Origin of the sequence: Acinetobacter wanghuae (assembly GCF_009557235.1) — a bacterium.
GTDB classification, from domain to species: Bacteria; Pseudomonadota; Gammaproteobacteria; order Pseudomonadales; family Moraxellaceae; genus Acinetobacter; species Acinetobacter wanghuae.
The window spans coordinates 1,095,756-1,153,426 of sequence record NZ_CP045650.1 but is presented as its reverse complement, the minus strand read 5'-3'; the positions used below and the strand labels follow the sequence as shown (position 1 = coordinate 1,153,426).

Sequence of the window (57,671 nt, the reverse complement as noted above, 5' to 3'; positions counted from 1 at the left end):
GTCTTCGAGCGAGTTTACTAGCATGCTTAGCGAAATAACCATTTCTAGCTCGATTACGATTGATTTCTCTAGAAATAGTGGAAGGTGAACGATTCAGTCTCCAAGCAATATAACGTTGAGAAAATCCTTCACGTAACAATGTAAAAATCTGATATCTTTCTTCTTGGGTAAGATGAGTATAGTTCATGATGCAACTTTGACTTTGGTCGGTCGGAAGCAAAATGCTAGCTCATCTTGCTTCTTTCCAAAATTTAATCTCTGTTGCACTTCATTTGAGAATCTAAGATTTTATTGATATATTTAACTTTATAAAACAGTTGCTCATATTTAGCAAAACGATTTTTTATTTTTATCTATGCTCGTTACTTTCCTACAGGCAATAAAAAAGCAAGGTCAATGCCTTGCTTCAATATGATGGTGGGGACGGAGAGACTCGAACTCTCACACCTCGCGGCGCTGGAACCTAAATCCAGTGCGTCTACCAATTTCGCCACGTCCCCATCAGGGTGCTAACCTCAGTTAGACTTCTTTAAAACTTGGCAGAGGATCAAGGACTCGAACCTTGACGAACGGTTTTGGAGACCGTCATGCTACCATTACACCAATCCTCTACTGACCTTTAAACACTTAATAAAAGTATTTATTGGTGGGGACGGAGAGACTCGAACTCTCACACCTCGCGGCGCTGGAACCTAAATCCAGTGCGTCTACCAATTTCGCCACGTCCCCAATGGCTGTGTATACTATAGAGATCATTTTCACCTGACAAGTGATTTTTAAGAAAAAGCCACCCAATTGATTAAATAAGGAACAAAGCCGGTTTTTTTGTATTTTTCTCATTCAATTTCAGTCATTAGCAGGCTTTTAACGGCACTAAAACTTGGCAGACGTTGGCTTTTGTGTTTACGTAACATCTGCTGTAAAACACCTTCAAAGCACCTGAATTCGCTTAAAAGCTCAACCTGTAAATACTGACAGTGCAAATATGCCCAATCTTGATAAGTGGTCGCCATTAAACGTTTTTGCGTAAGCCATTCCAAAAAGATAATCCCTAGAGCGTAAATATCACTTTGTACAGACTTCAATTGACCATGAAAAAGTTCTGGTGCCATATAACGTGGGGTGGCATTCATAGGTTGCTGGATCGGACTCATTAGCGATTGCACTTGTTCAAAATCAATCACGCCTACCCGACCCTGATTATCTAAAAAGTGCTCTTGCTTTAAATCTGCGTGGATATACCCCGATTGTTCAAGCTGAATGAATGGCTCAATCGCCCCAAGTAAATGCTGTTTGATTTGATGGGCTGATAAGGTCAAAGGAGATCGATCAAAATAGCCCGCATAATGTCGGCATAAAATCGCTTGTTGAAACAACGTTTGGTTGATTTGAAAAGTTTCATGGATCAACTGGTGCGACACGAAAAAATCGAGCGATTGGTCGTATGCATGGTCTAGATAAAAATTAAACTCTCGTTCAAAGCCTTGCTGCGCGTGCAATGAATCCAAGTCAGCTGCATGCGTCTGCGTTTTCAACCAATATCTTTGCCCATTGATGTTGATATCAAATAAATATCGCCCAAAACTCAGACTTTTGGCTTTGGTCTGAAGCTGTATGGGCGAATTGAGCAGATCTGCAAGTTTAACTGACAATATACTTTTGCGGCTTTTGATCGGGTGCATGGTGATATTTTAGCAGTTCCAAACAATGTTGAATGGTTTTACCGACACGCTCTTGCGTTTCCAACAAGGAAATCCGTGGCCATGTTGCCCGCTCGCCCTCTTTTTGCAAAATTTTAAATAGATGCGGTTTCGGATTTTGCAACATATAACTATAGTGGCGCAAACTGTGATTGCCCACAATATTCACATCACCATAATAACGCTGATCCACCACCCCATGACCGTGATCAAGCAAACGACGTACAGGCGCAACATTCCCGACGCGCTCACGCGTAAAGTCCATGACCCCTTTTGCAATCACTTGTGCTTGGCGACGTGCAATTCGCTGCGGCCAACTCAACATATTTTTATTAAAACGCGAAATATCATCCTGCATAAACGGCACAATATGCGGATTGACCTGACTGGCAATAGTGTAATTAATATTATACAAGCGTGCCATTTTCTCTTGTGGGAAATCACTACGCACACTGCCATCTACCCAACGTGTCGATGACATATAAGGCGTATATTTGCCATCATGGCGTTTACTGGTCAGTTGAATCGGTGGGAATAAAATCGGCACAGCACACGAAGCCAGTACAGCGCTCCATACCAATACATCGGGAGATGTGTAGGCATTCATAATCCGAGCGTCTTGCGAACCGTCATACGGGGCAATCGCAACATTAATATGTAAGCCCGACTTTTTAAAGGCTTCTTCAAAAGTGACATCACCTAAGTTTTCCACTAAGAATTTTTTCAAGTAGCGTACATCAGCGAGTCCGCCACCGCCCTTGATTAGATCGTTCAATTTACGAAAATGAAAGGCTTCACTAAAAAAGTTCTGACCTTTTAAAATTTGATGATATTCAGATGGATGCGATACACCTAACATAGCGGTCATAATCGCACCCGCACTCGAACCTGACATCACTTTCGGCATTAAGTCTTGTTCCATAAGCGCCTTACACACACCAGTATGAAACAGCCCTAACGTTGAACCACCTGAGAACATGAGCGCAGGTTGACCATAAGCACGTTGGCAATGCTGAAAATATTCAAGCTTTTCATCCAAACTTAAACAGGTACATTCATCAGAGGCAATAAATGCCAAACTTTGACTCACTTCATCCACATAATCTTCAATGATTTTTTTTGTTCCCACGTAAGCTTGGGAAAACAATAAAGGATGAGAAATATTGGCAATATCGTAACTTAAGCCTTCACGCAAAATATACATTAGGTCACGGGTACGTTTTTGCGTACGATATCGGGTTAACTTCCCCAACCGGTGTGCAATTACTTGCGCATCAAAATAAGGGGATGAATTATCTAACTTCCATTCTTGCGCACCAGATTCTTCATCAAGCTTTAATGCAATGCTTTTCCACTCTGCATAAGAGTCCGCTTTGGCGAGCTGCAACTTCAATTTCTTAATGCGATAGGCTTGGTGCGGATTTATATTTCGCGTGAAATCTTTAAATATCATATTTAGACCTTCCCTGTGCCTATCTTCGATCCATGTATCACACATGGTGGTTAAAATATGCAGAATGATGCACTTTCCTGCAATGACGTTATTTTGTTTATATCATGCAAATTATCACAATTAGTCTACTTTTACATCGAATTTTAGAGTATTAGTATCACGATAATCATTTTTAAAACTGAATACACAAAATCATGGCAACGATTGATTTACCTGAAAATATTATCAATTCACTTGCAACAGTATTGTTGCAATTACAACAAAGCCTTGCACCCATAAAGAAACCAACAGATTTCAGCGCTTATGCGTATAAATGGCAACATGGCGAACTGCATCCCATTCATCAGCTTAAAGCGATTCAGCTCGACGACCTCAAAGGCATTGAACGTCAAAAAGAAAAAGTGATTCAAAATACCCTACAATTTTTGCATGGCTTACCTGCCAATGACGTTTTGCTCACCGGCTCACGCGGTACAGGCAAGTCATCGATTGTACGTGCGCTATTAAATGATTATGCCGAACAAGGTTTACGCTTGATTGAAATTGAGCGAGACGATTTGTCTGAATTACCTCAAATCCAACAACTTATTCAAGATCGCCCTGAAAAATTCATTGTTTATTGTGATGATCTTGCTTTCAATGCTGAAGATGAAAATTATCGGAGTTTAAAAAGCGTATTGGATGGTTCATTACAATCCGGTTCAAGTAATTTTGTGATTTATGCGACCAGTAACCGTCGTCATTTATTGCCTGAATTTATGCATGAAAATACCCCCGTCACTAAAGTGGATGTTCCGCAATACACTGAATTACATCCACAAGAAGCGATTGAAGAGAAAATCTCGCTTTCGGATCGCTTTGGACTTTGGCTGTCTTTTTATCCAATGGATCAAAATTTATATTTAGAGATTGTCGAACATTATTTAAAGCAAGCGAATCTTGCACTTGATGCAGAGACGCGTGCAGAAGCATTACGTTGGTGTCAAAGTCGTGGACAACGTTCAGGTCGTGCTGCCTATCAGTTTTCTAAACATTGGATTGGTTCAAGTTCATTGCAGTTAATCAAACAAAAATAGCGCCCATATTGCTTTATTTTTGAAGCTTCAGAACTTTGAATATAGTAAATATCAGTAAACCTTTACAGAAAAGCACCTCAGTCATGCTGTGGTGCTTTTATAGAATCAATGTCTTACTGAGGACGAAATGCATCCTCAGCAAAAATCATGTGCGAATCCTATTGCACTTTGTCTTTAGAACATAAGATCAAGTTGTACTTTTAGACATACGATTCACATAGATCCAAAGCTGAAACAAAGGTTCTTAAAAATATACTAAGCTCTTTTTATAACAACAACTTTTCGACTTTGTCATATTAAAGTCAGACAAAATGCTTCAAACGCTGCGCAATCACGTATAATTTGCCATTATTTGAAAAATTTACCGCCTTTAAGGACTCCCAAAGATGAACAATGAACAAGAACTCGTGATATCTGAACAAGAAGATATAGCCGCTGAGCAAACTTTAGTTGCGGCTCAAGCACCAGCGAAAGTAAATCCTGAAGGTTTTTCACGTAGCTTTGACTTTTCACTTGATTTTGAAAACATTAATTTTAGAAAGCGCCCAAAACTATATCGCGTTGGTCGTGGTGAAGAAGGCGTATTATTGGTTGAACCTTATAAATCTGAAATTTTACCGCTTTGGAAAATTGATGATGAAGCAACAGCCACTGAAAGTAGCGATAAAATTTTTGCGCTATTTTTAGATTACTTGGAGAAAGGTGATTTTGTCGGTGCAGATATGGCACGCAAATTCTTATTGATGGGCTATACCCGCTCACGTCGTTATGCGCACCATAAAAAAGGTTCACTCAAAACAGGTCGCAAAAATAAAGGCGCAACCCCTAAAATTAAAGTGGTTGTAGATACAGCAGAAAAACCACAACGTACCCCTGAAGAATTGAGCAAAATTGCAGTTTCAAAAATCTTTAAAGAAAAAAGTGCTCAAGCTAAAGCCAATGAGAAATATGTTGAATTGAAAGAAAAATTCAATGAAATGATTCGCGAAGCTTAAAACCACGCTGAATTGAAATAAAAAAAGAGGCTTAACGCCTCTTTTTTATTCGCTTTAAATCTTAAACTTCAGTTGGGTTGGTCAACTCAGTCATCGGCCAACGAGGTGTTGTGGTCACCGCCAAACCATCATGTTGCCCTGCTTTCAAACGTTGATAGCCTGCAAAAGCGATCATGGCACCATTGTCGGTACAAAGCGCAGGTTCCGCATAATACACCTGAGATTTAATCTTCGCCAAATCTGCTTCTAAGCGTTCACGTAAACGTTTATTGGCACTCACACCACCGGCAATCACCAAACGCTTTAAGCCTGTTTGCTTCAGAGCTTTCACTGATTTTTTTACCAATGTATCAACAATGGCTTCTTGGAAACTCGCAGCAATATCAGCATCGCGATTTTCATCCGCTAGTTTCTTCATTTGTACAGAAACTGCAGTTTTCAAGCCACTAAATGAGAATTGCAAACCTTGGTGCAACATTGGACGTGGAAATGCAAATGCATTTGGATCACCATTTTCGGCAAGACGTGAAATATTTGGACCACCCGGATAAGGCAAGCCCATCATTTTCGCAACCTTATCGAAGGCTTCACCTGCTGCATCATCAATCGACTCACCAAGCAATTCATATTGCCCAATGCCATAGGCTGCCATCAATTGTGAGTGTCCGCCTGATACCAATAACGCCACAAAAGGAAATTCCGGTGGAGTTTTAGACAAAAGAGGCGCCAACATATGACCTTCCATATGATGCACGCCGATGGCAGGTTTATTTAATGCGAATGCCAAGGTTCGCCCAAATAATGCACCCGTCATCAGGGCACCCATTAAACCTGGACCACGAGTATAAGCAATGGCATCAATCTCAGATTTCTTGATCTTTGTCTCATCAAGCAACTGATTAATTAAAGGAATTAACTTGCGCACATGATCACGAGAAGCCAATTCAGGAACTACACCACCATACTCAGCGTGCAGTTTAATTTGACTATAAAGCACCTGTCCGCGCAAACCCAACTCGCTATCATAAAGCGCAAGCCCTGTTTCATCACACGATGTTTCTAAGCCTAAAACGATCATTAAACTGCCTATAACCTGTATCAAATCTATTGCAAGCACCATTATATGCTTGTGGTATGAGATGTAAATGAGTAAAATACTGACCTTCACTTGTGATCGTAGGCATTCCGCTTATGATCTTATCCATAACTTAATGAGGATTCTTCATGCCACAAGTTAAATTGAAAGAAGGCGAACCAGTAGACGTAGCTATCCGTCGTTTCAAACGTTCATGCGAAAAAGCTGGTGTTCTAGCTGACGTACGTAAACGTGAATTCTACGAAAAACCTACTCAAGAACGTAAACGTAAAAAAGCTGCTGCTGTTAAACGCTACCAAAAGAAATTGGCGCGTGAATCAGTACGTACAACTCGCCTTTACTAAGATTAATTTGTGATTGACTGCCTGGAATAAATAATGACGACTTTAAAGAACCAGATAACAGATGTTTTGAAAGCAACAATGCGTGCCAAAGAAATGTCGACGTTAACGGTAATTCGTGGTCTTCAGGCAGCAATTAAGCAAATCGAAGTCGATGAGCGCAAAGAACTTGACGACGCTCAAGTTCTTGCGGTCATTGAAAAGCAAATTAAACAACGTAAAGAATCGATTAAGGCGTTTTTGGGCGCTGGTCGAGAAGATTTAGCTAGTAAGGAACAAGCCGAACTTGAGGTTTTATCTCAATTTCTACCAGAAGCTATGACTGAGGAAGAACTTGATTCCATCATTGCGCAAACGATTGCAGCGCAAGAAGCTACTAGCATGAAAGATATGGGTAAGGTGATGAATTCTCTGCGTCCGCTCATAGCCGGGCGCGCCGATCCTTCTGAAGTATCTGCCAAAATTAAAGCAAAACTTGCTTAATACCCCACTCTAAATCTCTATTTTGCGTTGAACTGTCTTAAATAAGTCAGTTCTTAGCAGCCTATTTTATTCACATATTTAAATTTTTCTCGTCACTCATTTCGTCATTCAACGACTGTTATCTATAAATCATAAAAAACTTAAAAGCACTTTAACACTCATCTAAACATCTTTTTCTGTCTTCAAAAAACCATCTTAAATTTTATATTGTCGTTCTTGTTGCATCTGTTTTAAACGCGCCTTAATCGTTACAGATAAAGACGAATTAGACTGACTGATTCTTTGTGCGTGGAGTAATGTTTTAATTGCCGCTTCGTCACTTCCTGACCAATATTCAACTTCCGCTCGGTGACGCAATACATTGATGGTCTTGGTCGCTGATGCCGGTTCTGCATTGGTCAGCTGGAGCATTAAATTCCAACCGCTTAAATCACGATGATTGCTACGTAAAAAACGCTGAATAATGGCTTTTGCGCGGTCTAATTGTTTTGCTCGAATCAAGCTTTCAGCATATTTATAATTTAACGCACGATGTTCAGGCATCGTTGCTGCAGCAGATTGAACACTTTTTAATGCTAAATCTGTTTGATTCTGCCCCAAGTACACGTCTGTTTGCAAAATGACAAGCAATGGATGCAAGCTATTGCTACGTTTGGCTTGGTCAAGCGCTGCCTGTGCTGCTTTATAATCATGCTTATCTGTATAATAAGCGGCTAAACCGACTTGAGCTGCAAAATTATTTTGCTGTGCAACTGACAGCAGTTCCTGTTCCGTGGTTTGCCCTGACAAGACACGGCTATACCATTTAATGATATCAAAATCTTGATTGAACAATTTAGGCTTGACCACAGGCAGTTGATTGGCACGAAGACGCGCCTCACTCATACGCTCACTGGTCAACGGATGGGTATACCAAAAGTCGGGCATAAAACTTAAACGACTTGTTGCGCGATGCATTACCTCAAAAAAATCCGCCATACTTTGCGGGTTATATCCCGAGGCATACATATATTGCATTCCGATCCGATCTGCTTCACGTTCTTGATTGCGGCTATAGGTCAGTTGTTTATCAAGTAAAGCTGCTTGTGAGCCCAGCATCACAGCTGCACCTGCATCACCATCGGCTTGAGATGCCACCAAAGCCCCCACCAAAATACCGGCTAAAGCCAGCAAACCCTGCCCCTTAAAGGCTTCTTGAGAGCGACTGTAATGACGTTGTGTGACATGTGCAATTTCATGTGACATGACCCCTGCCACTTCATCCATATTACGCGCTGAATTGAGCAAGCCTAAATTAAGGGCAAATAATCCACCTGGAACCGCAAAAGCATTAATTTGTGGATCATTAATGACCACCAAACCAATAGGTTGCTGTAATTGGGTTTGACTTAAAATATGTGAGAACACAGAAAAGAGTTGATCTTCTAACCAAGGATTTTGAATGGTCGGCATTTTGGCTTGTACTTCTCGGTACACCTTCTCACCAATCATTTTTTCTTTTTGCTGATCAATTAAACCAATGCCAGAACCAATTTCAGGCACGTTAAATTGTGCCGCACTCTGATTAAATCCATCTATTTCGCTATGACCAGTGGCCATACAAAAACTTAAGCTACATGCCAAAACCAGTCGTTTCAATGAAAATCTCGAATACCCATCTGCTTGATCATGTGAATATAACATCGAAAAATGAGCAGAAACGCAAGGATATGTTAATTAATATTATTTAAAATCAGGATTCACCAAATATGGTGACACAAGTCCCTCTAGTGCATCACGTAAATTTTGATAAGCAAGATACGCCATTTTCTTACGCGTTGCTGCGGTTGCAGACCCTACATGGGGCAAAGCAATGACATTCTCCAACTCGAACAATTCTGATGCTGTTAATGGTTCTTTTTGATAAACGTCTAAACCTGCTGCAAAAATTTGACGATTTTTTAAGGCATTAATCAATGCTTGCTCATCAATGACTGAGCCACGTGCAATATTGACTAAAACTGCATGTGGTTGCATTTGAGCAAGCTCTAATGCACCGATCAGATGTTTTGAATCTTCATTTAAATCCACCGCTATGACAACAAAATCTGAGCGACGTAATAAATCATTTAATTCACAGTATTCAGCATTAAAGGCTTGGGCAAGTTCCGGTTTTTCACGACGGTTATGATAAAGAATGTCCATATTAAAACCATGAAAACCACGACGTGCAATTGCAGCACCAATATGACCTAGACCAATAATGCCTAATGTTTTAGCAAAAATATCCATGCCAAATTGTGCATCGGACACTGTTCTTTGCCACTGTCCTTGTTTTGTCCACCGATCCAAATAACCGACCTGACGTGCCGCTGACATTAACAAAGTAAAAGCTAAATCTGCGGTGGTTTCAGTCAAGACATGCGGTGTATGCGCAAGATGAATATGTCGCTGATTCAGATAATTCAAATCATAATTATCATAACCTACGCTAACACTTGAAATGACCTTCAATTTCGTGGCGGTCGATAAATTTTGTTCATTTAAACGACGCCCTGCACCAATAAGTGCATCTGCATCTTTAACATGTTCAAGGAGTTGTTGATTCACATCGCCAAGTTTGGGATGAATATTGACGACTTTATAATGTTGTTCGAGTTTTTGTTGGATGTCTGCATCTATTTGACTAAAGACCACTACTTTTTGCATCATGCGTTTTTATTCCACAGCAACCGTCCGAGGTTGCATAAATTGCCATAATCGTTTTTTGAGTATCGGTTGATCTAGCATCTCTTGTAAAGAGGCGAGCTGAATAATTTTAGGATGAGTCAAGTGAGCCACGCACCCCAAAGTTAAGATATTCTTATCCACACCTTGCCCATCAATAAAGCCTTGAATATAGGTGCCAACACCACGTCCATCTTGTGCATTCACCCACGGAAATGGCCAGTTTAATTCTGAAAACTCACACAATACCGCACGTTGAATATTCATCCATAGCTGTTGCTCGGCTTCGTTCAGTTGTGTGGCATCAATTAAAATATTGCAATGATTCAGACTGAGCATTTGCAAACTAAAGGCTTCAACCTGCACATGCTCGCGCGCTTGTTCAGGCATAGGCGTTGCCCGCTCAACAGCTTCGACTGGCTTGTTCTCAACAATGCTATCTATTGATTGCTGTACAGGAGGTTCAATCGGTGCAATAACAGGCGCTACACCTTGCAACGGTCGGGTTGGGCGCAGAATATCGGTTGCTAACTCTGGTGCTGCTTGGTCACGCCATAGCTGGTTCTGATGTAGCTGACACACTTCGCCCCGAGGAATCCAAAGATCAATTCCCAATGTTGCCAATATGTCACGCTGATGCCCTATCATCTTTTCATCATCACCTTATCTAAGCTCAACATTTTAACGAGTTTAGGTTTTAATTGCCGTAGTTTTTATTACATTTGTTTGCCGATTCACCATTATTGGAATATCTAACTTTCGACATTTATTCAATCGTTTTTTTTATACTCAATCCTGTTTTTTTTAGCAACGCTCATCAAAACCACAATTTAAAAGCAAACTTCAATTAAACAATGACCAAACTATTCTTCTTGTGCATTTGATCTAAGATGTCATCTGACTGGAAGCCGAGCCGCCAGTACAGGAGTTCCATTACGTCGAGTTCATCTTGGGTAATAATACGATCACTCCACAAGCAAATTTCAGCCACACTTAAAATGATCAAACGATCACGCAATAACAAACCCGCAATATCATTTAAAATTTCTGCTAAATCAATTGGCTCATCTGAAATTTCAGTGTACATATCCAATTCTTTTTGCGTGACAATGCGTTTTAAAATACGCTCACGAACTTCAAGCTGATTATCACTGTTAATTTGTTGTACATGCAGCAATGCATCAATCAAACGAACGATTTGCGGCTTCACCTCTTCTAATGCGGTGGGCGTATGGATTGGTAATAGATTCAGTTCATATTTGACGCATTCAAGTAACAAGGCGTCAAGCAACCCAATTTCACCATCTTCCTGAATAATCCGCGCCATTTTCATAAGAAATTGCCGTGCTACAGTATGCGGCATACCACCGACATTTTTACAGGCTTGACGGAAAATAGAGATATGGACGCGTCCATCTAAATTTAATAATGAATCCACTATGGCACGACTGACTTCTGCTTCTGTGGGAATAAATTCTCGATATTGACGAATCATTAAAATCGCAACCATAACTTCGCGTGAACCCGTTGCTGTTTGTAGAGCACGTTCAATCAGTTCAGGGCGAGCCATATTGGCACGGATCTCTGGATTCAACGGCTTGACCGCATCTTTGATGGCAAAACTAATCGGTGATAAGCGTAGTAAAGGCAACGGTTGTGGCGAACTCCACATCAGGCATGTTTCATTCGATACATCCTCAAGCGATCTAAACAAACTGAATAATGGTTGGTTCTTGAGTTTTTTTAAGTTTTCTAATTGTAGATCTTGAATCAAAGAGGGATTTAATTCATAAATTCGTTGCTCAATACTCGGATGAATATTCAGCCAGTTTTGCGGACTTAACGCATTGGCAAAACACATATGCGAAATCGATTCGGCATATTCACTATAAAATTGCGAACCTGATGCATGCACATAAATTCTCAGCAGCGTTTGAATATTGGCATCATTTTGTATAAGGCGTCGCGTCTTCTGATCATTTTTATAAGTACGCCCGCCTAATGAAATAAATTTAATAAAGCGGCTAATCAAAACCCCTAAACTACCCACCAGCCAAATAACAGCACCCATCGCGACATAAAGCGTTTCGAACTTATTCTCACGTGGCGTACCATTGCGATAAAAACCCGATTTGGCAATCTTACTTCCCCACTGACTAAAGGTGGTCAGACTACTATATAAAATTTTTAACCGCGTATTTTCAGCGCTTTCCCCGGATAAAATCTTATTAAACTCATGACAGAGCAATCCATACAGCTCTAGCTCATCCAGATTTTGTAATGCGCCCCAAGTCAATATAATGACCGTATCATTAGGGCTAAAGCCTGCTGTTAAGGCATTCACACCCACCTCATCGGGTAGAACATACATTGCAGGTGTTTCAATCAAAAAGTTGTCTGCAAGCTGTTGGGTAATTTTAAGTGCTGCACTTTCTTCAGGAATACTTTCAACAAAACTTAAGCGACGCGCACCCATTTGTTTTGCCAGTGAATGCCCACCTGTACGAAACATATAAAATTCATACAGCACCGAAATCAGCATGATCGATAAGACCAAGATCACGAGATAAGGACTCAGCACGTGCCAAAAAATAGATTGAGTGGAATCAATATAATAAACGATCAAGCCCACAACAGTATTAATAATAAAGATGGTCAAAAACACAGCAATAAAGCAAAAGCTTGCTGGCCAGAGTATATTTTTATTTTGTGTAAAAGCAGATCCTACGCTTGGCAATGTACAACCCTAAGTGACATTGTATTTATATCTTTATCATAAATGAAAAAAGCGGGAAATTCCCGCTTTTTATCATGATTTTAGTGGCTTACTCTTCGCGAACACCGGTTAAATCTACCGATGCTGCATCGATATTTACATCAATATAAGTCACACCTTTTTTCGCTGTGTCATTACGTTTTGATTGTAAATTATCGAGGTATTTCTCATCGATGCCACCTGCGACGTAGACACCATCAAAGACTGAGCAATCAAATTCTTGTAGCTTCGGTACTTTACTGGTACGCACTGCATTTTTCAAATCTTCCAAATCTTGGAAAATTAAACGATCAGCACCAATAATTTCACGAATTTCCTCAACACTACGCTCTGAAGCAATAAGCTCAGATTTTGCTGGCATATCAATACCATACACATTTGGATATTTCACCATGGGTGCAGCAGAAGCGAAGAATACTTTATTGGCACCTGAGTCACGCGCCATTTGAATAATTTCGTTACAGGTTGTACCACGAACGATGGAGTCATCGACGAGCAAAACGTTTTTACCACGGAACTCAAGCTCTACGGGATTCAACTTTTGACGCACTGATTTTTCACGTAATTGTTGACCCGGCATAATGAAGGTACGACCGATGTAACGGTTCTTCATAAAGCCTTCGCGGAACTTCACGCCAAGCATATTGGCAAGCTCAAGTGCTGAAGTACGTGAGGTATCTGGAATCGGAATCACAACATCAATATCGTGCTCATCACCCCACTCGCGCAAGATTTTTTGCGCTAATTTTTCGCCCATTTTTAAACGTGCTTTATACACTGAGATCCCATCAATCGTGGCATCAGGACGTGCGAAATACACATATTCAAAAATACATGGACGATAGTCAGGATTTGCTGCGCATTGCTTGGTAAAGAATTCACCTTCAGCAGAAATAAAGACCGCTTCACCCGGTTCAATATCTCGCTCAACTTTAAAGCCAAGTGCGGTAATTGCAACAGATTCAGAAGCAATAATATATTCCATACCTGCTTCTGTTTCACGCGAACCATAAATGAGTGGACGAATACCATTTGGATCGCGGAAGCCGACCAAGCCTTGACCCGTAATCATAGAAACAACGGCATAACCACCTTTACAACGCTCATGTACGCGGGTAACAGCGTGGAAAATATCATCCGAACTCAAGACAAGCTTGCCTTGCTTTTGCAATTCGTGTGCAAAAACATTCAGCAATACTTCTGAGTCTGAATCTGTATTCATATGACGAAGATCAGTCTTATACAGATCGTCATGAATTTCTGCGGCATTGGTTAAGTTACCGTTATGCGCCAAGGTAATCCCATACGGAGAATTGACATAAAACGGTTGTGCTTCAGCACTGCTTGACGTTCCGGCAGTCGGGTAACGCACATGCCCAATCCCATAATTGCCTTGCAATGCACGCATATGACGTGTGTGAAAAACATCACGTACCATACCGACATCTTTACGAAGGAACAAACGTCCTTCTTGGCAAGTTACGATCCCAGCTGCATCCTGTCCACGATGTTGTAACATCGTTAATGCATCAAACAACATTTGGTTAACGGGTGATTTACCAGCTATACCAACAACTCCACACATAGCAACCTCGCAGACGAGCTAGGATTAATAAAAAGGATTGTTTGTTGACTCACCTGTGCCTTTCGACGTAATCGGCTTTTCAGATGAAGAATTAGAAGATGGCAATGTGCCTTCAGATTTAATATGACTGAGCGCTTCATTGGCTGCATTTTTTGACATTGTCGATGCCCACGGTGCATATGGCAAAAGCATTTGGATGACTTTTGATTGTTTCCAATGAGGAGACGCCTCAACCCATGGACCAATGCCTTGCATGGTAATTAACACAATAAGCAAACCTTTTAAGCTACCAAACACCCCACCTGCCAAACGATTTAATGGACCAAGTTTGAGTGTTTTCAGCACACGGTTTAAAATTGCAGTGACAATCCACGTCAGCACCACAATCATTAATACAATAAAAGCAAATGCCGCAATCTTTTGTACCACTGGATCTGCACTGAGCGCGATCATCGAAGGCGCAAGTAGTGTTGAATATTTTGCAGCTATAATCAGTGCAAAAATCCATCCCACTAAGTTCGCAAAGGCTTTAACAAATCCTTGTCGCAAACCGTTAAGCCCTCCAATGAGCAAGATAATCAGTAAAAAAATATCAATGGCATTCATAAATTTTAAAACGCATCTACGCAGGCTTTAACCAGCTTCGGTCCTGTATAGATGAGGCCACTATACACTTGTACAAGGGATGCACCGGCTTGTTTTTTCGCAACAGCGTCCGCGCCAGATAAAATACCACCGACACCAATCAAGGCAATTTGACCTTGAAGCAGTTTTGAAAATGCAGCCAAACATGCTGTACTTTTCTCAAAAACCGGCGCACCAGACAAACCACCGGTTTCTTCAGCATGTTCCAAACCTTCCACGCCTTCACGCGATAAAGTGGTATTGGTCACAATCAAACCATCAATTTTAAATTTCAATAATTGCTGGGCAATAAACTGAATATCCTCAGCTTCCAAGTCAGGTGCGACTTTGAGTACTAAAGGTACATAGTGTTGGTATTGTTGTGCAAGCTCAAGTTGACGTTTTTTTAACGTTTCAAGCAGTTCTGTTAAGGCATCACCACTTTGCAAGCTACGCAGATTTTTGGTATTTGGTGATGAAATATTGACGGTCACATAAGACGCGTAGTTATATACTTTTTCGAGACAAATCAAGTAATCATCGACAGCTTTTTCAACAGATGTAACCGCATTTTTACCAATATTAATGCCTAAAACGCCTTTAAATTTTGCGGCTTTGACATTTTCAACCAGTTGATCCACACCGTCATTATTGAACCCCATACGGTTAATAATCGCTTTGGCTTTCGGTAGACGGAATAATCGAGGATGAGGATTGCCTGCTTGAGGCAGTGGAGTGATGGTACCGATTTCGATAAAACCGAAACCTTGTGCAGCAAGGGCATCAATATAGGCACCATTTTTGTCTAAACCTGCTGCCAACCCGACTGGATTTGGGAACTCAATTCCCATACAGGTTACCGGTTTTGCAGCAACATTTTGACGTATCATGCCCATATTATAGGATGATTTTAATAGTGATAATGTCAGCTCATGGGCACGCTCTGGTGCTAAAGAAAACAACAAAGGGCGGGCTAGAGAATACAACATATCTAGAAAAGTCTACTGCTTTTTAAGTCGGCATATTATAGGCACAGGTTGACAAAAAAACCATGCTTTGCAAATCTTTATTTTTACCGTTTATTGCATGGTCGCTGATAATTTAATCAACCCAGCATCTTGAATTAGTTCCATTTTTTCTACACTCAAACCCATTTGTGCCAATTGTGTAAGAAAGTTTGCCAAGACCGCATAATTTTCATGACTAACTGTGAGCACAATCTTCGTATCCATTTGTTGTGAACTGACCGACAATCCTTGTTGCTGTGCTACACGTTGCACTTTTTCTGCAGCGTCGAGTTGTAAATCCCCTGCGGGCTTCATGCTCACTGCATTGCTTTGCATCCACACCATGGTGTCTTTCAGTTGATTCAGTCTTTTTTGCTGTGCGTCAGCTGCTTGATGCATCGTCCACAATGCAGATCCAATGCCTGCGATAAGCACAAAAATTGTGGTCAAAATGACCATCCAACGTTCACGTGTAGAGAGCTGATCTAAATAGTCTTTGATTTTCTCAATACGAAGGTCAAGCTGCGTTTGTATATTTTCTAAAGTTTTCATTATTGTATTTTCACCACTCCCACCGCACCCGCACCACCGGCTTGAATATTCCCCAATTCCACTTTAAAACCTTGTGAGCCAAGTTGCTTAACCAACACATTTAAGGCTTCTGCATGGTTGGCTTTGAGCTCCATGCTCAATGCTGCATCTGCATAATTGACGCGCTGTGCCACAATTTGGTTTTGCATTAAAACAGGGCCAACCCGGGCAATTAAAGCAAATGCTTGCGTATCGGCAATTTGGCTTTGACGCAGTTGCCCTTCGAATTGACTTTTAATATTTTGCTCAGTCACTGGATAATTTTGCCCAAACCAATATTTAAATTGATCGATGGCTTGCGCAGCAGTTTGATTGGCAATATTTTTATTTTGATACCAACGCACAGTATCATAACTGAATTGAATAATTAAAATTCCACACAAGATTGCAGCGCAGGCTTTCCAATAGCCTGATACACGTCCTTCAGATTTGACTTTAGGTAAGATATTAAAAGCATGTTGTTTTGGTTTTTTAATACCTTGAAACGTATATTGAAAAGATTCAACTTGATCAAAATTAGCTTTGGCTTCCAAAGCTTGCATCTGCTCAGTATTTAATTTGCTTACCACATACTGCATATCTTTGGGCTGATAATCTAAGTACAAGCTTAAATCATCAATCGAATGTCCGCGATATTCCGCATCTCGTACCAAGACCCGATCCGCAATATTTGCAATCACAGCCTGCCCATCTATTGGCTTTGGTAGAATTAAAAAGTCAGGTAATAATGCTTCAACTTTGAATGGCAATAAATGCAGCGAATGCTGAAAGGTTTCCAACATCGTATTGGCAATGCCTAAAATACTAAGTTGATCGGGTTGCTCAAAATGATGCAATACTTTCATTGCATCAATGGGCAGTACGACATATTCCTCAAGTAAATATTTGATTCCCTCTTGCCCCATTTTCTTGTATTGCTGTTTGGGCATTGAAAGTTCCATGATTTGTGCATGGCGACTCGGGAAAAATACCACAACATCGTTGCCGTGATAGCTTTGCGTTTCTTGGATCAACTGCTCCATGCTAAGCGCCGTGTTCCAAAAGCCCCCATCTGTCCATTGCCACTTTCCGTTGGCTTCTGGCATCCATAAATACAACATCGATTGAATTCTGCCGTTTTAATAAATTTTATAGTGTTGGAATAAATCGTTTTACTTGCGTCGATAAGCCTGAAGCAATCACCGCTTGCTCAAATACCCGCGCCTCTGCAAGTGCATAAGGATAAAATGGCTCCGCGGTCATTAAAGCCGAAAGGTGCGCCACCACATTCATATGACACACCACCACAATAGACTCGTATGGGAGTTGTGACAACCATTCAAGCGCAACTTTTGCATCATCTTCTGGCTTAATGGTATTACATACCACCACAGGCACATCTTTAAAATACGCTTGCAGATGTTTTAAGGTTTCTTGCGCACGTAACAACGGACTGACCACAAACACTTCAGGCTGCACCACATCTTTTAAGTATTGTGCCGTTTCTGCGGCTTGCGCATGCCCACGCGCTGTTAATGGGCGTTGATGATCATTGACACCAAATGGATGTCCGGCTTCACCGTGGCGTACCAGTGTTAATAGCATAATCTGTCCTTTTCATCATACTAGCGATGCTAAACTTTAACATTTTGTCAGCATCGCATTTCTCATTGATTACACTTGATGATGTGGGAGCACAAACTCGACATCACTGCGATGCCCATTTTTCATCAGTGACACCGCAATACTCATCGGTGGCGCACCCTCAAAAATCACATCATACAAAGCACAGGTAATCGGCATATACACATCAAGTTCTTGGCAGCGTGCTTTGACCTGAATAATAGTATTAATCCCTTCAGCGGTTTGCCCCAATTCAGTGGTCGCTTGCTCAAGCGTTTTACCTTTACCCAATGCAAAACCAACTTGATAATTGCGACTTAAAGGACTACTACAGGTCGCAAATAAATCACCCACACCTGACAAACCCAAGAAGGTTAATGGGTTCGCCCCTAACTTAACCGCAAAACGACTCATTTCAGCGAGCGCGCGCGTCAAAATCATACTCTTGGTATTTTCACCCACGTTATAGGCTGCAGCCATACCCATGGCGACCGCATAAATATTTTTAAGCGCGCCACCGAGTTCAACCCCATGTACATCGTCACTCGCAAACACACGGAATAATGCACTATGCAAGGCTTGTTGCACCGCATAACGCACCAATTCAGACTCACTAGCAATCACGGTTCCCGCGGGCTGCCCCGATACAATTTCTTTCGCAAGATTCGGACCAGACAACACACCATACGGCACTTCAGGCAATTCTTCACGAATGATATCGCTCATAAAGCTAAAGGTATCTGCTTCAATCCCTTTGGTCAGCGAAATCACAGCTTGGGAAGTAATAAACGGTTTAATTTGTTGCAAGACTGAACGAAAAGAATGACTTGGAATTGCGACCAAAATAATATCTCGATCACGTACTGCTGTTTCAATATCAGAAACCGCCACTAAACCTTCTTCTAGCTGAAAATCAGGCAAGTAGCGCTTATTAATATGGGTTTGATTGATATCCGCAGCCGCCTCGGCATCACGAATCCATATCATGGTATTACAGCCATTTCGTACTGCTGTATTTGCCATGGCTGTGCCAAAACTACCGCCACCCAATACGGTTACACGCAATGCTGTTTTTTGATCCAGCACCACAGGTTCAACCAAGTCTGAAAATTTTAATTCTGACATTTATTTTGCATATCCTTATTGTTCTGAACTGCGAACATTTACTTCATGATGCTCATGCCAATGACTGACATACTGCTGTGCATCTATTTCTGCGCGCGGTGCAATGGCTTTTGCAGCAGTCCCAATATAAATAATACCTGAGACTAAATCATGCGCTGTAATGCCAAGCGCTTCTTTTAATAGTACCGACTTAACGACCGCCCCACTACGCCAAATGGTCGAAAAACCTTGAACTTGTAAAGACAAAATAAAGTTTTGAATGGCAGCACCTGAACTTAAAATTTGTTCAAAATGGGGTACTTTAGGATGATCTTGTAAAGTCGTTAATGCCAGTACCAATAAAGGCGCACGCAATGGATGATTTTTCACACGCTCAATTTGAGCAATTTCAGTTTCGCCTAAATCGACCAATGCTTGTGATAACAACTCACCAAACGCTTCACGTTGCTCAGGCGAAATCACCACAAATTTAGTCGGTTTCAGTCGATGATGATCTGGTGCGGTTAAAGCCGCTTGAAATGCCAACTCTAATTGTTCAGTATTCGGTGCGGGTTGGAGCAAATGTCCAATGGATTGGCGTTGGTGCATATTTTGGTGAACGATATCAACCACAGATTCCATCATTGTCTTGATTTTCTATGCTTATAAACTACCTTCAAGATTAGCATAATCAGGTGTATTTACTCTAGAAAATTCAACCGCTTTATCTATCTAAATGGCGCAATTGTTCCTTACTAATAGATGCAAAAATTTACAGTCTAAGCATTCAAGCCCTTTGACATAGAAATAGCAAAATGCTGCAAAACCCATACATCAAGTCAGCATTTCCCGCGCATGGATATGTTTTAATTTAAATTAATTTATATATTCGGGTTTCTGAACGATGAAAAAAATAATCACGTTGGCAAGCGCAATCGCTGCAGCTGCATTGTTAAGCGCATGTGCATCTACACCGACGAATTCTTTAGCCATTCAAAAAGAAAATAACCAATATGAAGTGACAGGCTTAGGCAAAACTCAAATTATTGCGAAAAACAATGCCATTTCAGCTGCGAATAAAACTTGCGGCAATAAAGCGTCGCCTGTTTTGACCGATGAACAAACGGCATACAGCGGTGCTTTAAAAGGTGTCGTTGATGAACAAACAGGGCAACTCATTCAAGCAGCCGCAAACGTAATTGGTAATATTGCAGGACGTAATGCCGGCTTAAGCAAGGATGATGATTATCAAACTGTGCTGACTTTCCGTTGCCAAGCCAATTAATTAAAAATCAGATACACAAAATAAAAAAACCGCTCAGATGAGCGGTTTTTTTATTTCAATCAAGAATTAACAGTAACCATCAAGGCGCGTTAAAGGTAATTTTTGACCAATGGCTTTTTCAATTTCAGGCAAATAGAACGCATCATCTTCTGACAAGAAACTAATACTTACACCTTGCGCACCCGCACGACCGGTACGCCCAATACGATGCACATAGTCATCTGATTGTTCAGGTAAAGTGAAATTCACCACGTGTGACACATTGTCGACATGAATCCCACGACCTGCAACATCGGTCGCAATCATAATATTGTGTTGACCATTTTTAAATTGATCAAGCATTTTGGTCCGTTTGTCTTGAGCGATTTCACCTGACAACATAACGACTTTATAGCCATCACGTTTTAAATGATCATAGAGTTTACGTACTTGATCACGACGATTGGCAAAGATCATGACTTTTTCAATTGGCTCATCACGTAAAATTTCTTGCAATAATTTGTATTTATCCGTTTTTGCAACCATATAAACGCGCTGCTCAACATCGGCATTGGTTTTTTTCTCAGGCTCGATCTCGACCGTTACCGGCTCAAACAACCATTGCTGTGCAAGATTTAAAACGTCATAACTAAATGTTGCAGAGAACATTAACGTTTGACGCTGCTCTTTACGCGGCGAGAAACGCACAATACGTTTTACTGAAGGAATAAAGCCCATATCCAAAAGACGGTCAGCTTCATCAATCACCAAGAATTCAATTTGATCGAGCCAAACTTCTTTTTGTTCCACAAAATCAATTAAACGACCCGGTGTTGCGACCATAATATCGACTGGTGCTTTATCGAGTTGTTTCTTTTGTTTGTCAAAATCGACACCACCAAGGAGTGTCACCACATGCAAGTCACTAAATTTAGTCAACTCATGCGCATCACTTTCAATTTGCAATGCCAATTCACGCGTAGGTGCCAAAATTAAAGCACGTGGCTCACCACGGAATCGTTGTTCTTTTACAGGGTTTGAAAGCAAGTCATTAATGATACTAACCAAAAATGCAGCTGTTTTACCTGTACCGGTTTGAGCACGACCAATCGCATCGTGACCTGCCAGCGTGAATTTTAAAACCTTCTCCTGAATAGGCGTCATAGAAGAAAAGCCTAAAGCGTCGATCGCTTGTTTCAAATTTGGATGTAAATTTAAGGTTTCAAAACCAGATGACATAAAGCGGTGCTCTAAAGTGGTAATCGATAAGATTAGTATAGTATAAACAAAAAACGCCCCAATTTATATTGGAGCGTTTTATTCGCATAATCCGAAGATTAATCTAATGGTTGAACTTCTTCAGCTTGGAAGCCTTTTTGGCCTTTTACAACGCTGAATTCAACACGTTGACCGTCACGAAGTGAGCGATGGCCTTCACCTTGGATTGCACGGAAATGAACGAATACGTCATCACCGCCGTTACGTTGAATAAATCCAAAGCCTTTAGTATCGTTAAACCACTTAACTACACCTTGTTCGCGAGCATCTGTCATAAGTTAATCCTCATTGAAACTAAAAAAAGGACAACCCGGTGTTGCAAACAGCAGAGCAAACAAGTTCGAAAATATTATTTTTAAGCTTGTAATCATTCTATAAAACTATTAACAAAATCCCGGTTACATCCATTTCACATTCGAGCGAAAAACAAGCAATTTGTCTTTCTAAACACCCAAATACGCAACGAGCTTATCATGGGTTTATGACAAAAAAAAGACCTTTTTCGGGTTTGTTTTGCTTGATTTAGCTATTTTTTTCACATCTTTACCGATTTTTTTTATATTGTATTTTTCAGGCAATTATTCGTATATAAAATGCAAATTTGGCATCCTATTTGCAGCTATTTTTGTTAATATTATTGATCTCTGTAGGTGATGTGAATCCAATTGTCATGAGTGAACCTGAAAGCGAACTCAACATCATTGATGCCCTTGGCAAGCCTTGCCCTATGCCGGTCTTAATGTTGAAACGTGCGCTGAAAAGCCAAAATGGTGCAGTGTATTTATTAAAGTCATCTGACCCTCATAGTCAAATTGATGTCGCTCGTTACTGTCAGTTACATCAGTTAAAGTATGATTTTAAAGAAATCTCTATGCATGAGTTTCATTACCTAATTGAATCTTAACTACTTTCAATTCAACTCATTTCCTCCATAATGGTATAAAACATTACATTTCTATACCCAAATATTCATTTTTTGGTTAGAGTTTGGATTAAGATTAAATCTATTTTCTGGAATGATCCTAAATTCCTTAAGGAGAACACATGAGTGACAGCAGCAATCAGTTGATGCCCCTGTCATTATCGGCGCCTGGTGTCAATCTCGGTGCTTATATAAGTACTGTGAATCAAATTCCGATTTTAACGGCTGAACAAGAAAAAGAGTTGGCTGACCGTTATTATTACGACCAAGATTTAGATGCAGCCAAGATGTTGGTCATGTCGCATTTACGATTTGTTGTGCATATTGCACGCAGTTACGCAGGTTATGGTTTGCCACAAGGCGACTTAATCCAAGAAGGTAACTTAGGCTTAATGAAGGCAGTGAAACGTTTCGACCCGAATATGGGCGTGCGTTTGGTGTCATTTGCCGTGCATTGGATCAAAGCTGAAATTCATGAATACGTGATTCGCAACTGGCGTATTGTTAAAATTGCGACCACTAAAGCACAACGTAAATTGTTCTTTAATTTACGTAGCTTAAAGAAGTCATCTAAAAAACTGACCCTTGAAGAAGCACAAAAAATTGCCAATGACTTAAATGTCACTGCTGAACAAGTGTTAGAGATGGAAGGTCGTTTAACCGCTTACGATGCTGCATTTGAAGCATCGGGTGATGACGATGATGAAGGTTCAACCCATGTTGCACCTGCATTGTATCTTGAAGACAATCGTTACGACCCAGCGCGCTTGGTGGAAAATGAAGACTACGAAGAACAAAGTAGCTCTGCCCTGCATGAAGCCATGGATCAACTTGATGATCGTTCGCGTAACATTTTGCAGCGCCGTTGGCTAGATGATGAAAAATCAACCTTGCATGAGTTAGCTGCGGAATACAACGTTTCGGCAGAACGCATTCGTCAGCTTGAAAAAAATGCCATGGAAAAAATTAAAGTGGCAATGTCATCTAACTAATTTTAGTTTTTTTATTGCCTGAAAGCCCCCAATGATGGGGGCTTTTATCTGCACATTTTTTGAATTTCAGCGTATATTTAATACCTACTTCTATAGGACCACCCATTGATGTGGATTGCAATTTCAGCCTTTAATCTTGCCTTTGCTGTCATGCTCGGTGCATTTGGTGCACATGGCTTAAAAGCCCGTGCGACTGAAGCACAACTCACTTGGTGGCAAACTGCGACAGACTATTTCTTTTATCATGCGCTTGGCTTATTGGCGCTTGCGATTATTGCCAAAGTGATTCCGCAGCTCCCCATTAAATGGAGCTTTATACTCATTCAAATGGGTATTTTCTTATTCTGTGGTTCGCTCTATATCATGGCTTTAGGACTACCACGCGGATTGGGTGCAATTACTCCGATCGGTGGTGCACTCATGATTGCAGGCTGGTTAGTTTTAGCGTGGAATGCATTGAAATACGCGAGATAACAAGTTCAATCACAACTCGCTTTCACATAAAAAAGGACGCTATCTGCGTCCTTTTTATTTGGCACTAAATTAAGGAATTAAACCTTCATCGCGCATCGCAATTTGTACTGACTGACGTTCAGCGACTTTATTGCGAATATGAATAATATTTTGATACGGCGTTAAGTCATGTTCAATATGATTCGACCAATTGGTCAAAACAAAGAGATAAGCATCGGCAGGACCAAAGTTATCATCTACCAAATAATCATTGTCCGACTCACCAATAGTCTTATCTATATAGCTCAGTAAACGATCCACTTCTGCATACGCAGCCACTTTAGCTTCACCTTGTGGCTTTTGCGTGAAGAATACTGCATAAGCATCATGTAATTCAGAATTTAAGTAACCAAGCCATTCTAAAACTTTGGCACGCCCCATGCCTGATGGCGGGATTAAATCTTGTTTTGGATCGTGCTGAGCTAAAAATGGCAAAATTGCCACATTTTCTGTCAGAATTAAACCTGGATTAATTTCGAGTGCCGGTACATACCCTTTTGGATTAATCTCGTAATAATCCGCACCTTTTTCAGTTCTATGGTTTTTTAGATCAACACGTTCTAAATCAAAATCGACATTAATTTCATTTAAAATAATATGCGCTGCCAATGAGCATGCACCAGGGGAATAATAAAGCTTCATCGTTGATCCTTGTTATTGACTTCTCTATGTTTTATCGCGCTTCCAATACACTTTCAAGTGATCAAACCTGTAAATTGCTGAAAAGCTCAATCTCATGTACTGACATTGACACTTTTAATATTGAGGATATTCAGAATATTTTCAAGTGAATCTTGTGTGGATTTTTAAAGCGATCGGTTTAAGATACGCAAGTTCAAAATGAAGTGAAGATAATCTGTGCTTAGTCTGAAAAAAGAGGAATGGTTTTCCAACATTCGTACCGATGTTTTAGCAGGTCTCGTGGTCGGGCTCGCCTTAATTCCTGAATCTATCGCCTTTTCTGCCATTGCGGGTGTCGACCCTCAAGTCGGTTTATATGCATCGTTTTGTATTGCGGTGAGCATCGCGTTCTTTGGCGGACGCCCTGCGATGATTTCTGCAGCAACGGGTGCATTGGCATTGCTGATGATTACCTTAGTCAAAGAACATGGCTTGCAGTACTTACTTGCAGCAACCATCTTGACGGGCATCATTCAGATTATTGCAGGCTACTTTAAAGTGGCTAAACTCATGCGCTTTGTTTCACAAGCGGTGGTGTATGGGTTCTTAAATGCCCTTGCGATTCTGATTTTTGCTGCCCAACTGCCTGAAATGGGGCAAATGGATAGCATAGGATATGTATTTGTAGCATTCGGCTTAGCGATTATCTACCTGTTCCCTTATCTTCCTAAAATTGGTAAAGCCATTCCTTCGCCTTTAATTTGTATTGTGGTGTTAAGTGGACTAGCACTATTTTTAGGCGCGGATATGCGTACGGTGAGTGATCTTGGACATTTCCCAGATACTTTACCGATTTTTCTGATTCCAGAAATTCCACTGAATCTTGAAACCTTGAAGATTATTCTGCCTTATTCGCTGACACTTGCGACAGTGGGCTTACTTGAAACCATGATGACCACCACTGTCATTGACGAAATTACTGAAACCGACAGTGACCGACATAAAGAATGTCGCGGTCAAGGTATGGCGAATATGGTCAGTGGCTTTATGGGCGGTATGGCAGGTTGTGCCATGATTGGTCAATCGATTATTAATGTCACCTCAGGTGCACGGACTCGACTTTCAACTTTGGTTGCGGGCGTATTTTTACTGTGTTTAGTCGTCTTCTTTAAAGATTGGTTGGCGTATATTCCGATGGCAGCTTTAGTTGCCATTATGGTGATGGTGGCATTTACCACTTTCCAATGGGGATCTGTGAAGCAATTTAATCAACACCCGATGGCGTTTAATGTGGTGATGATCGCGGTGGTGATTGTCGTGCTTGCAACTCACAATCTAGCACTTGGTGTATTTGTCGGTGTCTTACTGTCAGCCTTGTTCTTTATTAACAAGCTTGAAAGTACGGTGCATGTTTCGACCCATCTCAAGCATGAAAATGCACGTACTTACGTCATTTCAGGGCAAATCTTCTTTAGCAGTGCGGATAAGTTTTATCAGTTCTTTGATTTTAAAGAACCCCTCAAAACTGTCGAATTAGATTTAAGCCACGCCCATATTTGGGATGTGACCTCTGTTAACATGTTCAATAACGTGGTGCAAAAATTTAAAGCGCAGAATATTGAAGTCGTGGTCATTGGTTTAAATGAAGCCAGCAGCACTTTGGTTGATCGTTATCAAAAGAGTTAAAAATATTCAATTAATAAAAGAGCCTGATGGCTCTTTTATTTTGTCTAAATTTCACTTGTGACCATTTTTTACTACGAAACATAGATAAACGTTTGACTTGAGCACCTCAGGACTTAAAATACCGCATTCTGAATTTTTAAGATTTGCCAAAGTTATGTCGAACGATCAATTAGACCAGCAAGTCGTAGAGCTGGACAATTTAAGCGAGCACCGTGAAATTGTGACGTTTATGCGCCGCTCAACACCGCTAAATACCTCTCAACGTACCGCGCTTGAACAATATGGTCACTTAATTTTGGAATATCCTGTTGGCGATGTACGTCAGCATTTTGAACATCCTGAACGCCCACTAACCGTTGAAATTGGTTTTGGTATGGGTCGTTCACTTGTGTTAATGGCAAAAGCCAATCCTGAACGCAATTATGTGGGCATTGAAGTCCACGTACCGGGTATTGCGCAATGTGTCTATGAAGCAGGTATGGCAGGTTTAACCAACCTTCGTTTACTTGATGCCGATGCCATTCAAGTACTTCGTGAAATGCCAGATGAAAGCATTAATGCCGTGCAGCTTTACTTCCCTGACCCATGGCAGAAAAAACGTCACTTCAAACGTCGTTTCGTGTCACATGACCGTATGCCATTGGTTGAACAGAAATTGGAAATGGGCGGTACATTCCACTCTGCAACAGACTGGGAACCATATGCTGAATGGATGCTCGATGTGTTAGACAATCGTCCACGTTTAGAAAACATGGCAGGTAAAGGTAACAGCTACCCACGTCCTGATTGGCGTCCACAAACTAAATTTGAACGTCGTGGCTTAGAAGAAGGTCATAAAATTAACGACTTCTTATTTAAGAAAATTGGTTAATCTAAACCAAAGAAAAAGCGCTGACAGGTTCAGCGCTTTTTTTGTTTAACGTAAGAAAAATTTATAAATCAATTTTAAAATCGAACTGCCATACGGTGGATAAATCAGTTTCATCAGACTAAATTTAGGTCGACTAAACACAGATTTGGCATGACTAAAAGTTTTAAAACCTTCATGACCATGATAATGACCCATGCCCGAAGGTCCAATCCCCCCAAATGGCATATCTTCCATGCCTGCTGTCATGAGCGTCTCATTTAGACATACCCCGCCACTATGCGTTGCATGTAATACTTTTTGCTGTTCGGCTTTGTTATAGCCGAAATAATACAGTGCCAGTGGTCGATCCTTACTATTGATATACGTAATCACCTCATCAATATGTTCATAGGTTTTAATCGGTAAGATTGGACCGAAAATCTCATTTTGCATGATCTGCATATCATCATTCACGTTAGTTAATACGATATGCGGCAAACGATGACCATCGGCATCTTGTTCAATTTGATGGAAGTCAGCCCCTTTAAGTTTTGCATCCTGTAAATAATGCTGCAAACGCTCAAACTGGCGCGCATTCACGATGCTTGTATAGTCTTTATTTTGCAGAATACGATTTGGATAAAACTGTTGAATGGTCTCAAAATAAGCCTCAATAAAGGCTTGAGTCTGACTATGATGCACAAAAGCATAATCGGGTGCGACACAGGTTTGCCCTGCGTTCATGGTTTTACCAAAAGCGAGACGGCGTGCGCTTTCTTTCAGGTCTGCATCTTTCGCCACAATAACAGGTGATTTACCGCCCAGCTCTAATGTCACTGGGGTTAGATTATCTGCTGCTGCATGCATCACGTGTTTGGCGACTGAGGTTGCGCCTGTAAACAGTAAATGATCAAAGGCTAAGGTCGTAAATTGTTGTGCCACTTGTGCATCACCCGTGATCACCGAAATACGATCTCCCGTAAAATGATCAGCAATAAGCTTTTGAAAAAGGGCTGAAAATTCAGGTGTATATTCGCTCATTTTCAACATAACACGATTACCCGCAGCTAAAGCTTGTGCCAGCGGTCCAATCGCTAAAAACAGCGGATAATTCCACGGCACAATAATTCCAACCACACCCACCGGTTGATACATGACATAACCCGTTGCTGGTTGAAATAATATCCCCACGTGACGTTTGCTTGGTTTCATCCATTTTTTCAGATGCTTTAAGCTGTGCTTAATGCCATTTAGACTGGTCATCACCTCAAATAGCTTGGTTTCATCCACACTGCGATTAGAGAAATCTCGACTAATCGCAGCCGCCATGGCATCTTGATGATCGACCACAATTTTATATAAAGTATTCAGCTGTTGCTTGCGCTCCTGAAAACTTGGATAACTGTCCGCTAAACACGCATTGCGTTGCACTGTATAAATATGCTGTAAGTTTTGTGCACTGTCTAAATCTACACCCTGTTCCCACGAAGTCATGATCTATCCTTATTCATTTTTATCGCTAGCATTATGCCACTTTGAATTGTTGATAACGCGCACGGATCATATCCACGGCTTTTTCTGCAATCATAATCGTAGGCGCATTGGTATTGCCATTGACCACAGCCGGAATGATAGAGGCATCAATCACTCTTAAATTCTGAATGCCGTAGACCTGTAATTCAGGATCGACCACCGCCATCTCATCAACACCCATTTTGCAACTTCCGACGGGATGATAAACCGTATCCACACGATTACGCAGCACTTCACGAATCTGTTGGCTTACGCTCCTCAGGCTGATACCACGCAATAATTTGCGGAACTTGCAAATAGAAAAACTCCATGTGCTGAATACGATCATATTTCTCTGCCCATTGCTGCTGTGCTTGATAAACTTTTGAATCAAAGGAATATTGGCAAATTTGCATGTTAAATCTAGTTTGAGGCATAGCTTTTGCCATTTGAGGCTTTTCAGCGGCATAGCTCAGTGAACTCACACTGAGCACCACAAGGCTTAACATCAAAGATTGGAAAGAAAATAGATTAGCACCATGACCTCACTTGCTTTGATGTCGTTCTACTAATTGTTGGCTTAGCAGTGTATAGACTTGAGATAAATCAGATCGATTCATCACATTCAGCATATTTTGATGCATAGCTAGAATATTTTGATCGCCACGTATGGCTGGACCTGTTTGCATCGCTCTCGGATCTTGTTGTACAGCTTTCTGAGCCGTTTCCAAGATCAAAGGATAAAGCAAGCTAAAATCAACCGATTGAGCATCTACGACTTGTTTCGCCATGTCGTAACAGTAATTACTAAAATTACAGGCAAAGACTGCGGCCAAGTGCAAACTCAAACGCTGCGCTGATGAATAAGCATATACTTTTTCACTCAGACTCGAAGCCAGTTTTAACAAGTATTGTTGATCTATTAGATCATTGGCTTCAATAAATAAGGGCGTACTACACCAATCTATTTCGCGCTCAACGCTAAAGGTCTGTAAGGGATAAAACACACCTGAACGCGTATGTACCTGTTTAAGTACATCAAGATGGGTACTTCCCGAGGTATGGACAATCAGGACATTGGGAACATAATGATGCAGCTCTTGAATCACTTGAGGAATAGACTGATCACTCACAGCAATAATGATCAAATCGACTGAAGGATTGAGTTCTGCATAGCTATGAATGGCTTGCATATTGAATTGATCCGCTAAGCGTTGTGCACGTTCAAAACTACGGCTATACACCTGTGTCAACTGATGCTCAGCATGTAAAACCTTAGCAAGATGATAAGCAACTCGCCCTGCACCAATAATACTGATTCGCATCGTTTTCACTCAAATATTTAAATTGTGACACAGCATGCCAATAAACCAAGTTTGAGGCAATTCTAGAACTTAAAATTTGATAGGTTGATGCAGTTTGATCAGATTAAACGCACTCATGTTCAGCATATAAATGTAAAAAAAAGCCCATCAATGGGCTTTTTTATCTGTCTCTATTATTTTTCTTGTACACCCTGCTCATCGACAGCACGTACTACGCCTGTTTCTGTATTTAATACTTCAAACTCAATACGGCGGTTTTGGAAACGACCTTGTTCGGTTGCATTGTCAGCACGCGGTTTTTCAGCGCCCATACCGACCGCTTGTAACTGTGCTGGATCAACACCTTGAGCCACTAAATAATCAACAATTGACTTCGCACGTTCCTGTGAAAGAACTTTGTTTTTAGCCGCATCACCCTGAGCATCTGTATGACCAACCACTTTTAAATTTACATGCGATGCACGTTTTAACAGTCCAGCCGCTTGATCAAGAATCGTTTTATTCACTTCAGGAATCTCAGATGAAGCCGTTGCAAAGTTAATAATTTGCAAGTTTAAAGCAGTTGCTACGTCAAGCGCGCGTACATTATCGGTTTTGATGCTTGATAAGGCTTGTTCTGCACTTGTGTTTGCTGAAGTAATCGCTGCATCTACATCATCAGTCGTATTTAAGTTGTTCACATCAGATGCTTGCTGCGTGGTGACAGTTACATTTTTAGCTAAGTTACGAATTTCTGCTGCTACACGGTCTGCATCAGCAGCATTGGCTGCTTGGACAGAAACTTGATCACCGATCCAACTTAAAGACAGATTCGGCACACCTTTAATGAGTTTTAAAACACTTGGAATGGTGTCTTGATCAGTAAACTCAGTATGATTTGCAGCACTCGTATCTGCGCCACAACCAGGTGTATGATTGAAGATTTGCTTCACTTCTTTTTGCAAGATATCTAAATAACTTGGGTTATTGAGGAAAATGCTACAGTTAACAATCTCTGCATTTGCACCTGTACTCAATTGTAAGCTCGCTGGTTGATCGCTCACAGTTTGTGTAGCAGGAGCAACAGCCGTTTCATCGACTTTCTTATTGGTACATGCTTTATATAAGAATAATGCAATTGCAGCCAAAATTAAGGAAAATAACAAAGGGTAACCAAGAGCTCTTTTTCTTCTCTTCTTGTGCATAATACTGCGGTGTTTCAACATTGCTCGGTTGTTGATGCAACGTTTGATTGGCTAATAATGGAATGCCCATTGATGCGAGTACAGGAGCCGCCCATGTTGGCAAAGCTTGCGCAATTGAAGCGGAGTGTTTTTCAAGTAAATGAACAATGGCTTGCGGATTGGCAGAGCCTGCTTCTGTCTCTAAGAAACTAAGTGTGGGGCAATCGTTTGATTCAACGTACTCTCAAGTTGATCTGCTGGCATGTTATTGCCCAATTGATTGAACAACTGTTGTTTAACCGCTGGATCTCCTGCAAACAAATCTGAAATACGCGGATTTAATTGATGAGTGAGACTCTCAAGCCACTCCGGTTTGCTTTTAAAAATATTAAGTAAAATGGGTAGAAACTGTTTAATCGCCAAATCCTTTTCGAATAAGTGTTCAGTTTCACCGTTTAAAACAATTGAAGATACGTGATCTTTTAATAGTTCAATAAATCCTGTCGTCATGAGCTCACCATTTTTTTCGTTTTTTGTAATGATTAAAAAATAGTCTAACGAGCGTTTCTTTAGAGAATGTAATAAATTGTATGTTTATCACATTCAATCGCAACTTTTGTGAACAGCTTATACAAAAATAAAAAAAGTCAGCCGAAGCTGACTTTTTAAAACATTTGCTCTTATACAGGATAATACGTTGCAATTACTTTGCCTGTAACCTGTTGATTAATCAGTGGCGTATTTTTACCTTGTGACAGCATTGAATCCTTGTTCAATGTCCATTCCAGTTCAGGATCAATTAATACCCAACCTGATTCATTGCCCCAACGCTCAAGCATTTGCGCGACTTTTGCTGGTGCAAGCGTGACTTTCTCGACCCATTCTAGCGGTGTAAATAAGCCTTCATTTACGAGTTGTATACCAAATGGAATATAGGTATCAAATGCTGTAAACCCGGGTTGTGTTTCAGCAAATGGTGCCATTTTGGCCGAACTACTCAAAGGTTCATGATGGGTACAAATCGCATCAATAACACCCGATTTCACCCCTTCGCGCAGTAATTTTTGATCTGCTGCTGAGCGAAGTGGTGGACGTACATGAGCAAGTGAGTTAAAGCCGTCAATCAATTCTTCGGTTAAATGCAATTGATGCATCGCGACATCACAGGTCACCGGCAAGCCTTTTTCTTTTGCGATACGAATCAGTTCAACCGAAGCACCACATGACAATAAGCCGAAATGCGCATGAACTTTGGTAACTTCAACCATGAGTAGATATTTGGCAATCGCAACGGTTTCTGCAAGAGCTGGAATCATCGGTAAGCCTTGACGCGAAGCGATAAAGCCTTCATGCACGCAACCATCTTTGGCAATTTGGTGTTCTTCAGCATAGAATACCACCGTTAAGCCTAAACCTGCTGCATATTCTAAAGTACGTAAGACCACGTCATCATCGGCGAAAGGTGCATTGGCATTTGAAACAGCCGTACAGCCACCTTTTTTTAAGCCCGCCATATTTGCAGGTTGATGCCCTTTTAAACCTTGGGTTTGTGCACCAATGACTTCTAAATAAATACCGCCATCCAACATGGCTTTTTCAACTAAGCCATGAATTAAGGCACCATTGTCCTGCACAATCGGTTTTGAATCAGGTGGGGTGAATACATGCAAAATGCCATTTTCACGCGCAGCTTTCCCTTCAGATTTGAGCGTACCATGTTGCTGCTGTCCCGGCTCACGTAAACGCGCGCACAAGTCGACCATACTTGGCATCAACCATTTGCCTTGACCATTGACTGTTTCAGTCACATCCGCAGATTGAGCGACAATTTTGCCATTTTCAAGATATACCGTTTGGATCGTATCGCTTTGGTTGATTGGATCAAGAACGCGTACATTTTCAATTTTTACAATAGCCATGACTTATTCCTTAACCCGCAATCGCTTCAATCAAACCTTGTTCTTGAATTTGACCTTGCATCGACAAAGCCAAAACTGCCATACGTACCGCAATCCCATTGGTCACCTGATTTAAAATCACTGATTGTGGACCATCGGCAATACTTGAATCAATTTCGACCCCACGGTTCATCGGACCCGGATGCATCACGATACAATCTGGTTTCGCCATCGCTAAACGTTCTTTGTTTAAGCCATACATTTTGTAGAATTCAGCTTGAGATGCGAGTGCCGGTGAATCAATACGTTCGTTTTGAATACGTAAGGTAATGATCACATCACAGTCTTTGATGCCCGCTTCCATATCGTTAAATAAACGAACCTCAGGACCATAATCATCAAAACCATAAGGCAATAAGGTATTCGGTGCAATCACACGAATATCTTTACAGCCTAAGGTTTGTAATGCTGCCACATCAGAACGTGCAACACGTGAATGTTTAATATCACCAATAATCGCAATCGAGATATCTTCAAAATTCTTTTTGGTTTCTCGGCGGATGGTCAGCATATCCAACATGGCTTGAGTTGGATGCGCATGACGACCATCACCTGCATTAATAATCGCAACGGTTGGGCAGACATCTTTTGCAATAAAATGCGCAGCCCCTGAAGATGAATGGCGAACGACAAAAATATCCGCTGCCATGGCTTCTAAATTCCACAACGTATCACGTAAGGTTTCACCTTTAGAGGTACTTGAGCGCGCAATATCGATATTGAGTACATTGGCAGAAAGTCGCTTTGCGGCTGCTTCAAAGGTCGTTCGGGTACGGGTTGAATTTTCAAAGAAAAGGTTCATCACCGTTTTGCCTTCAAGCAAATTATTGGTGATGAGCTGATTTTGGTCATTAAAAAAGGACTGTGCAGTGTCCAATATTTTTGTCAGTGTATCTTTAGAAAGACCTTCGATGGTCAAGAAGTGTTTTAGGTTGCCTTCTTTATTGAGTTGAATCTGGCTCGGGGTATGCAATGCAGCCAAGTGCATGAGAGATTCCTTATACGTTAAGTCAACGTATTATACAGACATTGCTTGATCTGAACAGTTCACAAACCGCTTAGTTGGTTAAAAACCAACATGATCCTAATCATGAATTTTTAAATTCCTATTTGATTTATCAATCAGATAATTTAACCTTATTTCTTATACTGATGATTATTAAAACAATAGCATCCTTGCCTATAACATGACTTAAGTTAACGTAATGCACCAATATAATGATGGGAAACTTGCGCCCGATAAATATCATCTTCCGAAGGTTCGGCTAATGCTAAAGGCGCATCTTCATCAGATTCATTTAGTGTTGCATCTGACAAATCTAAATCACTCACCTGCTTAAATTTTTCAATGAGCTTGAGCAACTCGGGATCATTGGTCGCGGTCGCAATCTCCATAATATGTTTGGCATAATCTGAATTGTCCGATAAATAAATCACATCAATGACACGCCCCGATACGCGACGTAATCGTGCATAAATTAAAGTTGCGACTGAAAATGCTTCATTGCTAACCAAATGATCAGGTCTCATATTTTATTCTCAAAATAATGGATCGCCTCAGAGTAGAACTCACTTTCGTGCAGTCTTGTCCTTGAGTGTATGTATAAGCATGTGAGCAAAATACGTACCAACTTCTATCTTTATCTCATAATAAATCATCAAAATTTAGGATTTAGCTCTTACAGCACCTCAATTTGAATTTTGATCATGCGAATTTGAAAAGCTTTAAAGTCGAAAATAAGTTAAACTGAGCACAGATTTATTTTTTTATTTTTTGGTCTCTCTATTTTATGAATAGCTCTTCACGTTTAAGCAATTATTGGGTCACCTGTGCCGATGGTCTGGAAACCTTATTAGAAGAAGAACTCAAAGGCTTAGGTGTTCAGAACACTGAACGTTTCCCCGGTCGTATTACCTTTAAAGGTAGCCTTGAAAATGCTTACCGCATTTGCATGTGGTCTCGCCTCGCATCACGCGTATTGATGCCGATTCATACCCATGAAATCGAATTTTCGCACGATGCCCGTGATGTTGCTGAAGAGCTATATGAAGGGGCAATCAGTTTCGATTGGTCACTTATTTTTGCACCACAAAGTACCTTTGCGATTCGTTTACACGTTGAACGTGAAATTAAAGTGAATACGCAGTTTGCGACTTTACGTGCGAAAGATGGTGTTGTGGATTCCTTTATGGAAGCTGTGGGCAAACGTCCAAGCATCGACACCAAGTCACCTGAAATTACCATGTACATTTTGGCAGGTAAAAAAGAACATACTTACTGCCTCGATTTATCAGGTGATTCACTACACAAACGTGGCTACCGCCAATATATGACTGATGCACCGATCAAGGAAAACTTGGCAGCTGCGATTTTACAAAAAGGTCAATTATTAGAAAGCAATGCCGATATTATTCTTGATCCAATGTGTGGTTCAGGAACATTCATTATTGAATCATTGATGATTTTGACTGATCGTGCGCCAGGTCTGGTACGTCGTTTCGGTTTTAACGGTTGGAATGGTCATAATCATGAGCTATGGATGAGCATTAAAGCAGAAGCTGCTGAACGCCATCAAACTGCTATGACACAACCTTTGCCACAGTTCTATGCTTTCGATGCGGACTGGGAAGCGGTCAAAGCCACTCGTCAAAATATCATTGCTGCAGGTTTTGAGTCTGCGCTGGATTGCATTAAAATTGAAGAACGTACGCTCAATGATTGGCCTGATTTTAACGCAGAAGGCAAAAATGTCTTCTTCGTGACCAATCCTCCTTATGGTGAGCGTTTAGGTGATAAAGCATCGAATCGTTCGTTGTATCTTGGTTTGTCAGCGTTACTACAAAAGAACTTCCCGAACCAAAAAGCAGCTGTGATTGCTTCACAAGTTGAACAAGCCGATGTGTTGGCGTTCAATGATCCGCAACTTTTACGTTTAATGAATGGTAAGTTACCGATTTATATTCGTTTTGGTAAGATCAAACCTGCGGCTGTGGTACGCCCATTCTTAGAATCTTGGCAGCCACAACAATTCGAACCGATCGAAGGGGCTGTTGAGTTTGCTAACCGTTTAACCAAAAACATGCAAACGCTGAAAAAATGGGCGGTTAAAGAAGGCATTCATTGCTTACGCTTATACGATGCCGACTTACCTGACTTTAATGTCGCAGTCGACTTGTATGGTGAACGCTTGCATGTCCAAGAATATGCGCCACCAAAAATTATTGACCCTGAAAAAGCGAAGAAACGTTTTAACTTGGCTTTGGCTGCGATTCGTGCGGTGACAGGTTTAGGTCGTGATGCGATCTTTATTAAAACCCGTTCACGCCAAGAAGGTAAAGCGCAGTACACCAAACAAAGTACGGCATCGAAACGCTTTATTGTGCAGGAAGGTAAAGCCAAGATTTTGGTGAACTTAACCGATTACTTAGATACCGGTTTGTTCCTCGATCACCGTCAAATGCGTTTACGTATTGCCCGTGAAGCGAAAGGTAAACATTTCTTAAACTTGTACAGCTATACCTCTACTGCTAGCTTACATGCGGCATTGGGCGGTGCAGCAAGTACGACAAGTGTCGATTTATCAAATACCTACTTAAACTGGTCGAAAGAAAACTTCGTGTTAAATGGTTTAACGGTCGATCATGCTGATGAACAGCATCAGTTCTTCTCAAGCGATTGTTTCGAATGGCTAAAAGAAGGTCATGAACAATACGACATGATCTTTATTGATCCACCGACCTTCTCAAACTCAAAAAAATTCTACGGTACGTTTGATATTCAACGTGACCATTTGTCGTTAATTAAACGTGCAATGAATCGTTTAACCTCCGAAGGTACATTGTACTTCTCAAATAACTACCGTGGTTTTGAGATGGACGAAGAAATTCTGGCATTCTTTAATGTTGAAGAAATTACATCTGAAACGATTGGTCTCGATTTCAAACGTAATCATAAAATTCACCGTGCGTGGAAAATCCAACATCCCGGTCTTGATGCATAAATCAAACTGTTGAATATAATAAAAAACCCAGCCTAGGCTGGGTTTTTTATTTGAACGATGATTCCAATGATTAGTTCAATTTCAATTTTCCAAAGGTTAAACCACGATTATCTGCACTGACCACAATGGTATCGCCTGCAACAAAATCACCGGCAAGGATTTTTTGCGCCAAACCATTTTCAATGCGTTGTTGAATCGCACGTTTCAATGGACGCGCGCCATATTGTGGATCAAATCCAACATCAATCAATTGATCAAATGCACTATCTTCAACAGTTAAGCGTAAATCACGTTCAGCTAAGCGCTCACGCAAACGATCCAACTGAATATCCGCAATACCACGAATTTGTGATTTTTCCAGTGAATGGAACACCACCAATTCATCAATACGGTTAATAAATTCAGGGCGGAAATGTTCTGATACCGCACTCATCACCACGGCACGTACCTCTTCATTGCTTGCGCCTTGACCCAGTTCACGTACATCTTGCGAACCTAAGTTAGACGTCATCACAATCACTGAATTTTTAAAGTCGATGATACGACCTTGTGAATCGGTTAAGCGACCATCGTCCAAAACTTGCAGCAAGATGTTAAACACGTCTGGGTGGGCTTTTTCCACTTCGTCAAACAAAATCACACTATACGGTTTACGACGCACGGCTTCAGTGAGTACACCACCTTCTTCATAGCCGACATAACCCGGAGGCGCACCAACTAAACGACTCACCGAATGTTTTTCCATAAATTCAGACATATCAATACGAATCATGGCATCATCGCTGTCAAATAAGAAATTCGCCAAGGCTTTGGTAAGCTCAGTTTTACCTACACCTGTCGGACCTAAGAACAAGAATGAACCACTTGGGCGATTCGGATCAGACAAGCCTGCACGTGAACGGCGTACTGCATTTGAAACTGCCACCACAGCTTCTTCTTGACCCACGACACGATTGTGTAAGAAGCTTTCCATTTGCAGTAATTTATCTCGTTCACCTTGCAGCATTTTCGCCACAGGAATACCTGTTGCAGCACTCACCACTTCGGCAATTTCATTATCGGTCACCTTATTACGCAGTAATTTTGGTGTCGCGCTCTCATCTGACTTTTCCGCCATTTCAAGCTGCTTTTGCAATTCAGGAATAACCCCATATTGCAAACGCCCCGCTTCACCCAAATCACCTTCACGTTGCGCTTTCTCTAGAGCAACACGGGCTTGATCGAGTTTAATTTGTACGTCTTTATTGCCTTCAACCAAGGCTTTGTCAGCACGCCAGATTTCTTCGAGCTCGCTATATTCTTTTTCCACGCTCGCAATTTGTTCAGACAAATGTTTGGCTTCGGCTTTAGCGCCTACATCCTCATCTGATTTGACCGCCTCATACTGCATTTTCAGTTGTATTAAGCGACGCTCTAATTTATCCAAAGCTTCAGGCTTAGAATCAAGTTCCATTTTAATGCGAGAAGCGGCTTCATCAATTAAATCAATGGCTTTATCTGGTAATTGACGATCGGTGATATAACGATGCGACATTTTGGCTGCGGCAATAATGGCAGAATCGAGAATCTGCACACCATGATGCGTTGCATAACGGTCTTTTAAGCCACGTAAAATGGCGATGGTATCTTCTACACTTGGCTCATCCACCAACACTTTTTGGAAGCGACGCTCTAATGCTGCATCTTTTTCAATGAATTGACGGTATTCATCGAGTGTTGTTGCACCGACACAACGTAGCTCACCACGCGCTAGTGCAGGTTTAAGCATATTGCCGGCATCCATTGCACCATCGCCTTTGCCTGCACCCACCAAGGTATGCAATTCATCAATAAATAAGATGATTTCACCATCGTGTTTAGCAAGGTCTTTGAGTACTGCTTTAAGACGTTCCTCAAATTCACCGCGATATTTAGCACCTGCCAGTAATGAACCAATATCAAGCGAGAGAACGCGTTTGCCTTTTAAGCTTTCTGGCACTTCACCGTTGACAATACGCTGTGCCAAGCCTTCAACAATCGCCGTTTTACCAACACCCGGCTCACCAATCAGCACAGGATTATTTTTGGTTCTGCGTGATAGGACTTGAATGGTACGACGAATTTCATCATCACGACCAATCACGGGATCAAGCTTGCCTGACAAAGCACGCTCGTTTAAATCAATGGTGTATTTATTTAATGAGTCACGTTGATCTTCATGATTATTGCTCATGACTTTTTCATTGCCTCGAATTTGGTTAATCACTTGTTTTAAGCGTTCGGTTTGAACACCAACACTGTTTAAGATTTTTTTGGTTGCACCCGTTTCTGCAAGTGCAAGCAACAACCAATCAACCGTCACAAATTCATCACCCGCTTTTTGCGCATAACTTTCTGTCAAGGTCAATATTTTATAGGCTTCAGGGGAAACATTGATGTCAGCCGATGGATTGGATAAGGTCGCTGCATCATTCAGTGCTTGCTGTAATTTCTTTTGCAATTCAGGTAAGTTTGCACCCGCTTGTTGCAATAAGCTGGCATAGGATGCTTCTTTTAATAGGGTATCTAGAAGATGAATCGGCTCGATAGCAGCATGGTCTTTGCTCATGGCTAAGACTTGGGCATCGGTCAGGGTCTGCTGTAGGCGGTTGGTAAATTTCTCAAAAGCCATTCTTGTTATTCCTCACAACAAATTTTTAACTTGTTCTATAGATGGGAATGATTTTGTATTTTTCAATGCCGTTTTAAAATAATTTCAATATTTTTCAAAAACTTAATAAAAAACAAAGGTAGATCTCTGTGTTAATATTGGTATCTTTTCACTCCATTTCAAGTGTTATCCTGATAAAAATTAAGGTTTTCACTCGCAAATAAAAAAGCCTCCAATTAAGGAAGCTTTTTTAAGCGTTACAGTCTGAAATCTAGGGTGCTGGATTCGGTTGTTGGCGATGAATGGCATCAATTTCTTGCAGAATCTCTTCAGATAAATTGATCTCAAATGCCTGAATATTTTCTTTCAATTGATCTAAGTTGGTCGCACCAATAATGGTACTGGTCACAAAGAACTGCTGTTTAATAAATGCGAGTGCCAATTGAGTGAGGCTTAAACCATGCTTTTCAGCCAATTGTGCATATGCTTCCGTTGCCCATTCACTTTCAGGGTTTGAATAACGGCTAAAGCGAGAATACAAGGTCACGCGCGCATTGGCAGGACGTGCTCCATTGCGGAATTTACCCGTTAGATAACCAAATGCAAGTGGCGAATACGCGAGTAATCCAACACCTTCATATTTGGCAATTTCGGACATTCCAATTTCATAAGTACGATTTAGCAAACTATATGGGTTTTGAACACTGACGACTTTTTCCAAGCCATGTTTTTCCGCCAAATGTAAAAATTTTAAAGTGCCCCACGGCGTTTCATTCGATAAACCAATATGGCGGATACGACCTTTCTTCACTTCATTGCTAAGCGCCACTAAGGTTTCTTCAAGATCTGTCACTTCACGGTCACTGTTGGCTTCAACATTGCCATAACCTAATTTACCAAAGAAATTGACTGGACGCTGTGGCCAATGCAATTGATATAAATCGATATAATCTGTTTGTAAGCGCTGTAAAGATTGATCCAATGCAGATTCAATTTCACTGGCAATAAACTTGGTTTGACCATCACGAATGTGACTTCCGCCTTGAGAAGGTCCTGCAATTTTCGTAGCTAAAATGAGTTTGTCACGTCCACCACGTGCTGCAATCCAATTCCCGATGATCTGTTCGGTTGAACCTTGTGTTTCAGGCTTTGGTGGTACAGGATACATTTCTGCCGTATCCCAAAAATTTAAACCTTGATCTAAGGCATAGTCGAGTTGTTCAAAGGCTTGCTGTTGGGTGTTTTGTTCACCAAATGTCATGGTGCCTAAACAAATTTCTGGAACTAAAATCCCTGAGTCTGCCAATGGTTTAAATTGCATTGCATGTCCTTTATCTGAGTCAGTATTAAATATCGCGTAATGCCCTAGCCTAGCCGATTTTAGCGACGATCCAAAATCATCTTTTCTGCCAAGCTTTGAGTGAAAATTGATGAAAAAAAAGCAAACCCGAAGATTTGCTTTTCATTTTAATCGCTAAAATTATTCGTCATCTAGCTCATCAGTCGCTGCATCTGCTGGCTCTAGTGACACATCAAAAATCAAAATGGCTTTACCATCTGTTTCAATCATGCCTTGCTCTTCAAGCGTTTTTAACACACGACCGACCATTTCACGCGAACACCCCACAATACGACCAATCTCTTGACGGGTAATACGGATTTGGCGTCCATTTGGCAGAATCATCGCTTCTGGTTGCGCTGATAGGTCAATTAAACAACGTGCAATACGACCTGATACATCAATAAATGCAAGATCCGTGACTTTACGTGTGGTATTTTTTAAACGACGGACTAACTGAGCAAATACTGCATAACTTAAATCAGGATATTGCTTGCTCAGTTCGTGGAAGTTCTCGTAAGTGATTTCTGCAATTTCACAGACATCACGGGTTCGAACTTCTGCTGTACGTTGCGGATTTGACTCGAATAACCCCATTTCCCCAAAGAAGTCACCCGCATTCAAATAAGCAACGACAATTTCACGTTCGTCGTCTTCACGAAGAATAATAGATACAGACCCCTTCAGAATTAAATACAGAGATTTAGACTCTGACCCTGCATCGATAATAGTTGTACGTTTAGGATAACGATTAATATACGCACGTTTTAATAATGCTTTAACCGAATCAGGAAGTTGCCCCGGAGAAAGTGCATCTGTGCTTAGTTGTGAAAAATTTGATGTCATGCTAACAGTTCCGAATATGGATAATTTATAGATCGCACAAGACCTAAAGTGAACGTATCACTTGTTAGAGATGAAATTCCTTATCAACTCAATTTATGTTAGTGTACAGGTACTTTCGTAAATTTATAGCTTTTTTTAGGTAGTTGCAATGCAAACAAGTGTTCATTGGCTAGAGAATGTTGCTTTCGAGGCAAAAACTCAAAGCGGTCATAGTGTTATCATGGATGGTTCACCTGAATACGGCGGTGAAAACCGTGGTCCACGTCCAATGGAACTCCTTTTGACTGGTCTTGGCGGTTGTGCGTCTTTTGACATTGTCACCATATTAAAAAAAGCGCGTCAAGAGATTACCGACGTACGTTGTGAACTAAAAGCAGAACGTGCCGATACCATTCCTGCGGTATTTACCAAAATCCATCTCCATTTTGTGATCACAGGTAAAGCGGTGAAAGAAAAACAAGTGGCAAAAGCCGTGGAACTTTCAGCTGAAAAATATTGCTCTGCAAGTAAAATGCTGATGGATGGTGGTGTCGAAATTAGCCATGATTTTGAAGTTTTAGAAGCAGAATAAAACCAAGATTAGAGCAAAAAAAAGAGAAGCCCGTGCTTCTCTTTTTTTATTCCAAGATCCAGTCATATGAAGCAGCAAAATACATTTAAATGATGTTAGAAGTTAAATGTAATACCCGCATAGGTTGAAAAACTTTCACCTGAGGTCGATCGTGCAATATCTTTGCCTGCATCATCATAACCTGGGGTTACTGTTGCCGCATAGCGGGTATTGCTCAGATTTTTAAAATCGAGCCATGCATTCCATTGCTGATCCGCAGCTTGATAGCCCAAACTTGCGCCCCAAAGCGTGTAAGCATCTGCCTTAAAGGAGTTAGCGTAATCGACGGGAAGTTCTGAACGATATTCGGCATCGATAGCTGCATAAAAGCCTTGAGGAAAATCAAATTTCAACTGTGCTTGGTAAAGATGTTTAGGCAAGCCAGCCAATTGATTCTTGCCAAAAATTGGATCATTTTTATAATGAAAATCGCTATAGGTATATGCTTGTCTGAATGATAAATCACCCCATTGTTCAGACGAAAATAATGGACTGATTAAGCCGAACTCTACGCCTTGATGGATGGTATCGGAGGCATTCGACTCTGCAATCACCGATGATGGTTCCTGTGAAATTTCCACATTTAGGAGTTCATTTTTAACTTTTGCATAATAATAACTAAGATCCCACTGCCCAAATCTACTTTCACCACGCCCACCAAATTCAACCGTTTGTGCTGTTTGGGTATCTAAATGAATCGGTGCGCGTTGTCGATCTGTAGCAGCACCACTATTATCTGGGAAATATTGGTTTGAGCCCCAAATCATTGACCAAGGATGGGCAGGCTCAATACTTCTACTTACATTACTATAAAGCTGTAGCGTTGGAGTTAGTGCATAAAGTAGCCCTAAACGTGGTGCAAAATTCCAATCATATTCACTTAATTTCTCACCTGTATATGGATAGTAAACCTCACTTTCCCTATGCGTATAAATAGCAGCTAATCCCGTTTGTAAATGCAGATCTTGCGTTAATGCTAAATCATGACTGAACTGTAAGACATTATCTGAGCCACGATAGGTAAATTTACGAGTTACAGTGCCTGCCTCAAAACCATTCAGGTCAGACCGTAAAGACTCGATTACGCCCGTATCAGGTCGATGTGTGGTACTTCTGAGTAAAATTTTGAAAATACTCTCTCGATCAAATAATACATGAGGTTTTTTATAATTTAAACTTGCCGTTACATCTGAATAGGTCACATCAACACGATATGGGCTTTCTTGTAAATCCATGGGATAGTTGTGATACGCCAAACTTGCCACCAATTCAGCATCATCTTTTAGCTTAAAAGTGGTTTTATTGGCAAACCACGTACTCCCCGGTTGAATACGTTTAGCATCCCATTCTAAGTTATTTGGATTGGCACTCTGTGGGGCATTTTCAATTTGATCTTTAGTTAAACGACCGGGTGTTTGATGTTCCGTTTCTCTATAACGTAAATAAAAGCGTGTTTCGATTTCTGGGCTGATTTGATAGCCTACATTTGCAGCAACCCCCTGACTATCGCCTGCTGCATGATTTTGATATCCATCATAACGTGATGTATTGAGTGAGATATAATAATCTAAGTCATCTATTTGCTGCCCTGAGCTTAAGGCATATCTTTGGTAGCCATGACCGCCGATCTCCGTGCGTAACTGAAGTTTTTTAGCATCTAAACCTGTATGTGTTTGATAGTTAATTGCACCACCCAATGCCAATGCACCTACATCAAAACCATTTGCCCCACGATAAACCTCAGCACGACTTAACCAAAGCGGCTCGAGTAGCTCATACGGTGTGCCGCCGGGTCCCGTAAATGGAATGTCATCTAATAGTACAAATACACCCGATGCATGTGCACCCGGTGCACGGTTAATCCCTGAACCACGAATCGACACCTTAACACCCTCGTTGCCTGCAGATTTGGCATAAATCCCGGGCTGTAATTTTAAAATATCTTCTGTGTTTGCAAGCCTATTTTGCTTAATGTCTTGAGACGAAATCATATTGGTTGCACCGGCAACACGTTGTAATTTTTGAGTGGATGCATCTTCATTACTTTCAGCATCCACTGTAATCAAGAGTGGTGCTAACTGAATATTTTGCGCATGACTTGGATGCTGTTCAAAATCCTGTGCATACGTTGAATTTGAGTAGGCTGCCATCAACATGCTGACCAAAACCGGTTGCTTAAATCCCAATGAATGTTTCTTCATGGTTAAATCATCTTTCCCTAGGTATTTCTGATATTTCGTGGCATAGCGCAACGATAAATGAGGCAAGACATTAACAAGCCATGCTTCACAATTGAATAGCAAAATGCATCATTTTTAAGCGATTTTATATAATTTCTAAAGCATTATTTTTCTTATAAAATTTCATGAAATTTAAAAATCCATAAAAAAAGCCGATGCAGAAGCACCGGCTTTTTTTCACATTTTCTACCTATTTAGGCAAAATTTGTTTTTAGATTTATTGTACAGAAGCAAGCGCTGCGTTCAATGTTGCGCTTGGACGCATTACTGCATTTACTTTCTCTTGATCTACAGCGTAATAACCACCGATATCAACAGGTTTGCCTTGAACTTCAGCAAGCTCAGCAACGATCTTGTCTTCATTTTCAGCAAGTGTTTTTGCAAGTGGTGCAAACTTCGCTTTCAACTCAGCATCTTGATCTTGGTTTGCAAGCTCTTCTGCCCAGAATTTTGCAAGGTAGAAGTGACTGCCACGGTTATCAAGCTCACCTGTACGACGTGATGGAGACTTGTCGTTATCAAGAAGTTTACCTGTTGCTTGATCCAGTGTTTTCGCAAGTAGCTTCGTACGTTCGTTGTTTTCTTTGATGCCCATTTCTTCTAACGATACCGCTAGTGCCATGAACTCACCAAGAGAATCCCAACGTAAGTGGTTTTCTTCTACAAGCTGTTGTACGTGTTTAGGTGCAGAACCGCCTGCGCCAGTTTCGTACATACCACCGCCCGCCATTAACGGAACGATCGACAACATTTTCGCAGAAGTACCCAATTCCATAATTGGGAACAAGTCTGTTAAGTAGTCACGTAAGATGTTACCAGTCACAGAGATGGTATCTAGACCACGCGCAACACGTTCAAGCGTATAACGCATTGCACGTACTTGTGACATGATTTGGATATCTAGACCTTCAGTGTCATGATCTTTCAAGTATTTTTCAACTTTCTTGATCAATTCATTTTCGTGTGGACGGTACGGGTCTAACCAGAAGATTGCCGGCATGCCAGAGTTACGTGCGCGAGTTACCGCAAGTTTTACCCAGTCACGGATCGGAGCATCTTTCACCTGACACATACGCCAGATATCGCCTTCTTCCACGTTTTGTGACATCAACACTTCACCTGTTTCAAGGTCAGTGATGTTGGCAATACCCGCTTCAGAAATTTCAAAGGTTTTGTCGTGTGAACCGTATTCTTCCGCTTTTTGCGCCATCAAACCAACGTTCGGTACAGTACCCATGGTTTGTGGATCGAAATTACCATTCCATTTACAGAAATTGATCATTTCTTGGTAAATACGCGCAAATGTAGATTCAGGCATGACTGCTTTACAGTCGTAAGGTTTGCCGTCAGCACCCCACATTTTACCGCCACCACGAATCATTGCAGGCATAGATGCATCTACAATCACGTCATTTGGTGAATGGAAATTAGTAATACCTTTTGCAGAGTCAACCATCGCTAAAGCAGGACGGTGTTCTTGGCATGCGTGTAAATCACGGATGATTTCTTCACGTTGAGACGTTGGTAAAGTCTCGATTTTTTCGTAAAGACCTGCCATACCGTTATTCACGTTAATGCCAAGTTCTTCAAACAATTTCGCGTGTTTTTCAAACGCTTCTTTATAGTAGATGCGGACACAGTGACCGAACACGATCGGATGTGACACTTTCATCATGGTTGCTTTTACGTGTAAAGAGAACAAAATGCCTGCTTCTTTACAATCATCTAATTCTTTTTCGTAGAAGTCGCAAAGTGCTTTCTTGCTCATGAACATTGAATCAATGATTTCGCCGTCTTTAAGCGCAACTTTTTCTTTAAGAACAATAGTTTTACCACTATTTGTGATAAGTTCCATTTTTACATTGCGAGCACGGTCAAGCGTCATTGATTTTTCACCATGGTAGAAGTCGCCTTCATCCATGTGTGACACGTGAGTTTGTGACCATTGCTTCCACTCAGTCATTGAGTGTGGGTGTTTTTTCACATAGTTTTTAACTGCTGCTGGTGCACGACGGTCTGAGTTACCTTCACGTAATACTGGGTTTACAGCAGAACCAAGACATTTGCTATAGCGAGTCTTGATTGATTTTTCTTCTTCAGTCGTTGGATTTTCAGGATAGTCTGGAAGTGCATAGCCTTTAGACTGAAGTTCTTTAATACACGCTGTCAATTGACCAACAGATGCACTGATATTTGGGAGTTTAATAATATTAGTGTCTGGGTCTTGTGTAAGACGACCAAGCTCAGCAAGGTTATCAGGAACCTTTTGTGCTTCAGTTAAGCAATCTGAGAATTCTGAAAGCACGCGAATAGCAACAGAGATGTCACTTTTAACAATCTCAACGCCAGCCGGCTTAGTAAAGGTCTCAATAATCGGCAGTAGCGAGTAAGTCGCCAACAATGGCGCCTCGTCGGTCAGTGTGTAAATGATTGTTGACTTTCCACCAGCCATATATAGCCCCTTGCATTGTATAGAGTTTTTGAGAAGCGAATAAATGCTCCGCCCCAATGAACCATTTGCTTAAATAAAAACATTGTGAGTATCGTTGCTTCACATATTTCCGTCAACGAAATATGATTTCAGCTTGTGAATTTGATGAAAAATCATACAAAATAATTGACTCAATGATGCCAATCCTATTCACAAGATGCTTCAATGAAACATGAAAATTCACTTAAGTATTGAAGTCGTTAAAGAACTTTATGATCGAGATGCTTCACAATTCTTTCGCGTATTATACGCTATTTTCTGAGCACAACTGAGTACTAAACAGCAGCTTTGTTGTATCATTTTTTTATATGAAAAAGACAAATAGAATGATTTCAGCATAGATTTAAAAGAATATTTTTTAAACAAGAAAATTCTTCTTAATAACCCACGGAAAATCATTGATAAAAGCTCTAAGTAGATAATATTAAAAATCAAATAAAATAATAATATTCAATAACTTATTATTATTTAAAAGTTAATCAAGCTACACTTTAACTATAAGTCAAAATTTAAATTATTTTTATAAAAAATTCTTAAGATTAACTTTCAAATCATGGCTAAAAAATTGCTTTAGACATTACGGATTGCTGATTTTATGATTCCGTTATTCGACTAAAGTTTAATGAGCTATACATAGCCACTTAAAAGAATATTAACCATAAAAAAAGCCCACTTTTTCAGTGGGCTTTTTAGTGTTGATGAATCAACATATCTTGGTAGGTATATCCAATTCCATTAATAAATATATTTATTTAAATTCAAACACTTATATAAGATTTAAATATTATTTATACAAAACATTATACAAAAAAAAGAGGCTTTTTTTGTAAGAATTTATGAAAATTTCGGCGGGGCATTGAATCAAATCAAGACCCGCTCTTTATTCAAAAAATCAATTTTTTAGTTGAACAGTCCGACAATGCGTTACTTGGTGTTCCACAGTATCGATAGTGCTAGATAGTCCAATTTCTATCGTATCAGGAGTAATAATCTTGGCAAATACTTTTTTACCTTGAATATCACTTCCAGAAAACTCAATCTCTTGTTCCACCAAACCATTTGTACCACGTTTAATACCATTTAATGCCTGTGGCTGAGTGGTATACAACAATGGGAATATACCTCCCCTTATGGCTCCTAATTCTGCCCACTCTCCATAAGTATCACCGCGTTTAAGTCCTACTGAGAAAATATTACTACGATACGTTCCCACATAATATTGGAATGGACTATCACTATTTAATTTATGAGCATGATTAACAACTTTTAGCGTCTCCCCTGGAGATAATACAAAACAAGTGAAAACCTTACAGATTTTCATTATTAAACATTCATATATTTCAAAATCTTATACAATAACTGATATTCGAACATTCAATATCCCCATCTAAAATTCGGTATTTATTCAACAAAAACCTTCTGGTTTCACTGGCATCGATTTCTGCTAACAACAAATCATCTTGAGGTGAGTCATCTGAATTACGAAGTAACACCGCAAATCATTTGTACATTGCCATTTTTCAGCTTGGTTAAATAGATAAACTCCCAAAAGTAATTATCTGCATCACGAGGTTTGGAAGCAAAATATAGTGATTGCAGGTTATCCTTGTGTATAAGATAAGAGTTTTGGAATTGCGCTGTTAATTTTTCTGTTATTTTCCCTGCAGCGTCATAATTTTGTCGTGAATGAAATAAGTTCATCTGTCTTAAATCACGATTGAATTGTTCAGCATTAAGTTGCTTTAACTGAATTTTATCTCGATCTTCGATAAGTTTTTTCAACTTCTCAATACTTTCACTCGGTCTAATGGTTCCTTCAAAATTAAAGCCATAGCCATAATGATTGGTTAACTCAATTTTATTAAATAATGACGTATTCACATTTTTAGGCAAAAATATTTGTATATAAGGTATGTCACCTTCAGCATCTTTATATTCTGGATAGTATTTATAAACATCTTGCTGTATATAATTTTGCTTTAGCTGTGTTTCTATATTCTTATGTGCTTTCCCTTCAACGTCATCTCGAGACAGTTGCTCTAAAAAGAAAGGAATTGTCATATTTTGGGTATGCCAGCCCTTACACAATAAAGTCTGATCAACCGCTGAATACTGTTGAGAAGCTGCCGAAACATTAGCTATGTTCTTTAATATTTGTTTGGCTTGTTCATCCCCTTGCCCAACTGCTTGTTGCAGCAGTTGCATCGCTAATGCCTGATTCGGTTTTACACCATCGCCAGTTAAAAGCATTTTCGCCAGTGTCACTTTGGCAGGAGCATAATTTTTTTCACTAGCAAGGGTGAGCCATTCAATCGCCTTCGCTGTATTTCTTGGAATTTTAGTCTCATCATAATATGCCATCCCTAAATCGTATTGGTTTTTAGCAAAGCCTAATAGCATTGCTTTACTTTGCAGTCCTGCTATCGCTGGGATAAAAGGCTCTTGTATGGTCTTTGCAGAGATGGCTGCAGAACCACTCAATAACGTCGCCGCTAATAGCAAATAAACGATCTGAACTTTCATTATTTTTATCCTTCTACGTTTCTTCTTCATGTATATATTTTGATGTGATGACTTGCTTACCATCTCTAATCATTTATAAAAATACAATATGGCTGAAAACCCATCAGATTCTAGATGATTCAAATTCATATATTTCATTAAATTAAAGTCTTTCGATCATAAGCAATCTGTGCTCATACCATGATAAAAGCACCCACTTTTCAACAAAAACCTGCCACCTTATTCCCAAGTTTTTGATCAAGCAGTCAAAGCATTTATTTTAGCTTTACCATTGAGCTATCGAATAAAAAGAATAAAACAACGATGAAAACAAAAAAATCAGCTTCAGACCAAGTGCAGCAGTTGTCTAAGGAAAAAGCCCTTGCTATTACCAAAATCAACAAGGGGATTCAGCTCTGTGTTCATGAAGTTCATCATGCAATGCCCTCCCTATTTGGGATCCATCCACAACTCAAATTATTTCACGCTGTACAAAAGAAAATAGGCAATCAAAGTGAAAAATTGAGCGTCGAAGCGCTCCATTTTCAAATGACACAAGCATTTATTTCGATGTTGTTGCATTCTAAAATTGAGATCAATCAGATCTATCCCAACAGATTATTGTCTTTGCTGAATCAACATCTGAGTAAAACTTTTATTTATGATCAGAACTGTCGTCTATACGACAAACCGCATACCAGCATGTCGATACACCTGTTGGCACAGTTTCTTGGTTGTACACGCAACCAATTAAATTATCGTCAATCGCATATTGATCAAGCATTTAAATTGAAGTGGTCTGCGCTGCAAGCCAAATGCGAAGCATTGAAATATGAGCATCTCGATTCAGCCATGTTTTGGAGGGCTGAACATGAGTGAGATGATGCGATTAAAAATGAGATCATTATTGGTTGCAGAAGATGTATTGGAAACCTTTCGATATATGGGTGCACATTTTCTTTGCCAAACACCTTCGATTGAAGATTTAAACGTAGATCTTTTGGCATATACAGATCGTCAAACGATCTCATTGGAAAATTTAGAGGTGCATCTGCCTTATCGTGCACCTCATCTGACTCAAGCCCCGATCAGCAGTTATTTATATACATTAAGACATCTAAAAACTGATCATATTGCTTATCAATGGGCGGTCAATACCATGCATGCTTTAATCGCCTTGCATCATATTGCTTATGCCTCAGATGAACATAAAGCTACGATCCTCATCTTAGTGACACGCTTTCGTTTGGCTTCACAAGCCTTGTTTAAATCCGAACAAGGTAAAAAGCTCTCTAAATATGACAAGTTATATTTATGGTTATGGGAGCAATTGCCACAGGCCCAGATCAGCCTTGAGGATTTCATTCAACAGCTCAGTGCATTAGAACACTCTGGTACTTTAACCACTTTCCAATTTAATTTGATCCGAGATCTCAGACGTGCTTATCAATATGTATTGAATGCAAGTCCAAAAAAAGCTGGGCATAGCAATAGTGTGCAAAAAAAGCTGGAACATTATCCTTTAGATGATTCAGATCATCTATTGATGGTGCAGGAATTGCCAACATCCTCCACGACTCGATCTCTACAATATGAAGAACTAGCAGATCATCCAGAGATCCAACATGCACAGATTGAAACGGATGCAGTGTCACCACTATGCAAACAGTCGAGGGTACTACAAAGTAAGTCCGTTCAATTGATGCAACAGCACATTATTCGGCTACAGCATCGCTTTGGCAGTAGTAATCATTATCCCGATCTGGAATCAATCCGCTTATTGGTCTCACATTGTTGGAACCAATACAGTACAGCGCAATTGAAGAATAAAGCCTATCTCATTATTTTACTCAGTTTCCTTACGGGTAATTCCACTGAGGAATGGCTTAAGGTACAAAGTCCGAAGATCTCGCGTTTAAATCAACGTCAACGTCTCATTCAGATTGAAGATCGCTATATGCTACGGTCCAAATTTACTTTATTTGATCCAGTGCACTTTCCACATAAAGATGCACTGCACAATCAAATCATGCATTTTGATTTACCTTTGACCAATGTGCTGATTCGGGGGCTCAAGCAAAAGCCGATCCTTGAACAAGCCGATATCACGAAGGCATTACAACAATGTCGGGAAATACTTTATATCCCTTCTCTCACGAGTAAGAAACTCAGTACCTTACTCCATGCCCATATTTATCATCTGACCGGCAATGCACAATTGGCAGATATTCTGACCGGCATGGATGCTAATCGCTCGAGTTCGATCTCCTATTGCTCCTATCCAGTGTATCTTTTACAACGTGAATATCTTGACGTAGTTCAAATCCTATCAGCCAACATGGTGAAAGCTCTGCAAATCAAAGTCGAAGATCAAGGGGGAAATTTTGGCAGTTTAAAAGCCCCTACAGCGAAAACCGTCACCTGTGTTTTTGCTTATTTGTATGCGCAGGTGATTCAAGCTCAACATCGCTTTGACGCCATTGCAACCTATAACCATTACAATATTTGGATGTGGCATATTCTGCTACTTTTTACCGGTGCTCGACCTGTGAAGGACTTTCCGGGATTGCTAAAAGATATTGATTTAAATCAGGGATGGTTATGGGTATCAGATAAGGAAATCCACGGTCGACATGATGATGGGCGAATTCTCCCCTTATGTGATTTTCTAAAGCGTGAACTCAACGCCTTTAAGCAATATTTAAGACAAAATACAGCGAGTTTAGAGAACGAAATCGAGAATAGTACGCAGCATATTGAAGAGATCTTTGACAGCAAACGTCCCTTACTTTCAGTTTTTATTGATCATCAATGGCAAAGCTTAAGTCCTGCAATCGTGGCGCAATTTACGGAAGGCATGCAGCTTGAACAAGCCAATTGGCTTCGGCATACCATACGGGCCTATTTGACAGGAAAAGCCGAAGAATCTTTGATTCTTGCATTGTTTGGGCATGAACGAAACCAACAAGAACTAGGCAATCGTTATTCGAGCCTTGCACTGAATACTTACCGTACATTGGCAAAGACCCTCGATGAAATGAGGGAATTTTTTCAAATTGACGGCATGTGTGACAAAAATGAAAAATTTAAATGAAATCAGAAGATTTTCCTATATACATCCAAATTTATCAAATGATCAAAAAGTAGCAATTTCAAATACTGAACTTTGCGCTGTACTTATTTATTTTAAGTTTCACGTGAAACGTATATTTGAAAATAAAACATTCACTTAGGAAAATATTCTGATGTAATAAAAATTGGTTTGTTGTATTCAAAATTGGAAATTTTGGCCCAGATTAACGTTCCAATTCCACTTATTTTCTATGTTTACTGAGAATCTAAACAGTAAACCCAAGCCATGTAATAGGCGTACTAAATCAGGCTACATCACTCTTAAAATTTTAATAGGTCATATATCTCTCAAAAAAATGAAGCTAAAATAAGCTTCATTTATAGCCTCTTTTAAAGTTTTGTTATACCTTTTGACAAACTGTTTTAGGCTTGCCAATCAGCGTTGCTGATTTGATTTCTGCATTCACGGAATCACGAAATCTAATATCATCGCGCCCATCATAATGAACATGGAATTGAGCATTCATTTGTCCTGTAACTGTACACAGATAATCTTGTTTCTTTGAAATAGATTTGAACTTTTGAATGATGTCTTTATCATTTATTTTTAGAATCTTTGATAAATCATCATATACAACAAGTGTTTTTTTAGGGAATGTTTTTGATGGTAAAGCTTTTAGCTTAATTACCGCATCTGTGTATATACCATTCTTATCCGTTTCAGGAAATATTTCAGTATTTTCATCAGCTTCGAATGTATTGCTATACATAATTTCAAAATCAACAATTGTAGGTTTCGTTGTTTTATAGGACTCGGCTGGAAAATCTTTTTTAAGATCATTCGTTGCAATATATTGGGCATTTGCCACAGAACCTATAAATGCAAATACGAGAGCTAATATTTTCTTCATAAATGTACCTCTTTATTTTTATCGTATTGTTCTTTAAATTTTGGTTAAGCTATCTTATCAGTCCTTGTGGACATAACAGCATGTCTCTTCAATTTAACTGTTTGAAAGTAAAATCTCTACACTGGCTATCTGAATCCTTTGGATATTTATAAGTACGATACACACAAGAATCTTAGAGGTTCAATTTTAAAGATATTTTTATCAAAAACTTACATCAAATAAAATCTAAAAATGCCATTAACAACATTTTTTTAACCCGAATCCTGTTTAAGCCGATGACTCCATAATTTGAATTGTTGGCTTATTTTTATGGATCAATTGATATGCACACAAGGACGCGTAAATCCCTCCTAGAAATCCATGAACACTGCGTGCTTTGCTTGTCACTAAATTGTACTGACCTTTCAATAAACTGAATAAAGTCTCTATCTTATTGCGCTGTTTTAAGTGATATTTATCTGCCTCAGAAAGTTGTATAGCCTGCATATTTTTTCGATGATAGGTAATTAAATCAATGCCTTGCTCTTTTAATCTAATCTTCAGTTCTTGACTAATATAGCCACGATCTCCATACAGCTTTGCTTCCATCTCTTTAACGAGTCTCTCAACCATTTTTATGTCAGCAACATGTCCATTCGATAAAGCAGAACAAGCAATTTCCCCAAATTGGTTCATTGCAATGTGCAATTTACAGCCATAAAACCAGCCCATTGAACTTTTACCACGAGATGCAATTTTAGCTAAAGATTTATGGCGTTGAATACGTTGATTTTTACAAACTGGCAAAGTCGTTGAATCAATCCATAAATATTGTGTACCTTGGTCTTTCATCAGCACCACATGTAAAGCGTGTAGAGCCAATTGGTGCATATTGATCAGATGAATCATCCTTTGATAGCAAGGCAAATACTTAAATAAATGGTTTTTATCTTCTTTTAACCAAATGAAAAATGCTTTGAAATTATTGAAATGAGAACATTTATACCAGATCGCGATAAAACAGATTTCTGAAATGGTTAAATGAGCAGTTCTGATTCTTAACGAACGATTACTTTGCTTAAGAAAATTCCAATAGGTTGCTTCAAATTTGAGAAAGAAATCATCAATTAAGCAGAATAATTCGGTACTATTAAACATCGGGACTAGAGTTGTGAGTTTTGTGTGGTAACTCAACTGATGGCTCTAGTCCTTCTATTTTTCAAGTTAATTTCTTATCCGCGATTCAGGTTTTTTTAAGCTATTATTTTCAACAATAATCTTGAACTTTATGTCAATTTTTTAAGAAAGTTTTCCATTAATTCAAATAAAAACCGAGCTAATTTCTTAACTCGGTTTTTTTAAAACTAGAATATTATTTAAAGCCAAATAATATTAGATGTTCATTGTATTAGTCATCAACAACTCATCATATACATCTACTCGATAATTGCTAACTAAGGTAGCAGTATCAATACCCGATGCAGATGCAGTAGTTTCGGTTACATCACCAACGAATTGAGTTAAGTCAATTTCGTTATCAGTTGATTCAATTAACAATGATGTCACTAGGTTCTCATTCAATAACATCCCATCAGCAGAATGATCGAATAAATCAGCATCTTCTACACTCAATACATCATGTAGCGATTCTTCACCTATTGAGAACTGTGCATATTGAGGCGCATTGACTTTATTTAAGATTGTTTCACGATCCCAAATGGTGCCGTCATCAAATTCAATAAAGTCAACACCTCCACCATAAGAAGATAATTGATTATAAATATTAATTGTTCCTGTACTTTGATTAAATGTAATTTCTAGATCATTTGATTTAGAGGTAACTACTAAATCATTAATATTGAAACCTTCTAACTTTAAAGTATCAGTGGCATTAGAATCTGGCAAAATATGTACATAGCCTTTCAGATAATCTTTATTGACTACATAAGTGTTACTACCTTCATCACCATGTAATGTGGCTCGAATTCCTTCTCTTACGATGAAGATATCATTACCTTGTCCACCGTATAAATTATCTGTGCCACCAAGTGCGATAAGAGTATCATCACCAGCATCACCATATAGTAAGTCGTCTTGTTCTCCTCCAATTAAATAATCATCTCCGCCTAATCCTTCAATGACATATATTTCAGAATCAGCTAACAATTCATCATTTTCTTCAGTGCCTACCAACTTACCTAAGGATTTAATATATTCATGATCCCACACTGTACCATCATCAAAGTAAATCCTGTTAATAGGATCATAGCTCACTGATATTTTTGCACTTAAATCATTAAATGTAATTTCAAATCCACTTGATATATGTTTCAGGTGTACTTCTTCTGGTAAAACAGAATTCAAATATAAAATATTATTTAAAGGAGTGGTCCACCCTTCATCTAACAAATGAATGTAACTACCATTCGTTAATAATTTTTTATCAATAATATAAGTATCAACACCCTCTCCACCCTGTAAAAGCATATATTGATTAGAATTTCCTCCATAAATTAGTGTATCGTCACCTTTACCGCCATACAGACGATCTCCAGCACCATATGAAATTAATATATCATCGCCATCACCTCCATAGAGATAATCGCTTCCCTCAGTACCTTTAATAATATTCTGATCTGCCGAAGAATCAGGTTTATACGTTCCAGAAACTTCACCAATATTAAATATTATCTCTGCTGTATTTCCAGCAACATCAGTTGCAACAACTTTATATTTGGCTGAATCCCAACCTACCGTATTGTTCAGCTTCACAGCCTGCCATTCATCATTTACCCATTTGTAAACTTCATATTCATCTTTTGGTGCATTGAAAATGACTTGATCATTCTGCGCATCATAACTAAATACAGATTGCAACTCAGGTGCAGTCAAATCAACTGTAATGGTTTTAATATCAGTGTAGCTTTCATTACCTAGAAAATCGGTTATTTTCGCTCTAAAGCTATATGTACCTTCATCGAAGAAGTTGAATCCATCACCCCAATAATCAAATTGACGATCAAATTTAGTCCAAGTCACACCACCATCTGTTGAATACTGATACTCGACTGTACTATTTAGCTCATTGCCTTGAATCGATAAATCAAACGATGCGTCATTTGTAATGCCGTCAATTGCCGAGATGCCAGAATCTTCAAAATTAGTAAAGATCAACTCACCTGCAACAGGTGGTGTAATATCCGTGGTGATATAAACTTGATAATCACTTTTGGCTTGACCATCCATACTGATAATTTGAATGTTGAGTTGATCATTCAAACCTTTTGCATCTAAACCTGATTCAGACCAACTTGACTGATATGTATAAGAGCCATTGGCTTTTAATGTAAGAGAACCATGCTGAGTATGATAGGTGATGGATTCTACGTCGCCCTTACCATTTTCAACTCGGATTTCTTGGTCACCTACTTTTAGAATATAGCTTTGTGGGGCTGAAACTTTACCATTTACATCAGCAAAAATATGACCGACTACAGTTTCATAGCCTTCGAACACCAATTCATTTACGAGTTTTTCTTGTTTTACGACTAACTCAAAATCCGTATTCCAAGAATATGCATCGAGCTGTAAAGTGTAATGACCAGGTGCCAACCCTTCTACAAGAATAATATCTTGATAACTTAAACCTATGCTTGAAATTGTTTTAGAACTAGAAGAACTTATTCCATTTCCGTAGATACTGTAGTTATAAGAACCATTTATACTGCCCGATGCGTTAGTTAAGCTGAGAAGAATTAATGAATTTTCACCTGTGACTTCAAAATCAACATAAATATACATCGAGCTTTGATCTTGCTGACTATAGAC

At 39.9% G+C, this 57,671-nt stretch carries 50 protein-coding genes, 3 tRNA genes and 2 pseudogenes (2 of these 55 cut by a window edge); 14 read left to right on the top strand and 41 right to left on the bottom strand.

The features are described 5' to 3' along the window. From GFH30_RS13535 to GFH30_RS05245, 6 genes and pseudogenes are all read right to left on the bottom strand, one after another. Nucleotides 1–187, bottom strand: a pseudogene (locus GFH30_RS13535) (IS30 family transposase); it reaches 759 nt to the left of the window's first position. 228 nt (nucleotides 188–415) lie between these two features. Further along, nucleotides 416–500: transfer RNA gene (locus GFH30_RS05265), tRNA-Leu, on the bottom strand. 37 nt (nucleotides 501–537) lie between these two features. Then, nucleotides 538–611: transfer RNA gene (locus tag GFH30_RS05260), tRNA-Trp, on the bottom strand. A 33-nt stretch (nucleotides 612–644) separates the two neighbouring features. Continuing rightward, nucleotides 645–729, bottom strand: a tRNA-Leu gene (locus GFH30_RS05255). A gap of 107 nt (nucleotides 730–836) precedes the next feature. Further along, the gene (locus GFH30_RS05250; RefSeq protein ID WP_227551582.1) at nucleotides 837–1,508 is read right to left on the bottom strand and encodes a protein kinase domain-containing protein; all 672 of its coding nucleotides are present in this window, start codon (nucleotides 1,506–1,508) and stop codon (nucleotides 837–839) included. A 133-nt stretch (nucleotides 1,509–1,641) separates the two neighbouring features. Further along, nucleotides 1,642–3,153 carry a DUF3336 domain-containing protein gene (locus GFH30_RS05245; protein WP_153371232.1) on the bottom strand — a complete coding sequence of 504 codons (1,512 nt, stop codon included), beginning with the start codon at nucleotides 3,151–3,153 and terminating at the stop codon, nucleotides 1,642–1,644. Nucleotides 3,154–3,347: 194 nt separating this feature from the next. Between GFH30_RS05245 and GFH30_RS05240 the strand changes: the two genes are divergently transcribed. Beyond that, nucleotides 3,348–4,229, top strand: a complete 882-nt coding sequence (locus tag GFH30_RS05240; RefSeq protein WP_153371231.1) for an ATP-binding protein — start codon at nucleotides 3,348–3,350, stop codon at nucleotides 4,227–4,229. A gap of 386 nt (nucleotides 4,230–4,615) precedes the next feature. Further along, nucleotides 4,616–5,224, top strand: a complete 609-nt coding sequence (locus GFH30_RS05235) for a DUF4385 domain-containing protein (protein ID WP_153371230.1) — start codon at nucleotides 4,616–4,618, stop codon at nucleotides 5,222–5,224. 61 nt (nucleotides 5,225–5,285) lie between these two features. Here the strand turns inward: GFH30_RS05235 and tsaD are convergent, their stop codons facing one another. Further along, nucleotides 5,286–6,302, bottom strand: a complete 1,017-nt coding sequence (tsaD, locus tag GFH30_RS05230) for a tRNA (adenosine(37)-N6)-threonylcarbamoyltransferase complex transferase subunit TsaD (RefSeq protein WP_153371229.1) — start codon at nucleotides 6,300–6,302, stop codon at nucleotides 5,286–5,288. 146 nt (nucleotides 6,303–6,448) lie between these two features. Between tsaD and rpsU the strand changes: the two genes are divergently transcribed. Both rpsU and GFH30_RS05220 read left to right on the top strand, forming a co-directional pair. Further along, the gene (gene rpsU, locus GFH30_RS05225) at nucleotides 6,449–6,664 is read left to right on the top strand and encodes a 30S ribosomal protein S21 (RefSeq protein ID WP_001136722.1); all 216 of its coding nucleotides are present in this window, start codon (nucleotides 6,449–6,451) and stop codon (nucleotides 6,662–6,664) included. 33 nt (nucleotides 6,665–6,697) lie between these two features. Continuing rightward, nucleotides 6,698–7,144: a GatB/YqeY domain-containing protein gene (locus tag GFH30_RS05220; RefSeq protein WP_153371228.1), complete on the top strand. Its 447-nt coding sequence runs from the start codon at nucleotides 6,698–6,700 to the stop codon at nucleotides 7,142–7,144. 195 nt (nucleotides 7,145–7,339) lie between these two features. Here the strand turns inward: GFH30_RS05220 and GFH30_RS05215 are convergent, their stop codons facing one another. From GFH30_RS05215 to GFH30_RS05160, 12 genes are all read right to left on the bottom strand, one after another. After that, complete coding sequence (locus GFH30_RS05215; protein WP_216068982.1) at nucleotides 7,340–8,782, bottom strand: M48 family metalloprotease; 1,443 nt, start codon at nucleotides 8,780–8,782, stop codon at nucleotides 7,340–7,342. An 84-nt stretch (nucleotides 8,783–8,866) separates the two neighbouring features. Next, nucleotides 8,867–9,835 (bottom strand): 2-hydroxyacid dehydrogenase, encoded by a 969-nt coding sequence (locus GFH30_RS05210; protein ID WP_153371226.1) that lies wholly within the window; start codon nucleotides 9,833–9,835, stop codon nucleotides 8,867–8,869. 6 nt (nucleotides 9,836–9,841) lie between these two features. Beyond that, complete coding sequence (locus tag GFH30_RS05205; RefSeq protein WP_153371225.1) at nucleotides 9,842–10,498, bottom strand: hypothetical protein; 657 nt, start codon at nucleotides 10,496–10,498, stop codon at nucleotides 9,842–9,844. Between the two features lie 199 nt (nucleotides 10,499–10,697). Further along, nucleotides 10,698–12,587 carry a M48 family metalloprotease gene (locus GFH30_RS05200; protein WP_153371224.1) on the bottom strand — a complete coding sequence of 630 codons (1,890 nt, stop codon included), beginning with the start codon at nucleotides 12,585–12,587 and terminating at the stop codon, nucleotides 10,698–10,700. Between the two features lie 88 nt (nucleotides 12,588–12,675). Then, nucleotides 12,676–14,211, bottom strand: a complete 1,536-nt coding sequence (gene purF, locus GFH30_RS05195; protein ID WP_153371223.1) for an amidophosphoribosyltransferase — start codon at nucleotides 14,209–14,211, stop codon at nucleotides 12,676–12,678. Nucleotides 14,212–14,235: 24 nt separating this feature from the next. Next, nucleotides 14,236–14,817 (bottom strand): CvpA family protein, encoded by a 582-nt coding sequence (locus tag GFH30_RS05190; RefSeq protein ID WP_153371222.1) that lies wholly within the window; start codon nucleotides 14,815–14,817, stop codon nucleotides 14,236–14,238. A gap of 5 nt (nucleotides 14,818–14,822) precedes the next feature. After that, a complete protein-coding gene (locus GFH30_RS05185; protein WP_153371221.1) occupies nucleotides 14,823–15,824 on the bottom strand; it encodes a quinone-dependent dihydroorotate dehydrogenase in 1,002 nt (333 codons plus the stop codon). A 90-nt stretch (nucleotides 15,825–15,914) separates the two neighbouring features. Then, the gene (gene gspM / locus GFH30_RS05180; RefSeq protein WP_153371220.1) at nucleotides 15,915–16,394 is read right to left on the bottom strand and encodes a type II secretion system protein GspM; all 480 of its coding nucleotides are present in this window, start codon (nucleotides 16,392–16,394) and stop codon (nucleotides 15,915–15,917) included. After that, nucleotides 16,394–17,533, bottom strand: coding sequence for a type II secretion system protein GspL (gene gspL, locus GFH30_RS05175; RefSeq protein WP_153371219.1), 1,140 nt, complete (start codon nucleotides 17,531–17,533; stop codon nucleotides 16,394–16,396). The genes gspM and gspL overlap by 1 nt, the downstream gene beginning before the upstream one ends. A 28-nt stretch (nucleotides 17,534–17,561) precedes the next feature. Further along, the gene (locus tag GFH30_RS05170; protein WP_153371218.1) at nucleotides 17,562–18,017 is read right to left on the bottom strand and encodes a SixA phosphatase family protein; all 456 of its coding nucleotides are present in this window, start codon (nucleotides 18,015–18,017) and stop codon (nucleotides 17,562–17,564) included. A gap of 69 nt (nucleotides 18,018–18,086) precedes the next feature. Further along, nucleotides 18,087–19,160: an NAD(P)H-dependent glycerol-3-phosphate dehydrogenase gene (locus GFH30_RS05165; protein WP_153371217.1), complete on the bottom strand. Its 1,074-nt coding sequence runs from the start codon at nucleotides 19,158–19,160 to the stop codon at nucleotides 18,087–18,089. 15 nt (nucleotides 19,161–19,175) lie between these two features. Then, entirely contained in the window at nucleotides 19,176–19,784 is a 609-nt protein-coding gene (locus GFH30_RS05160; protein WP_153371216.1) for a nitroreductase family protein, read from the bottom strand. 259 nt (nucleotides 19,785–20,043) lie between these two features. On the opposite strand from GFH30_RS05160, the gene GFH30_RS05155 reads away from it, so the two are divergent. Next, complete coding sequence (locus GFH30_RS05155) at nucleotides 20,044–20,424, top strand: hypothetical protein (RefSeq protein WP_153371215.1); 381 nt, start codon at nucleotides 20,044–20,046, stop codon at nucleotides 20,422–20,424. A gap of 66 nt (nucleotides 20,425–20,490) precedes the next feature. Here GFH30_RS05155 and rhlB read toward each other — a convergent pair whose 3' ends face one another. Together rhlB and GFH30_RS05145 are read right to left on the bottom strand one after the other, a co-directional pair. Beyond that, the gene (gene rhlB, locus GFH30_RS05150; protein WP_153371214.1) at nucleotides 20,491–21,642 is read right to left on the bottom strand and encodes an ATP-dependent RNA helicase RhlB; all 1,152 of its coding nucleotides are present in this window, start codon (nucleotides 21,640–21,642) and stop codon (nucleotides 20,491–20,493) included. A gap of 98 nt (nucleotides 21,643–21,740) precedes the next feature. Further along, nucleotides 21,741–21,956, bottom strand: a complete 216-nt coding sequence (locus GFH30_RS05145; protein ID WP_153371213.1) for a cold-shock protein — start codon at nucleotides 21,954–21,956, stop codon at nucleotides 21,741–21,743. Nucleotides 21,957–22,351: 395 nt separating this feature from the next. Here GFH30_RS05145 and GFH30_RS05140 point away from each other — a divergent pair, with 395 nt between their 5' ends. The 3 genes from GFH30_RS05140 (at nucleotide 22,352) to GFH30_RS05130 (ending at nucleotide 24,069) form a co-directional block, all read left to right on the top strand. Next, nucleotides 22,352–22,585, top strand: coding sequence for a sulfurtransferase TusA family protein (locus GFH30_RS05140; RefSeq protein WP_153373365.1), 234 nt, complete (start codon nucleotides 22,352–22,354; stop codon nucleotides 22,583–22,585). 140 nt (nucleotides 22,586–22,725) lie between these two features. Beyond that, nucleotides 22,726–23,595 carry an RNA polymerase sigma factor RpoH gene (gene rpoH / locus GFH30_RS05135; protein ID WP_153371212.1) on the top strand — a complete coding sequence of 290 codons (870 nt, stop codon included), beginning with the start codon at nucleotides 22,726–22,728 and terminating at the stop codon, nucleotides 23,593–23,595. A gap of 108 nt (nucleotides 23,596–23,703) precedes the next feature. Beyond that, the gene (locus GFH30_RS05130) at nucleotides 23,704–24,069 is read left to right on the top strand and encodes a DUF423 domain-containing protein (protein WP_153373364.1); all 366 of its coding nucleotides are present in this window, start codon (nucleotides 23,704–23,706) and stop codon (nucleotides 24,067–24,069) included. Nucleotides 24,070–24,138: 69 nt separating this feature from the next. On the opposite strand, the gene GFH30_RS05125 is transcribed toward GFH30_RS05130, so the two are convergent. Next, complete coding sequence (locus tag GFH30_RS05125) at nucleotides 24,139–24,750, bottom strand: glutathione binding-like protein (RefSeq protein ID WP_153371211.1); 612 nt, start codon at nucleotides 24,748–24,750, stop codon at nucleotides 24,139–24,141. 216 nt (nucleotides 24,751–24,966) lie between these two features. On the opposite strand from GFH30_RS05125, the gene GFH30_RS05120 reads away from it, so the two are divergent. Then, nucleotides 24,967–26,415 (top strand): SulP family inorganic anion transporter, encoded by a 1,449-nt coding sequence (locus GFH30_RS05120; protein ID WP_153371210.1) that lies wholly within the window; start codon nucleotides 24,967–24,969, stop codon nucleotides 26,413–26,415. Nucleotides 26,416–26,569: 154 nt separating this feature from the next. Next, entirely contained in the window at nucleotides 26,570–27,286 is a 717-nt protein-coding gene (gene trmB, locus GFH30_RS05115) for a tRNA (guanosine(46)-N7)-methyltransferase TrmB (protein WP_153371209.1), read from the top strand. A 45-nt stretch (nucleotides 27,287–27,331) separates the two neighbouring features. Here trmB and GFH30_RS05110 read toward each other — a convergent pair whose 3' ends face one another. The 9 genes and pseudogenes from GFH30_RS05110 to GFH30_RS05080 form a co-directional block, all read right to left on the bottom strand. Continuing rightward, the gene (locus tag GFH30_RS05110; RefSeq protein ID WP_153371208.1) at nucleotides 27,332–28,759 is read right to left on the bottom strand and encodes a coniferyl aldehyde dehydrogenase; all 1,428 of its coding nucleotides are present in this window, start codon (nucleotides 28,757–28,759) and stop codon (nucleotides 27,332–27,334) included. A gap of 31 nt (nucleotides 28,760–28,790) precedes the next feature. Further along, nucleotides 28,791–29,042, bottom strand: a pseudogene (locus GFH30_RS05105) (GMC oxidoreductase); the annotation flags it as partial. After that, a complete protein-coding gene (locus tag GFH30_RS13290; RefSeq protein WP_171501056.1) occupies nucleotides 29,032–29,262 on the bottom strand; it encodes a hypothetical protein in 231 nt (76 codons plus the stop codon). The gene GFH30_RS13290 and the pseudogene GFH30_RS05105, both read right to left, overlap by 11 nt. Before the next feature lie 60 nt (nucleotides 29,263–29,322). Continuing rightward, nucleotides 29,323–30,102 (bottom strand): Rossmann-like and DUF2520 domain-containing protein, encoded by a 780-nt coding sequence (locus GFH30_RS05100; protein WP_153371206.1) that lies wholly within the window; start codon nucleotides 30,100–30,102, stop codon nucleotides 29,323–29,325. Nucleotides 30,103–30,275: 173 nt separating this feature from the next. Next, nucleotides 30,276–31,247 (bottom strand): OmpA family protein, encoded by a 972-nt coding sequence (locus GFH30_RS13415; protein WP_227551579.1) that lies wholly within the window; start codon nucleotides 31,245–31,247, stop codon nucleotides 30,276–30,278. A 219-nt stretch (nucleotides 31,248–31,466) separates the two neighbouring features. Further along, nucleotides 31,467–31,775: a hypothetical protein gene (locus GFH30_RS13410; protein WP_227551576.1), complete on the bottom strand. Its 309-nt coding sequence runs from the start codon at nucleotides 31,773–31,775 to the stop codon at nucleotides 31,467–31,469. A gap of 170 nt (nucleotides 31,776–31,945) precedes the next feature. Then, nucleotides 31,946–33,184, bottom strand: coding sequence for a dihydroorotase (locus GFH30_RS05090; RefSeq protein WP_153371205.1), 1,239 nt, complete (start codon nucleotides 33,182–33,184; stop codon nucleotides 31,946–31,948). 10 nt (nucleotides 33,185–33,194) lie between these two features. Next, nucleotides 33,195–34,211, bottom strand: a complete 1,017-nt coding sequence (locus GFH30_RS05085; RefSeq protein ID WP_153371204.1) for an aspartate carbamoyltransferase catalytic subunit — start codon at nucleotides 34,209–34,211, stop codon at nucleotides 33,195–33,197. Nucleotides 34,212–34,420: 209 nt separating this feature from the next. Then, nucleotides 34,421–34,753, bottom strand: a complete 333-nt coding sequence (locus tag GFH30_RS05080; protein ID WP_153371203.1) for a hypothetical protein — start codon at nucleotides 34,751–34,753, stop codon at nucleotides 34,421–34,423. A gap of 260 nt (nucleotides 34,754–35,013) precedes the next feature. Between GFH30_RS05080 and rlmKL the strand changes: the two genes are divergently transcribed. Then, nucleotides 35,014–37,224, top strand: coding sequence for a bifunctional 23S rRNA (guanine(2069)-N(7))-methyltransferase RlmK/23S rRNA (guanine(2445)-N(2))-methyltransferase RlmL (gene rlmKL, locus GFH30_RS05075; RefSeq protein WP_153371202.1), 2,211 nt, complete (start codon nucleotides 35,014–35,016; stop codon nucleotides 37,222–37,224). Nucleotides 37,225–37,294: 70 nt separating this feature from the next. Here rlmKL and clpB read toward each other — a convergent pair whose 3' ends face one another. The 3 genes from clpB to crp form a co-directional block, all read right to left on the bottom strand. Continuing rightward, on the bottom strand, nucleotides 37,295–39,874 hold the full coding sequence (gene clpB / locus GFH30_RS05070) for an ATP-dependent chaperone ClpB (protein ID WP_153371201.1): 2,580 nt from the start codon (nucleotides 39,872–39,874) through the stop codon (nucleotides 37,295–37,297). A 250-nt stretch (nucleotides 39,875–40,124) separates the two neighbouring features. Then, nucleotides 40,125–41,174 carry an NADP(H)-dependent aldo-keto reductase gene (locus GFH30_RS05065; RefSeq protein WP_153371200.1) on the bottom strand — a complete coding sequence of 350 codons (1,050 nt, stop codon included), beginning with the start codon at nucleotides 41,172–41,174 and terminating at the stop codon, nucleotides 40,125–40,127. Nucleotides 41,175–41,333: 159 nt separating this feature from the next. Beyond that, nucleotides 41,334–42,038 (bottom strand): cAMP-activated global transcriptional regulator CRP, encoded by a 705-nt coding sequence (gene crp, locus GFH30_RS05060; RefSeq protein WP_153371199.1) that lies wholly within the window; start codon nucleotides 42,036–42,038, stop codon nucleotides 41,334–41,336. A 148-nt stretch (nucleotides 42,039–42,186) separates the two neighbouring features. Here crp and GFH30_RS05055 point away from each other — a divergent pair, with 148 nt between their 5' ends. After that, on the top strand, nucleotides 42,187–42,609 hold the full coding sequence (locus GFH30_RS05055) for an OsmC family protein (RefSeq protein ID WP_153371198.1): 423 nt from the start codon (nucleotides 42,187–42,189) through the stop codon (nucleotides 42,607–42,609). 95 nt (nucleotides 42,610–42,704) lie between these two features. Here GFH30_RS05055 and GFH30_RS05050 read toward each other — a convergent pair whose 3' ends face one another. The 4 genes from GFH30_RS05050 to GFH30_RS05035 form a co-directional block, all read right to left on the bottom strand. Continuing rightward, the gene (locus GFH30_RS05050) at nucleotides 42,705–44,849 is read right to left on the bottom strand and encodes a TonB-dependent receptor family protein (protein WP_153371197.1); all 2,145 of its coding nucleotides are present in this window, start codon (nucleotides 44,847–44,849) and stop codon (nucleotides 42,705–42,707) included. A gap of 256 nt (nucleotides 44,850–45,105) precedes the next feature. After that, a complete protein-coding gene (locus GFH30_RS05045) occupies nucleotides 45,106–47,340 on the bottom strand; it encodes an NADP-dependent isocitrate dehydrogenase (RefSeq protein WP_153371196.1) in 2,235 nt (744 codons plus the stop codon). A gap of 931 nt (nucleotides 47,341–48,271) precedes the next feature. Beyond that, nucleotides 48,272–48,700: a hypothetical protein gene (locus GFH30_RS05040; RefSeq protein ID WP_153371195.1), complete on the bottom strand. Its 429-nt coding sequence runs from the start codon at nucleotides 48,698–48,700 to the stop codon at nucleotides 48,272–48,274. Nucleotides 48,701–48,858: 158 nt separating this feature from the next. Next, nucleotides 48,859–49,902 carry a tetratricopeptide repeat protein gene (locus GFH30_RS05035; protein WP_171501057.1) on the bottom strand — a complete coding sequence of 348 codons (1,044 nt, stop codon included), beginning with the start codon at nucleotides 49,900–49,902 and terminating at the stop codon, nucleotides 48,859–48,861. Nucleotides 49,903–50,205: 303 nt separating this feature from the next. Here GFH30_RS05035 and GFH30_RS05030 point away from each other — a divergent pair, with 303 nt between their 5' ends. Together GFH30_RS05030 and GFH30_RS05025 are read left to right on the top strand one after the other, a co-directional pair. Beyond that, nucleotides 50,206–50,760 carry a hypothetical protein gene (locus GFH30_RS05030; protein ID WP_153371193.1) on the top strand — a complete coding sequence of 185 codons (555 nt, stop codon included), beginning with the start codon at nucleotides 50,206–50,208 and terminating at the stop codon, nucleotides 50,758–50,760. Beyond that, nucleotides 50,753–52,975 carry a hypothetical protein gene (locus GFH30_RS05025; protein ID WP_153371192.1) on the top strand — a complete coding sequence of 741 codons (2,223 nt, stop codon included), beginning with the start codon at nucleotides 50,753–50,755 and terminating at the stop codon, nucleotides 52,973–52,975. The genes GFH30_RS05030 and GFH30_RS05025 overlap by 8 nt, the downstream gene beginning before the upstream one ends. Nucleotides 52,976–53,354: 379 nt before the next feature. Here GFH30_RS05025 and GFH30_RS05020 read toward each other — a convergent pair whose 3' ends face one another. The 3 genes from GFH30_RS05020 to GFH30_RS05010 form a co-directional block, all read right to left on the bottom strand. Further along, on the bottom strand, nucleotides 53,355–53,864 hold the full coding sequence (locus GFH30_RS05020; RefSeq protein WP_153371191.1) for a hypothetical protein: 510 nt from the start codon (nucleotides 53,862–53,864) through the stop codon (nucleotides 53,355–53,357). Nucleotides 53,865–54,131: 267 nt separating this feature from the next. Beyond that, a complete protein-coding gene (locus GFH30_RS05015) occupies nucleotides 54,132–55,001 on the bottom strand; it encodes an IS982 family transposase (protein ID WP_153371190.1) in 870 nt (289 codons plus the stop codon). 234 nt (nucleotides 55,002–55,235) lie between these two features. Further along, nucleotides 55,236–57,671: the 3' portion of an Ig-like domain-containing protein gene (locus tag GFH30_RS05010; protein ID WP_227551614.1), read on the bottom strand. 543 nt of this gene lie beyond the right edge of the window; the window shows 2,436 of its 2,979 coding nt (coding positions 544–2,979); the start codon falls outside the window, past its right edge — the gene reads right to left on this strand; its stop codon occupies nucleotides 55,236–55,238.

Coding starts and splice junctions, on each gene's coding strand:
- GFH30_RS05245 (WP_153371232.1), bottom strand. CDS start 3,153: ATGATATTTAAAGATTTCACGCGAAATATAAATCCGCACCAAGCCTAT.
- GFH30_RS05240 (WP_153371231.1), top strand. CDS start 3,348: ATGGCAACGATTGATTTACCTGAAAATATTATCAATTCACTTGCAACA.
- GFH30_RS05235 (WP_153371230.1), top strand. CDS start 4,616: ATGAACAATGAACAAGAACTCGTGATATCTGAACAAGAAGATATAGCC.
- tsaD (WP_153371229.1), bottom strand. CDS start 6,302: ATGATCGTTTTAGGCTTAGAAACATCGTGTGATGAAACAGGGCTTGCG.
- rpsU (WP_001136722.1), top strand. CDS start 6,449: ATGCCACAAGTTAAATTGAAAGAAGGCGAACCAGTAGACGTAGCTATC.
- GFH30_RS05220 (WP_153371228.1), top strand. CDS start 6,698: ATGACGACTTTAAAGAACCAGATAACAGATGTTTTGAAAGCAACAATG.
- GFH30_RS05210 (WP_153371226.1), bottom strand. CDS start 9,835: ATGATGCAAAAAGTAGTGGTCTTTAGTCAAATAGATGCAGACATCCAA.
- GFH30_RS05205 (WP_153371225.1), bottom strand. CDS start 10,498: ATGATAGGGCATCAGCGTGACATATTGGCAACATTGGGAATTGATCTT.
- purF (WP_153371223.1), bottom strand. CDS start 14,211: ATGTGTGGAGTTGTTGGTATAGCTGGTAAATCACCCGTTAACCAAATG.
- GFH30_RS05190 (WP_153371222.1), bottom strand. CDS start 14,817: ATGAATGCCATTGATATTTTTTTACTGATTATCTTGCTCATTGGAGGG.
- GFH30_RS05185 (WP_153371221.1), bottom strand. CDS start 15,824: ATGTTGTATTCTCTAGCCCGCCCTTTGTTGTTTTCTTTAGCACCAGAG.
- gspM (WP_153371220.1), bottom strand. CDS start 16,394: ATGAAAACTTTAGAAAATATACAAACGCAGCTTGACCTTCGTATTGAG.
- gspL (WP_153371219.1), bottom strand. CDS start 17,533: ATGTTGTATTTATGGATGCCAGAAGCCAACGGAAAGTGGCAATGGACA.
- GFH30_RS05170 (WP_153371218.1), bottom strand. CDS start 18,017: ATGCTATTAACACTGGTACGCCACGGTGAAGCCGGACATCCATTTGGT.
- GFH30_RS05165 (WP_153371217.1), bottom strand. CDS start 19,160: ATGTCAGAATTAAAATTTTCAGACTTGGTTGAACCTGTGGTGCTGGAT.
- GFH30_RS05160 (WP_153371216.1), bottom strand. CDS start 19,784: ATGATGGAATCTGTGGTTGATATCGTTCACCAAAATATGCACCAACGC.
- GFH30_RS05155 (WP_153371215.1), top strand. CDS start 20,044: ATGAAAAAAATAATCACGTTGGCAAGCGCAATCGCTGCAGCTGCATTG.
- rhlB (WP_153371214.1), bottom strand. CDS start 21,642: ATGTCATCTGGTTTTGAAACCTTAAATTTACATCCAAATTTGAAACAA.
- GFH30_RS05145 (WP_153371213.1), bottom strand. CDS start 21,956: ATGACAGATGCTCGCGAACAAGGTGTAGTTAAGTGGTTTAACGATACT.
- GFH30_RS05140 (WP_153373365.1), top strand. CDS start 22,352: ATGAGTGAACCTGAAAGCGAACTCAACATCATTGATGCCCTTGGCAAG.
- rpoH (WP_153371212.1), top strand. CDS start 22,726: ATGAGTGACAGCAGCAATCAGTTGATGCCCCTGTCATTATCGGCGCCT.
- GFH30_RS05130 (WP_153373364.1), top strand. CDS start 23,704: ATGTGGATTGCAATTTCAGCCTTTAATCTTGCCTTTGCTGTCATGCTC.
- GFH30_RS05125 (WP_153371211.1), bottom strand. CDS start 24,750: ATGAAGCTTTATTATTCCCCTGGTGCATGCTCATTGGCAGCGCATATT.
- trmB (WP_153371209.1), top strand. CDS start 26,570: ATGTCGAACGATCAATTAGACCAGCAAGTCGTAGAGCTGGACAATTTA.
- GFH30_RS05110 (WP_153371208.1), bottom strand. CDS start 28,759: ATGACTTCGTGGGAACAGGGTGTAGATTTAGACAGTGCACAAAACTTA.
- GFH30_RS05100 (WP_153371206.1), bottom strand. CDS start 30,102: ATGCGAATCAGTATTATTGGTGCAGGGCGAGTTGCTTATCATCTTGCT.
- GFH30_RS13410 (WP_227551576.1), bottom strand. CDS start 31,775: ATGACGACAGGATTTATTGAACTATTAAAAGATCACGTATCTTCAATT.
- GFH30_RS05090 (WP_153371205.1), bottom strand. CDS start 33,184: ATGGCTATTGTAAAAATTGAAAATGTACGCGTTCTTGATCCAATCAAC.
- GFH30_RS05085 (WP_153371204.1), bottom strand. CDS start 34,211: ATGCACTTGGCTGCATTGCATACCCCGAGCCAGATTCAACTCAATAAA.
- GFH30_RS05080 (WP_153371203.1), bottom strand. CDS start 34,753: ATGAGACCTGATCATTTGGTTAGCAATGAAGCATTTTCAGTCGCAACT.
- rlmKL (WP_153371202.1), top strand. CDS start 35,014: ATGAATAGCTCTTCACGTTTAAGCAATTATTGGGTCACCTGTGCCGAT.
- clpB (WP_153371201.1), bottom strand. CDS start 39,874: ATGGCTTTTGAGAAATTTACCAACCGCCTACAGCAGACCCTGACCGAT.
- GFH30_RS05065 (WP_153371200.1), bottom strand. CDS start 41,174: ATGCAATTTAAACCATTGGCAGACTCAGGGATTTTAGTTCCAGAAATT.
- crp (WP_153371199.1), bottom strand. CDS start 42,038: ATGACATCAAATTTTTCACAACTAAGCACAGATGCACTTTCTCCGGGG.
- GFH30_RS05055 (WP_153371198.1), top strand. CDS start 42,187: ATGCAAACAAGTGTTCATTGGCTAGAGAATGTTGCTTTCGAGGCAAAA.
- GFH30_RS05050 (WP_153371197.1), bottom strand. CDS start 44,849: ATGAAGAAACATTCATTGGGATTTAAGCAACCGGTTTTGGTCAGCATG.
- GFH30_RS05045 (WP_153371196.1), bottom strand. CDS start 47,340: ATGGCTGGTGGAAAGTCAACAATCATTTACACACTGACCGACGAGGCG.
- GFH30_RS05040 (WP_153371195.1), bottom strand. CDS start 48,700: ATGAAAATCTGTAAGGTTTTCACTTGTTTTGTATTATCTCCAGGGGAG.
- GFH30_RS05035 (WP_171501057.1), bottom strand. CDS start 49,902: ATGAAAGTTCAGATCGTTTATTTGCTATTAGCGGCGACGTTATTGAGT.
- GFH30_RS05030 (WP_153371193.1), top strand. CDS start 50,206: ATGAAAACAAAAAAATCAGCTTCAGACCAAGTGCAGCAGTTGTCTAAG.
- GFH30_RS05025 (WP_153371192.1), top strand. CDS start 50,753: ATGAGTGAGATGATGCGATTAAAAATGAGATCATTATTGGTTGCAGAA.
- GFH30_RS05020 (WP_153371191.1), bottom strand. CDS start 53,864: ATGAAGAAAATATTAGCTCTCGTATTTGCATTTATAGGTTCTGTGGCA.
- GFH30_RS05015 (WP_153371190.1), bottom strand. CDS start 55,001: ATGTTTAATAGTACCGAATTATTCTGCTTAATTGATGATTTCTTTCTC.